At 60.1% G+C, this 57,671-nt stretch carries 48 protein-coding genes and 1 pseudogene (1 of these 49 running past the window's edge); 18 read left to right on the forward strand and 31 right to left on the reverse strand.

The features are described 5' to 3' along the window. Window positions 1-418 (reverse strand): annotated as a pseudogene (locus WAW39_RS22765) (hypothetical protein); the annotation flags it as partial. A 133-nt stretch (window positions 419-551) separates the two neighbouring features. On the opposite strand from WAW39_RS22765, the gene WAW39_RS22770 reads away from it, so the two are divergent. Continuing rightward, complete coding sequence (locus WAW39_RS22770) at window positions 552-1,184, forward strand: RNA polymerase sigma factor (protein WP_422321455.1); 633 nt, start codon at window positions 552-554, stop codon at window positions 1,182-1,184. A gap of 18 nt (window positions 1,185-1,202) precedes the next feature. On the opposite strand, the gene WAW39_RS22775 is transcribed toward WAW39_RS22770, so the two are convergent. The 4 genes from WAW39_RS22775 to WAW39_RS22790 form a co-directional block, all read right to left on the reverse strand. After that, a complete protein-coding gene (locus WAW39_RS22775) occupies window positions 1,203-2,252 on the reverse strand; it encodes an MlaD family protein (protein ID WP_422321456.1) in 1,050 nt (349 codons plus the stop codon). 34 nt (window positions 2,253-2,286) lie between these two features. After that, entirely contained in the window at window positions 2,287-3,093 is an 807-nt protein-coding gene (locus WAW39_RS22780; protein WP_422321457.1) for an ABC transporter ATP-binding protein, read from the reverse strand. Between the two features lie 3 nt (window positions 3,094-3,096). Then, window positions 3,097-3,900 carry an MlaE family ABC transporter permease gene (locus tag WAW39_RS22785; RefSeq protein WP_422321458.1) on the reverse strand — a complete coding sequence of 268 codons (804 nt, stop codon included), beginning with the start codon at window positions 3,898-3,900 and terminating at the stop codon, window positions 3,097-3,099. A gap of 133 nt (window positions 3,901-4,033) precedes the next feature. Further along, window positions 4,034-4,783 (reverse strand): hypothetical protein, encoded by a 750-nt coding sequence (locus tag WAW39_RS22790; protein WP_422321459.1) that lies wholly within the window; start codon window positions 4,781-4,783, stop codon window positions 4,034-4,036. Window positions 4,784-4,950: 167 nt separating this feature from the next. Between WAW39_RS22790 and WAW39_RS22795 the strand changes: the two genes are divergently transcribed. The 3 genes from WAW39_RS22795 (at window position 4,951) to WAW39_RS22805 (ending at window position 10,616) form a co-directional block, all read left to right on the forward strand. Further along, complete coding sequence (locus WAW39_RS22795; protein ID WP_422321460.1) at window positions 4,951-5,391, forward strand: 23S rRNA (pseudouridine(1915)-N(3))-methyltransferase RlmH; 441 nt, start codon at window positions 4,951-4,953, stop codon at window positions 5,389-5,391. 132 nt (window positions 5,392-5,523) lie between these two features. After that, complete coding sequence (locus WAW39_RS22800) at window positions 5,524-8,463, forward strand: PAS domain-containing protein (protein ID WP_422321461.1); 2,940 nt, start codon at window positions 5,524-5,526, stop codon at window positions 8,461-8,463. Between the two features lie 56 nt (window positions 8,464-8,519). Then, window positions 8,520-10,616: a hypothetical protein gene (locus WAW39_RS22805; RefSeq protein ID WP_422321462.1), complete on the forward strand. Its 2,097-nt coding sequence runs from the start codon at window positions 8,520-8,522 to the stop codon at window positions 10,614-10,616. Between the two features lie 98 nt (window positions 10,617-10,714). Here WAW39_RS22805 and WAW39_RS22810 read toward each other — a convergent pair whose 3' ends face one another. The 7 genes from WAW39_RS22810 to WAW39_RS22840 all read right to left on the reverse strand — a co-directional run bounded on the left by WAW39_RS22810 (window position 10,715) and on the right by WAW39_RS22840 (window position 27,765). Continuing rightward, a complete protein-coding gene (locus WAW39_RS22810) occupies window positions 10,715-12,841 on the reverse strand; it encodes a hypothetical protein (protein WP_422321463.1) in 2,127 nt (708 codons plus the stop codon). A gap of 41 nt (window positions 12,842-12,882) precedes the next feature. Next, window positions 12,883-13,599, reverse strand: a complete 717-nt coding sequence (locus WAW39_RS22815) for a YebC/PmpR family DNA-binding transcriptional regulator (protein ID WP_422321464.1) — start codon at window positions 13,597-13,599, stop codon at window positions 12,883-12,885. Window positions 13,600-13,959: 360 nt separating this feature from the next. Next, window positions 13,960-19,608, reverse strand: a complete 5,649-nt coding sequence (locus WAW39_RS22820) for an excinuclease ABC subunit UvrA (protein WP_422321465.1) — start codon at window positions 19,606-19,608, stop codon at window positions 13,960-13,962. A gap of 107 nt (window positions 19,609-19,715) precedes the next feature. Continuing rightward, a complete protein-coding gene (locus tag WAW39_RS22825) occupies window positions 19,716-20,486 on the reverse strand; it encodes a hypothetical protein (protein ID WP_422321466.1) in 771 nt (256 codons plus the stop codon). A gap of 71 nt (window positions 20,487-20,557) precedes the next feature. Next, the gene (locus WAW39_RS22830) at window positions 20,558-22,735 is read right to left on the reverse strand and encodes a thioredoxin domain-containing protein (RefSeq protein ID WP_422321467.1); all 2,178 of its coding nucleotides are present in this window, start codon (window positions 22,733-22,735) and stop codon (window positions 20,558-20,560) included. Window positions 22,736-22,801: 66 nt separating this feature from the next. Then, a complete protein-coding gene (locus WAW39_RS22835; protein WP_422321468.1) occupies window positions 22,802-24,730 on the reverse strand; it encodes a hypothetical protein in 1,929 nt (642 codons plus the stop codon). Further along, entirely contained in the window at window positions 24,727-27,765 is a 3,039-nt protein-coding gene (locus WAW39_RS22840; protein ID WP_422321469.1) for a DUF2339 domain-containing protein, read from the reverse strand. Before WAW39_RS22840 ends, WAW39_RS22835 begins: the two co-directional genes overlap by 4 nt. 89 nt (window positions 27,766-27,854) lie before the next feature. On the opposite strand from WAW39_RS22840, the gene WAW39_RS22845 reads away from it, so the two are divergent. Continuing rightward, window positions 27,855-28,730, forward strand: a complete 876-nt coding sequence (locus tag WAW39_RS22845) for a LysR family transcriptional regulator (RefSeq protein ID WP_422321470.1) — start codon at window positions 27,855-27,857, stop codon at window positions 28,728-28,730. Window positions 28,731-28,823: 93 nt separating this feature from the next. After that, window positions 28,824-29,501: a hypothetical protein gene (locus WAW39_RS22850; protein WP_422321471.1), complete on the forward strand. Its 678-nt coding sequence runs from the start codon at window positions 28,824-28,826 to the stop codon at window positions 29,499-29,501. Between the two features lie 86 nt (window positions 29,502-29,587). On the opposite strand, the gene WAW39_RS22855 is transcribed toward WAW39_RS22850, so the two are convergent. Then, window positions 29,588-30,556, reverse strand: a complete 969-nt coding sequence (locus WAW39_RS22855; RefSeq protein WP_422321472.1) for a hypothetical protein — start codon at window positions 30,554-30,556, stop codon at window positions 29,588-29,590. A gap of 212 nt (window positions 30,557-30,768) precedes the next feature. Between WAW39_RS22855 and WAW39_RS22860 the strand changes: the two genes are divergently transcribed. Next, window positions 30,769-31,194 carry a thioredoxin family protein gene (locus tag WAW39_RS22860; protein WP_422321473.1) on the forward strand — a complete coding sequence of 142 codons (426 nt, stop codon included), beginning with the start codon at window positions 30,769-30,771 and terminating at the stop codon, window positions 31,192-31,194. A 37-nt stretch (window positions 31,195-31,231) separates the two neighbouring features. Here WAW39_RS22860 and WAW39_RS22865 read toward each other — a convergent pair whose 3' ends face one another. The 6 genes from WAW39_RS22865 to WAW39_RS22890 form a co-directional block, all read right to left on the reverse strand. Next, window positions 31,232-32,017, reverse strand: coding sequence for an NIPSNAP family protein (locus WAW39_RS22865; RefSeq protein ID WP_422321474.1), 786 nt, complete (start codon window positions 32,015-32,017; stop codon window positions 31,232-31,234). A 47-nt stretch (window positions 32,018-32,064) separates the two neighbouring features. Then, window positions 32,065-33,186: a PDDEXK nuclease domain-containing protein gene (locus tag WAW39_RS22870; protein WP_422321475.1), complete on the reverse strand. Its 1,122-nt coding sequence runs from the start codon at window positions 33,184-33,186 to the stop codon at window positions 32,065-32,067. A 61-nt stretch (window positions 33,187-33,247) separates the two neighbouring features. Next, window positions 33,248-33,412, reverse strand: coding sequence for a hypothetical protein (locus tag WAW39_RS22875; RefSeq protein WP_422321476.1), 165 nt, complete (start codon window positions 33,410-33,412; stop codon window positions 33,248-33,250). A 17-nt stretch (window positions 33,413-33,429) separates the two neighbouring features. Then, complete coding sequence (locus tag WAW39_RS22880; RefSeq protein ID WP_422321477.1) at window positions 33,430-33,831, reverse strand: PIN domain-containing protein; 402 nt, start codon at window positions 33,829-33,831, stop codon at window positions 33,430-33,432. Further along, a complete protein-coding gene (locus WAW39_RS22885; protein WP_422321478.1) occupies window positions 33,815-34,030 on the reverse strand; it encodes a hypothetical protein in 216 nt (71 codons plus the stop codon). Before WAW39_RS22885 ends, WAW39_RS22880 begins: the two co-directional genes overlap by 17 nt. 83 nt (window positions 34,031-34,113) lie before the next feature. Next, complete coding sequence (locus tag WAW39_RS22890) at window positions 34,114-35,022, reverse strand: sugar phosphate isomerase/epimerase family protein (RefSeq protein ID WP_422321479.1); 909 nt, start codon at window positions 35,020-35,022, stop codon at window positions 34,114-34,116. A gap of 141 nt (window positions 35,023-35,163) precedes the next feature. Between WAW39_RS22890 and WAW39_RS22895 the strand changes: the two genes are divergently transcribed. Next, window positions 35,164-36,129 carry a hypothetical protein gene (locus WAW39_RS22895; protein ID WP_422321480.1) on the forward strand — a complete coding sequence of 322 codons (966 nt, stop codon included), beginning with the start codon at window positions 35,164-35,166 and terminating at the stop codon, window positions 36,127-36,129. Between the two features lie 33 nt (window positions 36,130-36,162). Beyond that, window positions 36,163-36,885 carry a hypothetical protein gene (locus WAW39_RS22900; protein ID WP_422321481.1) on the forward strand — a complete coding sequence of 241 codons (723 nt, stop codon included), beginning with the start codon at window positions 36,163-36,165 and terminating at the stop codon, window positions 36,883-36,885. Window positions 36,886-36,892: 7 nt separating this feature from the next. Here the strand turns inward: WAW39_RS22900 and WAW39_RS22905 are convergent, their stop codons facing one another. Beyond that, a complete protein-coding gene (locus tag WAW39_RS22905; protein WP_422321482.1) occupies window positions 36,893-37,192 on the reverse strand; it encodes a hypothetical protein in 300 nt (99 codons plus the stop codon). 3 nt (window positions 37,193-37,195) lie between these two features. Then, window positions 37,196-37,669: a serine hydrolase domain-containing protein gene (locus tag WAW39_RS22910; protein WP_422321483.1), complete on the reverse strand. Its 474-nt coding sequence runs from the start codon at window positions 37,667-37,669 to the stop codon at window positions 37,196-37,198. A gap of 62 nt (window positions 37,670-37,731) precedes the next feature. Here WAW39_RS22910 and WAW39_RS22915 point away from each other — a divergent pair, with 62 nt between their 5' ends. After that, the gene (locus tag WAW39_RS22915) at window positions 37,732-38,163 is read left to right on the forward strand and encodes a hypothetical protein (RefSeq protein ID WP_422321484.1); all 432 of its coding nucleotides are present in this window, start codon (window positions 37,732-37,734) and stop codon (window positions 38,161-38,163) included. 150 nt (window positions 38,164-38,313) lie between these two features. Here WAW39_RS22915 and mutS read toward each other — a convergent pair whose 3' ends face one another. Continuing rightward, window positions 38,314-40,851 (reverse strand): DNA mismatch repair protein MutS, encoded by a 2,538-nt coding sequence (mutS, locus tag WAW39_RS22920; RefSeq protein ID WP_422321485.1) that lies wholly within the window; start codon window positions 40,849-40,851, stop codon window positions 38,314-38,316. 365 nt (window positions 40,852-41,216) lie between these two features. Here mutS and WAW39_RS22925 point away from each other — a divergent pair, with 365 nt between their 5' ends. Beyond that, entirely contained in the window at window positions 41,217-41,576 is a 360-nt protein-coding gene (locus WAW39_RS22925) for a hypothetical protein (RefSeq protein WP_422321486.1), read from the forward strand. An 88-nt stretch (window positions 41,577-41,664) separates the two neighbouring features. On the opposite strand, the gene WAW39_RS22930 is transcribed toward WAW39_RS22925, so the two are convergent. The 5 genes from WAW39_RS22930 to WAW39_RS22950 form a co-directional block, all read right to left on the reverse strand. Further along, window positions 41,665-42,699: an MBL fold metallo-hydrolase gene (locus WAW39_RS22930; protein WP_422321487.1), complete on the reverse strand. Its 1,035-nt coding sequence runs from the start codon at window positions 42,697-42,699 to the stop codon at window positions 41,665-41,667. A gap of 82 nt (window positions 42,700-42,781) precedes the next feature. Continuing rightward, entirely contained in the window at window positions 42,782-43,711 is a 930-nt protein-coding gene (locus WAW39_RS22935; RefSeq protein ID WP_422321488.1) for an alpha/beta hydrolase fold domain-containing protein, read from the reverse strand. A 38-nt stretch (window positions 43,712-43,749) separates the two neighbouring features. Continuing rightward, window positions 43,750-44,643, reverse strand: a complete 894-nt coding sequence (locus tag WAW39_RS22940) for a hypothetical protein (protein ID WP_422321489.1) — start codon at window positions 44,641-44,643, stop codon at window positions 43,750-43,752. A gap of 5 nt (window positions 44,644-44,648) precedes the next feature. After that, a complete protein-coding gene (locus WAW39_RS22945) occupies window positions 44,649-46,643 on the reverse strand; it encodes an SUMF1/EgtB/PvdO family nonheme iron enzyme (protein WP_422321490.1) in 1,995 nt (664 codons plus the stop codon). Between the two features lie 19 nt (window positions 46,644-46,662). Then, on the reverse strand, window positions 46,663-48,009 hold the full coding sequence (locus tag WAW39_RS22950; RefSeq protein ID WP_422321491.1) for a hypothetical protein: 1,347 nt from the start codon (window positions 48,007-48,009) through the stop codon (window positions 46,663-46,665). 73 nt (window positions 48,010-48,082) lie between these two features. Between WAW39_RS22950 and WAW39_RS22955 the strand changes: the two genes are divergently transcribed. From WAW39_RS22955 to WAW39_RS22980, 6 genes are all read left to right on the forward strand, one after another. Beyond that, window positions 48,083-49,324 (forward strand): anthranilate synthase component I family protein, encoded by a 1,242-nt coding sequence (locus WAW39_RS22955; protein WP_422321492.1) that lies wholly within the window; start codon window positions 48,083-48,085, stop codon window positions 49,322-49,324. Between the two features lie 48 nt (window positions 49,325-49,372). Then, window positions 49,373-49,639 (forward strand): AbrB/MazE/SpoVT family DNA-binding domain-containing protein, encoded by a 267-nt coding sequence (locus WAW39_RS22960; protein ID WP_422321493.1) that lies wholly within the window; start codon window positions 49,373-49,375, stop codon window positions 49,637-49,639. Next, window positions 49,636-50,055 carry a type II toxin-antitoxin system VapC family toxin gene (locus WAW39_RS22965; RefSeq protein ID WP_422321494.1) on the forward strand — a complete coding sequence of 140 codons (420 nt, stop codon included), beginning with the start codon at window positions 49,636-49,638 and terminating at the stop codon, window positions 50,053-50,055. The genes WAW39_RS22960 and WAW39_RS22965 overlap by 4 nt, the downstream gene beginning before the upstream one ends. Window positions 50,056-50,090: 35 nt before the next feature. Continuing rightward, entirely contained in the window at window positions 50,091-50,876 is a 786-nt protein-coding gene (locus WAW39_RS22970) for an NIPSNAP family protein (RefSeq protein ID WP_422321495.1), read from the forward strand. A gap of 4 nt (window positions 50,877-50,880) precedes the next feature. Further along, entirely contained in the window at window positions 50,881-52,218 is a 1,338-nt protein-coding gene (locus tag WAW39_RS22975; protein WP_422321496.1) for an SBBP repeat-containing protein, read from the forward strand. Window positions 52,219-52,382: 164 nt separating this feature from the next. Beyond that, window positions 52,383-52,883 carry a 3D domain-containing protein gene (locus WAW39_RS22980; RefSeq protein ID WP_422321497.1) on the forward strand — a complete coding sequence of 167 codons (501 nt, stop codon included), beginning with the start codon at window positions 52,383-52,385 and terminating at the stop codon, window positions 52,881-52,883. On the opposite strand, the gene WAW39_RS22985 is transcribed toward WAW39_RS22980, so the two are convergent. Continuing rightward, window positions 52,880-53,065 carry a hypothetical protein gene (locus WAW39_RS22985; RefSeq protein WP_300198149.1) on the reverse strand — a complete coding sequence of 62 codons (186 nt, stop codon included), beginning with the start codon at window positions 53,063-53,065 and terminating at the stop codon, window positions 52,880-52,882. The two genes, WAW39_RS22980 and WAW39_RS22985, sit on opposite strands and share 4 nt — an antisense overlap. 126 nt (window positions 53,066-53,191) lie before the next feature. Here WAW39_RS22985 and WAW39_RS22990 point away from each other — a divergent pair, with 126 nt between their 5' ends. Further along, window positions 53,192-54,763 carry a long-chain-fatty-acid--CoA ligase gene (locus WAW39_RS22990; RefSeq protein ID WP_422321498.1) on the forward strand — a complete coding sequence of 524 codons (1,572 nt, stop codon included), beginning with the start codon at window positions 53,192-53,194 and terminating at the stop codon, window positions 54,761-54,763. 113 nt (window positions 54,764-54,876) lie between these two features. Here the strand turns inward: WAW39_RS22990 and WAW39_RS22995 are convergent, their stop codons facing one another. The 3 genes from WAW39_RS22995 to WAW39_RS23005 form a co-directional block, all read right to left on the reverse strand. Next, window positions 54,877-55,665, reverse strand: a complete 789-nt coding sequence (locus WAW39_RS22995) for a ThuA domain-containing protein (RefSeq protein ID WP_422321499.1) — start codon at window positions 55,663-55,665, stop codon at window positions 54,877-54,879. A 218-nt stretch (window positions 55,666-55,883) separates the two neighbouring features. After that, window positions 55,884-56,162 (reverse strand): hypothetical protein, encoded by a 279-nt coding sequence (locus tag WAW39_RS23000; protein WP_422321500.1) that lies wholly within the window; start codon window positions 56,160-56,162, stop codon window positions 55,884-55,886. Window positions 56,163-56,169: 7 nt separating this feature from the next. After that, on the reverse strand, window positions 56,170-57,671 hold the 3' portion of the coding sequence (locus WAW39_RS23005; protein ID WP_422321501.1) for a fumarate hydratase. 139 nt of this gene lie beyond the right edge of the window; only the last 1,502 of its 1,641 coding nucleotides appear in the window; the start codon falls outside the window, past its right edge; its stop codon occupies window positions 56,170-56,172.

Below are 57,671 nucleotides of genomic sequence, written 5' to 3' on the forward strand. Positions count from 1 at the left end.
GACCGGGGCCTCCGCCAGGGGGCCCGACTGGCGGCGCCCGCCCGATTTCCTCCTGCGTCGGGAAACAGCTGCGGAAGTACACATTCTGATCTTTGGGGGCGTTGGGCGTGGCGAAGAGGGTCTTGCCCTGCGCATGCTCCTGCACCACCAGCACTGCGTGGGTGGCATTGTGCTCTGCTGAAGTGCCAAAGACGAGGTCGGAGATCAGTTTGAACTGATCATCCGTCGTGTAGGGGTCGATGCGGTTCCACACCCGCTGAGCGGGAGCGATGATGCGGTCATCCACACTGCGTTCCAGCGTCTGGCTGGCATACCACCAGGCGGCGGCACCAAAGCCCGCCACCAGCGTCCCTGCGACGATCATCGTCTGCAGGGCCAGGCGGATGCGGAAGCTGCGGGTGTTGGCCGGGGCGCTCATGCAAGGAGGTGAACACGCAGACTCTCATGCGGGGAGCGAGGATGCGCACGAAGATAAACGCCTATTAATGTCCGCCCGCAGCCCTGTGTCATGCGCCGTTGCTCCAATGCATGGGTAACCACCCCACACCGCCATGCACCTTGGAGAAGACCACGCCAGCAGCCACACCACGGATTCATCCGCCCTCAATGCAGCCTCAATGCTCTACAGCCGTCACTGGCCCGTGCTCTGCGCCTTTGCACGGGCACGCGGATGCGAGGTTCACGATGCCGAAGACGCCGTGCAGGAGCTGTTTGCCAAACTCGTGGCCCAGGGCCAGCACGAGCGTGCCGCGGCCATCGTGGATCATGGCGAGCAGGCGGCCTTCCTCTTTGCCCGCCTGCGCACGCACCTGATCAAGCGCTGGCAGCACCGCACACGGCAGCGCCGTGGAGGTGGCGTGGTCTGCTTCTCGTTGAGCGATGAAAACGGCGGCAACATCGACTTGGTCGATTCGCGTCCGTCTCCCGATGGAGAAATGGACCGTGAGTGGGCCAGGGGCGTGATCGAGCGCGCACTGCATTCATTTAACCTCGAACTTCACGCTCAGGGTCGTGGCGAAATCTGGGACCGCCTTGAGGAAAACATCGTCAAAGGCTGCCGTGTCGCACGTCCGCAGAGTGGCGCACTGCGCACTGCTCTTCACCGTGCGAAGCGCCGCCTGCGCGCGCTGATCCTGGCCGAATGCCGCGAGGACGAAGGCATGCTGCATGCCGTGCTGGCATGAGCCGGCACCCTCACAGGCTCAGCGGAAAATGCCGCGTTTCGGCGGAGATTCTTCGAGATGCTTTTTCGCCTCCTCGGCACGGAGTCTTTCCGCCGTGTCCTTGTACCAAAGCGGACCGTTGACCTTGAAGTTGTAAATCAAGTCACGGAAGTCGGTCATCAAACGCTGGTCATGCATCAGCGCTCCCAGCAGACCTTTACCGGAGGAAATGTTGGCACCGACCACCGCAAATGTGTCGGCGGCCTTTTTGATCGACTGCAGGGATTCATCGGCAGTCGCCATCAGCTTGTCAGCCTTGGCGATGGCGGGGTCGAGTTTGTCAAACATGGGGCCGAGTTTTTTGCTCGACTCCTCCATGTTTTTGGCCGCGCCTTTGAAACTGGTGGCGGCGTCCTTGAGCTCCGCGAGCGCGGTCTTCAGGGTCTGTGCGTTTTCCTCGCCCAGCACCTTGTCATCCACACGCTTGAGTGTGTTGTTGAGGTGCTCCATGCCCTCCTTGAAATTGAGAATCGTGGCATCGGAGAGAGCCTCTTTGTTCACCTTGCCCATGGCCGACTGGACATCTTTGAGAGCGACGCGCACGTCATCCAGCACCACATCGACTTTTTTGCCGACCTTCTCCGCCTGGCTCTGCAGGTCGTTCAGGCCGCCGCCTTTTTCACCTTCGATGATCTTGTCATAATCATGCGGCAGAAACACATCCGTTTGTTTGCCGGTGGGTTTGATTTCCACCAGCGCATCTCCCATCAGACCGGCTGAACCGATGCCAAAGGTCGCATCAGCGGGGATCATGACGTCTCTGAAGAGTTCCAGATCAAGAATCACTCCGGTGAAGGTTTCGTTGAGCTGCGGTTTTTTGTCCACCTTGCCCACGCGCGAGCCACCGAGGAACACGGGCGATCCTTCCTTGATGCCGGAGGCGTTTGGAAAGGACACCTGCAGATGGTAGGTGTCCTTGAACACTTCGCGCACGCGTCCGAACATCAGAATGAGGCCACCGAGCAGAAGCAGTCCGACGAACAGAAAGAGTCCGACGAGCATTTCGGTTTTTTTATCGCTGTCGATCATGAGATGGGAAGAATGAGGGTGAAAAAGGGCGGGTTCAACCGGTGATGTCGGAATGGCCGTTGATAAAGTCCTGCACGACTTGATCGGTGGACGCACGCAGTTCCGTGGGAGTTCCCAGAAAACGGATCTGGCCACGGTAGAGCATGGCCACACGGTCGGCGATCTTGAAGACGCTGCGCATGTCGTGGGTGACGATGATGGACGTGATTTTGTAGCGGCGCTGCATGCGCAAAATCATCTGGTCGATGACGTCGGCGCCGATGGGATCGAGACCGGAGTTGGGCTCGTCATACAGGATGCACTCGCTGTGGTCGATGATCGCACGCGCGATGCCCGTGCGTTTGCGCATGCCCCCGGAAAGAGCGGTCGGGAATTTATGCCGGTGCTCGTCCAGATCCACGGCCTGCAGGGCTTCACGCACGCGGCGGTCGATTTCCGCCCGGTCGCGCACACCGTGCTCCAGAAGCGGGAAGGCCACGTTTTGCTCGACCGTGAGATTGTCGAAGAGGGCGGCGCCCTGGAAGAGCATGCTCACCTTCTTCCGGATGGGGGCCATCTCACGTTCCTTCAAACGGTTCACATGAACGCCATCCACGTAGATCTCCCCGCTGTCCGGTTTGATCAGGCCGATGATGTGTTTCAGAGTCACCGTCTTGCCCTCACCGCTGGGGCCGATGATGCAAAGCGTCTCACCATGCTTGAGCGTGAGGTTGATGTTCAGCAGCACCTGCTGGCTGCCAAAGCGTTTGCAGACGTTTTTCAACTCAATGAAAGCATGCGGGCTGCCGTTGTCAGAGGCAGGGGCGGAGGCTGGAGTCGTGCCGGTGGTTGGTTCAGCCATGACTTAGACAGTGCCGATGGGGAAGACGTAGTTGAGCAGGATGGAGAGGAAGAAATTGACGATGAGCAGCACGAGCGAGGAGATGACCACCGCACGGGTGGTTCCCAGACCGACGCCGACTGCGCCGTTTTCAGCGGACAATCCCTGATGGCATGAAATCAAAGTGATCAGCATGCCAAACACGAAGCCTTTGATCATGCCGATGCTGAGATCCTCCATGTTCGTGTGATCGAGCATGTGGGTGAGGTACCATGCGGAGGGCATGTCATAGCCGAAGCTCGTCACCAGGTAGGAGGCGAACAGGCCGAAGGAAATGCTTTCTGCCACCAGGAAGGGCATGGAGATCATCATCGCCAGGAAACGTGGCAGGACGAGGAAATCGACCGGATGCACGCCCATCACGCGCAGGGCGTCCACCTGTTCGGTGACTTTCATGGTGCCAATGTCAGCCGCCATGGCAGCGCCTACGCGGCCTGCCACCATCAGCCCGGCCAGCACCGGCCCCAGCTCACGGCAGAGCGCCACGGAAACCACGGCGCCCACGGTGGTTTCAAAGCCGAAGTCCTTGAACTTGGCGTAACTTTGAAAGGTGAACACCGCACCGGTGAAGGCACCGGTCACAATCACCACCGCCTGTGAGCCATAGCCGATGGCCACGATCTGCTGCGCCACCAGCTTGAGCCGCCACACGCCCGAACGAACAGCAATCGTCAACTCGCGCATCAAGTCTGCGAGCTGTCCGAGATAGACTAGAAAATGTAGGAAGGTGCGGCCCGGTAGGATCAGCAGGCCTGAAGGTAAATCCATTACGCTTTCATCATCGCATGTTGTGGCATGAAGGCAAATTAACCGAGATCCTTGGAGACGAAAATGAAAAGCCCCGTCTGGAGACGATCCAGACGGGGCAAAGGTATTGAACGACTGCTTGTAGCAGCGAATGCTACTGCGGCGGCACGCGGAAGAGCTTGCCGGTGTAGGGGCACTTGACTTCCATGCCCACGGGAAGGCCGGTCACATCCACCAGCTGATGCTTGGCGGCAAACGGGCTGTTCACGAAGCCAGGGCGTCCGGCGATAGGGGAACCGTAAGGCAGCTCGGCCACTGGGGCGGCGGGAGTTGTCGGTGCCACCGATGGGGCGGAGGGCGCTGTCGTGGTCATGGCGGCCACGTTGCTGTTAGGTGCCACAGGTGTGGTGCGTGGGCGCTCGGGCGCTGCAGGTGTCTTTGGACGATTCGCCGCGACGTTGGATGGGGCGGCGGTCACGCTGCCCGGAACCAGAAAGGGACGCTGCGTGTAAGGGCACACCACTTTGGAGCCAGCAGACATTCCGCGCACATCCACCAGGCGTGGTGGATTGGTGAAGGGAGTGCGAACATAGCCGGGGAGGTCTGGCACTGCCTGCGCCACAGGCATCGTGGATGCATTCAGCATCGCAGGAGGTGGTGTCGCGGGACGATCAGGACCCACGATCGGGCTGGGCGTCTGCACTGGCGTCGTGCTTTTTGCCAGCGTCGGTGATCCATTGGTGGCTCCAAGCGGACGACTTTCGTGTCCCATGTAGTAGGTGATGAGCCCACGACTCTGGATCGCCTGCCATGCCTCACGGGGAGGAACGGCACAGGATGCCAGCATGAGCGTCACAACACTTGTTGCGACGAGATGAACCGGGGAATGAGGTGCTTTGGACATAGGCGTGGCGACGGTTAATTTTAAAGTGGCATTCTCATTTTAACGATCTTTTTAAATTATGCAACAACAAGGATGGTAATGCTGCGCAACAAAATCCATCTTTATTAAAATAACAATAATATCATGCCTGCCTTGTATATCTCGCTGAGATGTGCGCTTTTGACCTCATGCAATGGCGCATCATCACTGTTGGAAAGCCCGGTCACCCGTGGGTTAAAGAGGCTGTGGAGCTCTATTGGAAGAGACTACAGCACTACAGCCATTTCGAGCATGTGGTGATTAAAGAAGCTCCGCTGGAGCGGGTGGAGAAGCAGATCGAGGCCGCTTGTGCCGGTGATCTTTGCATTCTGCTGGACGAACGCGGCAGGCAATTGCGCAGCGTAGAGATGGCGAAATGGATCGAAAACGAAGAGGTTTCCGGCCGCAAACGCATCTGCCTCGTGATCGGGGGGGCGGACGGTCACTCCCCGCAGTTTCGTGCCAAGGCCAAAATGGCCTGGTCCCTTTCCACCCTCACCATGCAGCATGATATTGCCTGGGTGATGCTGATGGAGCAGATCTATCGTGCTTATACTATTATTCGCGGGGAACCCTACCACCGGGAATGATTTCAGCAGGCTTAAGGATCAAACTTGCCTCCCGGCGCGTTTATTGCTGAACTGAGACGCAAATCTTCGCACTTTCGCCTTGCTGATAACTTGGGAGAACCTAAATTTCAAATTTTCTCAACTAATCGCGACATGTCATCCTCGGTCCTTAGAAACGTCATTCACCCCAAGGCGCAGTCCGCGCCTCTGGAGAAGGCGCGTGACGAGGTCCAGGACCCGCGCACTGGAGTTCAGGGCGGCCCAGAAGCCCCCAAACACGAATCGGAGGACATGGAGCTGGTGCTGGGTGTCCTGGTGGAAAACGCCCCGGTGGCCATGGCCATGTTTGATCGTGGCATGCGCTACATGCTGGCCAACCGCCAGTGGATCACGGAATTCGGCCTGCAGCAGGTGCAGCCGCTGGTGGGTAAGAGCCAGTATGAAATTTTTCCCGGCCTGCACCCCGGCTGGAGACAGGTCTATGAACGTGCCCTGCAGGGGCACATCGTCCGCAGCGAGCATGATTCACTCAGCGGACCTGACGGCCAGCATCTGGTCTACCGCTGGGAAGTGCGGCCCTGGCGCAAGAAGCGTGACGCCGCTGTCGGCGGCCTGATGGTCACCTGCGAGAAATTCAGCTCGCCACAACCTACAGGGGAGGATGCTGTCAAATCACCTCCTGCCTCGGAGGATCAAGACAGCTCCCAGCCGGTGGCGAAAACGCCCGATCCGCTGGACTGCTCCATTCCGATGCTGATCCTCAATCTGGACGGAGCGATCCTGCGCGCCAACGTCGCCGCTGCGCATCTGACCTTGGACAAAGGCATCCAGGAGGGCACCACCTGCTTTTGGGAAGTGTTCGGTGAAGGCCGGGACTACAGCGCCCTGCGTCAGCAGACGCTGGATGCACTCACCCGCGTGGCGCTGGCTCACTCACCGGTTCCGGTTTATATCACCACGCACAAGGATTCCTCCCCGGATCCTTCCGTCCCTTCCCGCTGGCTGGTTTCAGCTCTGGCACGAAAAGGGGCGGATGATTCCCCACGCCAGGTCATGGTGATGGGCTTTCCTGCTCCGCCAGCTGCGGAAATCGTGCCTCGCTTCATTCCGCCCATGGCTCCTCCTGCGCCCATGGTGCTTCCCCCTCCCCTTCCTGCGGCAGCGCCGGTGGATGATGCCGCACAGCAGCGTTTGGAAAACGAGCTTTCGCGTGCAAGGCAGGAGTTGCGCACTCTCGCCGAAGCGCAGCAGGCCTTCGGCAGGCGTGAGTCCCGCCTGCGCAGCTATCTTGAAGGCATTCCCTGCGGAGTCTTCGTTTTGGATGAACGCGGCATGCCAGTGTATCAGAACGAAGGTCTGGCCAAACTGCTGGGGCGTCCGCTCGAAGCGGATCAAACCGTCGAAAGCTGGCTGGCTCACGCATGCTCCACCGAGGAGCATCGCGCGCAGGTCGTGCTCGCCTGGCGTGAAAGCGTCTGGCGGCGTCAGTTGACGCGCACCGTGTCTCTGGCCACGGCGGACGGCCTGCTCAAAGAACTAGAGTTTCATCCCATTGCCCTGCCCGGCGGGGGACTGCTCGTCAGCATTCAGGACGCCACCGAGCACACCCGTCATGAAGAGCAGCTCCGCAGCATGGAGGCCAAGCTCCGCACGCTCATGCAGGGCAGTCCCATCGCCATCGTGATGACGGACAAGGCCGGCGTCATCTTCGAGGTGAACCAGCATGCCGAAGAACTTCTCGGCAAGGCCAAGTCCGAGCTGCGGCGCTATCCGCTGGATGCCTGGCTGGATCCTGACAGCGCCACCGCGCGGCGTGATGCTCTGCGCTCCCTGCAAAACAGCGGACGTCAGGCGGAGGCGCTGGGAGTTCGCATCAAGCGCATCGATGGTTCTTTCTCGCACGCCATCCTGCACCTTGCGGCCGTTCCAGATGCGCAGGGGGAAACCCATTGCACCATCCATTACCTGCAGGAGGTCCATGAAGCCGTGGCCCCCCCCCTGGCAGAGCCAGCGTTTTCCGCCGCACCCTTTTCCCAGGCACCTGCCGCAGCTTCCCGGCCGGCCAGCGTCATCCTGCTCACCACGGATGCGAATGGCCGTGTGCGCACCTGGTCGGTGCACGCCCAGCAGTTGTTCAGTCTCGAGGCCGCCGCCGCCATTGGCCGACCGCTGCATCAGTTTTTCCGCCCTTCAGACGCCACCGGCTTTTTTGCAGATCTCGCCGCACAGGCAGCCCATCCTCAGAGCATCGTTCAGCGTCCGTTTTTCGGCGGGAATGGCAAACGCGGGGAAGTGGAAACCAGCGTGCGTGTGCTTGAGGAGGGCGGGGTTGAACTCAGCGCCCACTTCACGGCCGAAGTCGAAAATTCAGCCGTTCCTCCGCTGCCTGCCGCGATCCTGAAAGCCGCCATCCCGCTGGCTTTCCAAGTGGTGTCGCCTTCCAGCCAGCGCTGGCCGGTGGTTGACCTCGAGCGCGAAAAGCTCCTGCTCACCGAGACGCATCATCGCATTAAGAACCATCTCCAGATCATCTCCAGCCTGCTGAACATGCAGATCAATGGGGTGAGCGATCAGGATGCCCGCAATGCCCTGCGCTCCAGCCAGAACCGCGTGCGTGCCATCGCCGCACTGCACCAGCACTTGTATCAGGTCGCTCTTGGAAAGGGTGACACCTTCAGCGATTTTTCGCGCGATCTCGTCGCGCATCTGCGTGAATGTTATGAGGTGAAGGCGGACCAGATCAAGGTGCATCTGGAAGTGCAGGAAGGCCCCATAGAGCAGGAGTGGCTCATGCCGCTCGCGCTCACGCTCAATGAGGCGCTTTCGAACTGCTTTGAGCATGCCTATCCGCATGGCCGCAAGGGCTTGATCACCGCCACGCTGACCTACACCCAGGGCAGCGGCGAACTCGTCATCAGTGACGATGGCGTGGGCCTGCCCTCCGACTTCCATCCCGGTGAAGGCGGCGGCCTTGGCCTCAAAATCCTCGCGGTCTTCGCCGATCAAATGCGCGGCCAGCTCTTTGTCCGGGGCAATCCCGACCAAGGCACCGAGATCAAGCTGCGTTTCCCGCTGGCAACGCCCGAAGGTTAAACCTTCGGCGTAGCATATTCCTTTTGCCAATAGCGGCGCTGTCGTGACAATGCGGTGTGCTGATCCCACCCACGGCCTGCCTGTGCCTCCTGGCGTTTTTAACGCTTGGTCTTTCGGATGTCCTCGCGCAGCCCGTCACCACTCGCACGGACAAAGTCGCCGAACTGCTCAATGACTGGTTTGCCAAAGGCACAGCGGCGGGGCTCCAGGCCATCACGTACGAGAATCGCGACGGCCAGCATTCGCCCCTGAACACCGCGCAGTATCCGCAGCTGCAGGTGTTCAAAGGGGCCGAAAATGAAAAAGGTGCCGCCACGCTTGTCCGCCCCCAGCCAACCTTGGGCAACTGCTCCATGGCCTCCGGTGCCACGCAGATGGGCTGTCTGCCACGGATCATCACGATGGACCCCGGGGGCAATCTTTTCCTCGCCAAGCAGTACCTCTCCAACAACCTCTTCATCTATCCTGAGCACCAGGACTACGACATCGGTGCCAATGGACAAGGTGGCGGTGGCTATGGCGATCTCCTGCCGCTGAACACCCCCTGCCTGCTTATCTCCCAGGGCTCCTCCTTCACCGATCAGCCCTTCCTCAAGGCCCTGCTCTCCGCCACCGCCGCCTTTCCGCCGGACACGCAGAAGCTCCTCATCGAAAAGCGTCTGCTCATGCCCACGCTGCAGTCCATCTTTCGCCGCTCGAACACGGCGGTGCAGACACCTGAGGACTACTTCACCGGCAAAGCCCATCCGCCTGTCTTCGACGGCGCGCAGATCGACGAGGAAAAAATGGTGCGCATCGCCCATGACATGACGCCGGCGAAAATCCCGCCGCTCGTGCTGCTGCGTGTCATCGAGGAAACCAAGATCGAGCCCGGCAAGAACTTCTTCGAGCTCGCCAACCCTCATCCTTGGAAGCTCTCCGACACTCCTGTATCCATCGCCCGCATCCTGCGTGGCAATGAAGCCGAGCACGGCATGCTCATCGGTTTTGATAAAACCATGAACCTCTTCAAAGCCCCGCTGCAAATGCGCGCCGTCGTGCTGCAGGGGGATCCGCGCTTCGTCCACATCGAGTCCGAACCCGGCGGCGATGTGATGCGCCTCCGCATCCGCTGGGAGCCGCCCGTGATCACCGCCACCGGCATCCGCAGCCATCGTATCGACATCGGCATCTTCGCCGACAACGGCTCCAGCATCAGCGCCCCTGCCATCATCAGCTTCTACATGCTGCCCAACGAGATGCACTTCTACGATGAGAAGGGCCGTGTCTCTGAAATCCACTACCAAACTCACAATCCAGACTTCGGTCTGCCCGTCACGGAAACCGACCCCCGCTGGGTGAAGATCCTCCTCGCCTTCAGCATGAAGGACACCAACCTCCGCAGCCGGTTGCTCGATCAAATTCTCACGCCTGACGAACGCGGCGGTCTGCAGCAGCATTACGTCGTGCTCAAACCCCTGCTCGATGCCTTCACCGCCATCGAAAACGCCGACAAGCGCAAAGACGAGGCCGCTCAGCTGCGCGCGAAACTCGGCGAGGCCATCAGCTCCGCCTTGAAGAAAAAGGTCGCGGAAAAATCCGATCTCACCGTGCGCGCCACCATCGACAAGGTGCTCACCGCCATCGCCAGCTTTCATCCCTTCTACCTCGGCTCACAGCGCGAGCTCGATGCACTCGCAGCCGCTTCGCCCAAATCCACCGCCGTCGCCGATGTCCGCGCAGAGCTTCACCACCTCATCATGCAGGGCGTTCTCGTCGAGCAGGCCTCCGGGCAGATCGACACCATGTCCCCGCCGGAAAAGCTTTCTCTCGGCGAGCGCTACATGCTGCGTGGCCTGAACCTCACCCTCCTCAGCCAGGTACTCTTCCCCGACATTCTTGATCGTTCCACCGCACCCGCCTACGTCAGCCCGCGCCTCACCACACTCAAGCAGTGGCGCGATGTCTATCGCTACGATCCCGACTCCGGCGCACTCAAAGGCTGGATCCGCTACGCCGACTCCCGCATCGCCAACTTCGACGCCGAAGGCCGGCTCCTCCCCGATGGTCCGCAGGGCAAGTCCATCCCCGTCCTTTATGTCATGAATGAAAAAGGAATGCTCACCTGGCGTCCTCAGCCCGAGCCAGCGCCGGTGACTTCGTCCTCGAAGTGATTTCCGCATCTAGCTGGGATGCTCCCATTTGGACTGCGGTTGCGGAGTGAGGAACGAACGCAGCTGCCGTTTTCGCAGGTCGTGCCAGCAGCCTTGCCTCAGTCATAGCTCAGCACATCGTGCATCTTCCACGACATGCGTCCCTTGCTCACTCCATCTTCGCTCCACCGCCGCAGGTCCAGCTCCTCAAAAGGCTCCAGCCATTTCAATGCCGCCTTCAATTCCCCTGCGCCTCCGCTCTGCGCCCGCACCGTCGCAAACGCCTTCAGAAACTCCCGCAGCTTGGTGATGCTCAGCTTCACCCGCATTCCCTTGGCAGGACTCGCGTTCGGCTGCTTGAGTACTTCGGCCAAATGACTCTGCTGCACACGTGATGTGCCAAGCATGAAGAGTCGATCATTCAGCGACGCACACGGCCCCAGCTCTCTCGAATCAAACGGCAGCTCATAGCTGTAGCTCGTCAGCTCACCACTCCGCTTCACCACCACTTTCGGCAGCTCGATCGGTTGCGGTGAAGGCACGTTTTTCAGCAACGTCTGCAGCGCCGTCTCCATGTTATCCCAGGACACTCCGATCAACGGACGGTTCTTGATCTCATGCACACTGGCAAAGCGTGGGACCGGCACCGCTTCACCTCCCGGTGGCAGGCCCGGCAGCAGCGGCATCTTCCCGCCGATGTCGAGGATGAAAGCCCCGTCCCCGCTCAGCGCCTTCTGCCAGATCGTTTTCGTGCCGTCATACACGGCGATGACGCTTGGCAGCACCGCCAGATCCGCCAGCTTGAACATCTGTGCAGACTGCTCCCCGCCCACACCCGCCTTGACCAGTTCATGCGCCGTCGCATGCATCGCACGCATCCACGCTTCAAAGTAAGCTCTTCCCGTTCCAGCGTCCGACCCCTGCCCGCTCACGCCAAGCACCAGCTCCGGTTCATCCAGCAACGCCGAGAATTGCGATGCCTTCGCCAGCTCTGCGGTTTCCGCCGCCGAGTTCCCGCCGGCCATTTCCATCTGCACTCCGCCGTCCCACCATGCCACGGCCGCGCCGTTTGTGTGCTCGTTGCGGTAATAAGCGCGCTCCGCTGCTGCCAGCTCGACCACCTGCGGCTCCAGGGCACGTGCCACGCCTGAAAAAATCTTCTCCCGCTGCAAGCCCGCCATCACTCCGCGCACGATGGGCTGAAACGGGTGGTCCGATTGCAGCACGTCCAAGAACACGCCGTCCCAGCACGCGATCAAACCCAGGCCCTTGAGCGCATGCGCATCCAGCGTGCGCAGCTCCGGCCGCGCCAGCAGCGATTCTTCCACCGAGTTGGCCAGCCGGATCTGATCCTTCGATTTCCCCACCGCCACGTACGCACGCTGAGTGCCCAGGCCCAGAGCCAGCACCCACTTTTTGCGCGCCAGCACTTCCAGACCACGCGCCATCCGGTCCTTCATTTCTGGTGTGATCCCCGGCACGGCCTGCGCCAGCAACTCCAGCCACTGACGCCGCCGCTCCGTCGTCAGCACCTGGTCCATCGCGATCTCATTCACTGTGATCTTTTCCCCCTGCGCCGTCACGATGCGCGACTGCGGCGCATCACCCAGCCAGTCCGCCAGATGCAGCATGTCGCTCATCCGTTTCAGCACCTGCTCCGGCTCCGGTGATGCCACGCCGATCATCACCGGCGGCATTTCAAAGCGCTCCAGCAGCAAGATCAGCGCTTCCAGTACATCGGGGTCGCGCAGCGCGGCCTCCATCAGCTTCTTCGCATCAAAACTCGTCCCCAGACCCGCCAGCACCCCGCCGCTCATCATGCCGCGATACGCCGTCTCGTTGTACAGATCGTTCAACTGCCGCAGCAGCACCAGGCTCTTCACGCTGTCTTTGCCAAAGGCGACAAACGCCTCATCCACCGTCACGCTGTTCGTCTTGTCAGGAGTCGGCGCCTTGTCTTCCAAAAACGCCATCATCTGCCCCCACCAGCGCGAGGCCTTAAGCGCCTCCACATGTTTCTTCAACTGCACGCTGCTCACGCAAAACTCCACATCCACCGGCACGCGGCCTGCCAGCCCCAGCCGGTCAGCCTCCGTCAGCAGCGTGGGCATCACCACCACCGGAGCTTCGGCCTTGGGCTTTGTGGCGGCCTTTTTCTTCCCGCAGCCGCACAGGAGCAGTGATCCGGGCAGCAATAATGACGAAATCAAAATGACGCAGGACGAAGCCCGAAATCGACGCCTCATGAGCCGTCGCCATTCATGCTTCGATCTTTGGCATTCATTCGTCATTTCAGCGCAGCGTAAACCCGGTGCACATCATCATGTCCATCCAATGTTTGCAGGAAATTCGTCACTTCTTCGCGCTGCTCATCGGTCAGCTCCGGGTATTCCTTCGGCACGTAGCTCATTTCAGAGGTCGTTACCACCCAGCCCGCCGCCTTCAGCGCCTTCGTCACTGCATCCAGGGTCGTCGTCTGCGTGAAAAACCGCGCGCCGATGTGGCCTGCCGCTTCTTCATCCTCGACCTCCATCGGCTCCACATTCTCCGCTTCAGCATTCAGCGCAGCCTCCTCGATGTCCAAAGACTTGTCCGCATGGTGCGCCTCGATCAGGCCCACATGGTCAAACATCCACATCACCTTGCTCATGGTGCCTGCACGGAACAGCACCTTGATGTCCGAGGCCGTACGATTGTTGTTGTCCGTCAGGCATTCCACGATCACCGGCACCCGGTGCGGCGTGAAGCCCTCATACGTCGTCGTTTCATACTGCACAGCATCCGGCCCGGTGCCCGAGCCCTTCGCGATCGCACGTTCGATCGTTTCCCGCGTCACACTTTGCTTTTTCGCGACCGCCACCGCCGCCGCCAGTCGGGCATTGTACTCCGGGTGCGGCCCGCCCAGCTTCGCCGCCACCTGGATTTCACGCACCAGCTTGCCCGTGATCTTCCCCTTCTGGTCTGCGGCCATTTCTCGCCATTTCTGTTTCCATTGTGCGCCCATGATGTGTCTTTCAGTTCAAAGTTAGACCGTAATCAAAGGTGGGAGCGCTGGGAATGCAAGGAGCACGACCTTGCGAATACGCATTGGAAGGCAAAAGCTGTGTCATGACCACGCTGACTTTGCCCCCCCCCCCGAAGCGCTCTCTTCTGAACAGAAACTGTTCGAAAAGCAGCAGCTCAAGGACATCGACTGTGCGCTGAATGTCGCTCAGCACGGTGCAGCTCTTTCAGCGCGACAGCGTCCTGGAGTGCGCCGGACCTCCGGCGCTTTCGAACGTCCTCAGGCTCGCGAAAAGCTCCAGAGGGCTGGAGCACTCCAAAACGCTCTCGCGGCTGTATGATTCTTACCGTGCACAAGTCATCACAAAAACCGCGCCGTCTCGCTCCCCTTGCACTTCTTCACCTGCTCCGGCGTTCCCGCCGCGACAAGCTTTCCACCCTCCGGCCCAGCTTCAGGCCCGATGTCGATGAGGAAATCTGCTTCCGCATAAACATCTGGATGATGCTCAATGACCACCACGGTGTGGCCTTCATCCACCAGTCGGTGCAGCACATCGATCAAGCGCGCCACGTCCTGCATGTGCAGACCAATCGTCGGCTCCTCAATCAGATACAAATTACGCTTCCCAGCCACGGTGATTCCTTTGAGCCGCTCCTTGTTCGTGCGGCCATCGCCACTGCGAAGTTCGGTCACCAGCTTGATGCGCTGTGCCTCGCCACCGCTCAGCGTGGGGCTGGGCTGCCCGAGCTGCAAATAGCCCAGGCCCGTGTCAGCCAGCAGCTTGAGCGGCCGGGCAATCTTCTGCACCGGCGCAAAGAACTCCGCCGCTTCGGTGATGCTCATGCGCAGCACATCGCCGATGTGCTTGCCGTTGTATTCGATCTCCAGCGTGGATGAATTGAAGCGCAGGCCGTTGCAGGCCTCGCAATGCACGCGGGTGGTCGGCAGGAAGGCCATTTCCACCTTGATCTCGCCATTGCCACCGCAGGTCTCGCAGCGGCCGCCTTCGGTGTTGAAGGAGAAACGGCTTGCCGTGTAGCCACGCGTGCGCGCCAGCGGCACCTGCGCAAACAGCGCGCGGATGTCATCGAGAATCCCCACATACGTCGCCGGGCATGAACGACTGGTCTTGCCAATCGGTGATTGATCCACCTCATGCACCGTCTGCAAATTTTCAAAGCCGCTGATGCTCTTCCAGGCCTTCACCACCTTCGCCTTCGACTTGCTGATCTTCTCACGCACTGCCGGCGAAAGCGCACCATGCATGAAGGAGCTCTTGCCGCTGCCGCTCACGCCCGTCAGCACCGTCAGACGCCCCAGAGGAATGGCCACATCGATGTTCTTCAAATTGTTCGCCGTCGCGCCGGTCACACGCAGCCAGCCCTCCTTCGCTTTCAACGCAGGCAGCGGCCTGCGTGAACCGCGCACCGGATGCTTCAGCGGCGTGCGCAAGCTCGCTCCCGTGACGCTGTTCTTATTCTTCAAGATCTGCGCCATCGTGCCCTGCGCCACGATCTGCCCGCCAAATTTGCCCGCACCCGGCCCCAGATCGAGGATCGTGTCTGCACGCCTCATCGTCTCATCATCGTGCTCCACCACCAGCAGCGAGTTGCCCTTGTCCCGCAGCGCCATCAGCGTGTCGAGCAGCTTCTCGTTGTCGCGCGGATGCAGACCAATGGTCGGCTCATCCAGCACATACAGCACGCCCCGCAGATTGCTGCCTAGCTGCGCCGACAAGCGGATGCGCTGCGCCTCACCACCGCTGAGCGTGTCCGCGCTGCGATTCAGCTGGAGGTAGCCCAGGCCCACCTCCTGCATGAACTTCAAGCGCTGCGCGATCTCCTTGACGATGTCGAGCGCGATGATGCCCTCCGTGCCTTCAAACTTAAACTTCGACAGCAGCTTGCCCGCATCTCCCGCCGTCAATCCGGCGAACTGCTGGATCTTCGTGCCCTGCAGTTGCACCGCACGACCGATCTCATTGATGCGGCTGCCCTGACAGCTTGGGCACACCTCACGCGGCTTCTCACCCTCATCATCCGCGCTTTCAAAACGTCGCTCCTCTTCGAGCTCCGCCTCCAGCACCGAGACATCTGGCTGCCGGTCGCTCAGATCGGTCTTATGGCCCTTGAGACCAAAGCCACGGCAGTCCTTGCACCAACCATGCGGGCTGTTGAAGCTGAACAGACGCGGGTCCAGTTCTTCAAATGACAGTCCGCAAGACGGGCAGCTCATTTCCGTGCTCAGCACGTGCATCGTCTTGTCATTCAGCCGCAGCTTGATCGTGCCCTTGCCCATCTTCAGCGCCGCTTCGATCAGCGGCCGCAACTTCTCGGCATCATCGCTCTTGGCCACGCGGCCAATCACCGCATCAATCGTATGCTCCTTGAAACGCTCCAGTTTCTGGAAGCCCATCGTGTCGCGGAACTCACCGTCGACCAGCAGCGTCTCGATGCCGTGCCGTCCTGCATGCTCCGCCACGTCCGTGTGGAAGCCTTTGCGTGCCTTGATCAGCGGCGCCAGCAGATGCCCGCCACCGCTGCGTAGATGCTGCTGCACCGTTTTCAAAATGGCCTGCACGCTCTGCTTCTTCACCGGCACATTGCACGTCGGGCAGTACTGCGTGCCCAGCTTGGCAAACAGCAGGCGGAAAAAGTGATAAACCTCCGTCACGGTCGCGACGGTCGATTTGCCGCCGCCGCGCGAGATGCGCTGCTCGATCGCCACCGTCGGCGGCACACCTGTGATGAGATCCACCTCCGGCTTCTCCATCTGCTCCACAAACGTCCGTGCGTAGACAGACATGCTGTCCAGAAAGCGCCGCTGCCCTTCTGCAAAGATCAGGTCAAACGCCAGCGATGACTTTCCTGAACCGCTCAGTCCCGTCACCACCACAAACTCATCCCGCGGAATCTCCACCGAGATGTTTTTCAGATTGTGCTCACGCGCACCGCGAATGCTGATGGTGTTGCTGGTCTCCTGCGGCAGCGAGAGCTCTCTCCTCGGAGTCTCCGCCACACGGCTCGCAGCCTGCCCCTTCGAGCCTGAAAGCAGCTCATGCAGATAACGTCCCGTATGCGAAGCCGCACACTCAGCCACCTCTTCAGGAGTTCCAGCGATCACCAAGCCTCCGCCCGCCTCTCCGCCTTCCGGTCCGAGATCAATGACCCAGTCGGCGCATTTGATCACTTCCAGATTGTGTTCGATGACGAGCAAACTGTGCCCCTCTTCAACGAGCCGCTGGAGCAGCTTCACCAGCAGCGCGATGTCATCAAAATGCAGACCCGTTGTCGGTTCATCCAGCAGCAGCAGACTGCCTGCCGCTGAGCCCGCAGGGTTTTCGATCAAATGCCCGATCAGCTTCAGACGCTGTGCCTCGCCGCCCGAAAGCGTGTTCAGCGGCTGCCCCAGCTTCAAGTAGCCAAGTCCGGCCTCATTCAAAAGATGCAGCTGCGCCACAATCTGCTTCGCCTTCTTCGACGACTCAAACAGCGGGCTGCTGAACCACTCCACCGCAGCCTCCGCCGTCATGCCCAGTACATCATGAATGCTCTGCCCATGCAGCAGAATCTTCAGTGCCGGCGGCTGGTAGCGCTTCCCTTCGCACTCGGGGCAGGTGACATACAGATCGCTGAGGAACTGCATCTCGATTTTTTCAAAGCCATTGCCCGCGCAGCGCTCGCAGCGCCCTTCGCCGGAATTGAAGCTGAAGAAGCCGGGCATGATGCCCTGCGCTTTCGCGTCGTCGGTCTCGGAGAAAAGTGTGCGGATGTGATCAAACGCCCCCAGAAACACCGCCGGTGTCGAGCGCGGTGTACGTGCCAGCGGCGACTGATCCACCATCACCACTTCATGCAGTTGCTCCCAGCCCGTGATCTTGCTCACACGCCCCGGCTCTTCCTCACACACCTCGCCGCGCAGCCGCTGCAGGTTCCGGTACAGCACATCATGCACCAGCGTCGATTTCCCCGAACCGCTCACGCCGGTGATGCAGCAGAAAACCCCAAGCGGAATGTCCACGTCCAGCTTCTTGAGGTTGTTTTGCCGAGCGCCTCGGATGCTCAGAAAGCGTGCGACATCGCGCGTGAGCGTTTTGGAGTGCTCCAGTCCTCTGGAGCTTTTCGCGGACCGCGAGGCTTTCGAAAGCGCCGGAGGACCGGCGCACTCCAGGACGCTGTCGCGTTTGATAGACCGCCGCTGCGCCGGAATGGGCACGCTCTTCCTCCCAAACAAATAATCCCCCGTCAGCGACTTCACCTTCGCCCCCAGCTTCTCCAGCGGCCCGCTATACACCAGCTCGCCACCTTTCTCACCGCGTCCCGGCCCGATGTCGATGAGGTTGTCCGCGCTTCGCATCACCGCTTCTTCGTGCTCCACGACCAGTAGCGTGTTGCCTTTGTCGCGCAGCCCTTCCATCACGCCAATGAGACGTCCGATGTCGCGCGGATGCAGCCCGATGCTCGGCTCATCCAGTACAAACAGCGTGTTCACCAGCGAGGCCCCGAGACACGTTGTGAGATTCACCCGCTGCAACTCACCACCGCTCAGCGTGCGCGTCTGCCGGTCCAGATTCAGATACCCCAAGCCCGCACGATCCATGTAGCTGATGCGGCTGGCGATTTCACCTCGCAGCATCGTCGCCACATGATCACTCGCCTTGATCGGCCACGACTGCACCAGCGGGTGCAGCTCATCCACCGGCAGCCGCGAGAGATCCGCGATGGTGTGCGTGCCGATGCGGAAGTTGTATGCCTCCTTTTTCAATCGCCCGCCGCCGCAGTCTGCACACTCCGTGTAGGCCCGGTAGCGGCTCAGAAACACGCGCACATGCATCTTGTAGCTGCGCGATTCCTGCCATTTGAAAAAGCCGCGAACGCCGTACCACTCACCGCGATTGTACGCGTCTTCAGGATCATCCCGCGTGCCCTCAATGAGCCACTTGCGATCTTCCGTCGAATAATCCTCAAACGGTTTGTGAATGTCCACGCCGCGCTTCCGCGCCGCCTTTTCCAGGTCGAGCTGCGATTCGCCATACGTGCTGCCCTGAAACGGACGCACCAGACCTTGATTGATGCTCAGCGACTCATCCGGGATCGCCTTGCCCATGTCCAGCCCCAGCGTGCGGCCAAAGCCACGACAGGTCGGACACGCGCCTATCGGACTGTTAAAACTGAACAGCCCCGGCGTCGGAGCCGGCAGCGTGATGCCGCAGTCCGCGCAGGACCAGTCCGTGGAAAAATGCAGTGTCTCATCGTCGATGCTCGCTGCCACCTTCCCCTTGCCATAGCGCAGCGCTGCTTCCAGAGCCTCGCTCACACGCGCCCGCTGCTTCGCTTCCAGCACCACACGGTCTTGCACCACCATCACCTGAGCCGGCAGTTTGCGGCCCTTGAGTGCGTCCGCCTCATCCAGACGAATCACGTTCCCATACAGCCAAACCCGCAGAAAGCCCTGCGCTTGCAGAAACGCCGCAAAGTCCTCCGTCACCGTGTTCTTCGGGACTGGCACAGGAAACAGAATCAGCGCCTGTTTCCCCGCATGCGCGTTCAGCAGCTCATTGAGAATGCTCTCCGGCGACTCCGGCCGCACCGGCCGGTGGCAGGAAGGGCACGTCGCCTCCGCCAGTCGTGGGAACAGCATCTTGAGATAATCATTGATCTCCGTGATCGTCCCCACCGTCGAGCGCGTGCTGCGCATGTTGTTCACCTGCTCGATGGCGATCGCCGGCGGGATACCCTCGATGGAGTCCACCTTCGGCTTGTCCATCCGCTCAAAGAACTGCCGTGTGTACGGAGAAAACGTCTCCACATACCGTCGCTGCCCTTCCGCATAGATCGTATCAAACGCCAGCGACGACTTCCCTGAGCCGCTCGGCCCCGTGATCACATTCAGCTTCCCCAGCGGCAGATCGAGATCAATCCCCTTCAAATTGTTCTGCCTCGCCCCACGAATGCGAATGACATCGTTGAGAGACTTCCGGGCGGCAGTTTTTTTGGCAACACGAGACATGGGGGCGCGAGAGTAACGATACGCCCCTCACTGGCAACCGGGCGAGGAAGTTTGTTTAAAGAATGCGCAGGGGAATCATGTCTCTTGTGTCTTTAATTGCAGGCCGGTCAGCCCGCCTGGAAACGAAGGTCGGTCGCAGCGAATTTTTCCACGGGAAACGCATAGAAATTGTCGTCAACTTCCACGTAGATTTTGCCATGCGATACTCCGTGGATTCTGCCTGGATGGCTATTTTCCCACATTGCCTGACGCATTGGCAATTCCAAGTGATAGGTCTGCCATCGTCTTGGAACCCCATTGGCATCGAGAGGAGAGCCAGACTTTGGCAGAAAGACAATCTGACGGAAGCTCTCGCCCACTCCTGAGAACTCCTCATCCATTTCTACACACAGGCTGTCGGGCGTGAATCGCACATGTAACGTTCCAATCGGATCTTGCGTTCCCTGACCTCCGTCGGACAGCTTTCCCTCCGCTTCTCCCAATTTTTTCGCGGGCGGGGTGAATAAAACATAACGCGTTTCGGAACGGAAATCACGCCAGTCCTTCTCTGGATCGAGCCATTTGCCGAAGCGAAGCCTTAGATGCAGTGTATGATTAAGAGCCAGCACGGAGGTGCTGTTCTTAACATCGAAAGTTTTGACGATAGGCAGTTCGCTTCGGTCACAGCGCCATGGTTTGTATTTTTCGGCATATTCGGCTTCGTAGCGATCATCGATCTCGCGTTCATGTTTCAGGCGGCGGTCGGATTGCTCCCGGGACTCGGCCATCGGATAGTCCATACCCGTGGATGATTCAGCATTCTCCGACGATAGGGTGGAATGATTTTTACAGCCAATGAGGATAACGCAGACCAAAAGGAGCGAGTGAAGCGGCTTCATACGCGGTCATCCTATGCCAAACGCAGGTCTGTTTGTCTCCAGATCATCGATGAGAAACCCATAATTGGCGCTCACTTCCCCAGCACCTTCTCCAACCCCTCCACCGTCGTCACCGGCGCCTGACACGTAAAATTCTGGCACACATACGCCGCAGGCTGACCATTCACCGGCTTCATGCCGCTAAGCACTTCATTGTGCGTGGCCAGCCATTGCTGACCGGCTCCCCCGTCCGCACAGAGAATCACCGCCGTAGGCAGAAACCGCCGCTGCACGTTTGCGGCCAGCGCCTTGAACGCCGCGCTGCTCACATCCCCCGCCAGAACAATCTGCTGCTTGCCGCGATGATGCATGTCAAACGCGATGGCCATCACCGGCACCGACGACGGACTGCTCTGCAGCGTCGAGCCAAAGAGCGCGAAAATCTTCTCGGCCTGCTTCTTCCACTCGTCCTTGGCCAGCAGCGCGCTGAGGCGCACGAGGTTGAGAGCGGCGAGGGAGTTCGGTGACGGCTCGGCACCATCATAGTCCTCCTTGATGCGCAGAACGCTGTTCGGCATGTCCGTGTGCACGCTGTAATACCCGCCGTTTTTCGTGTCGAGAAACAGCGCGTCCATCTCGGTCTGCAAAGCCGTGGCCCACTGCAGCCACTTCACCTCAAACGAGGCCTGATAGAGATCAATGAGCCCGTGAATCAGGCAGGCGTAATCAATCGCAAAGGCTCTCGGGCCGCGCTCCCCTTCACGCCAGGAGCGGTGCAGCTCTTTACCGGGCGTCGTGCAAAGCTGGTCATGCAGGAACTGCGCGGCATCCGCTGAGAGCTTGATCATCTCGGCATCCCCAAACGCCGCCCCAGCCCGTGCGAGTCCGGAGATCATGAGCCCGTTCCACGCGGCGATGACCTTGTCATCCAGATGCGGACGCGGGCGCTTCGCACGCGCTTCAAACAGCGTGGCAATGCCTTGATCGATGATTGCTTTAACCTCTTCCGGCGTCTTCTTGAAAAACTCGGCGGTCTTCTTGAAGGAAATGGCGCGATACAAAGTGTTCAGCCCCTTGAGCTCGCCATGCGGATCGCTTTCCGGCCGCGCATTGCCATCGCGGCGTGCACCATAGGCATAGCGGAAGATGCTGCCGTTTTCCTTGCCCAGCAGCTCGTCGATCTCGGCAGCCTTCCACACATAAAATGCCCCCTCGGTTTTGTGCTCCGCATCGGCACTTGCCAGACTATCCGCATCTTCAGCTGAGAAGAATCCGCCATCCTTCTGCCGGAGGTCGCGCTTCACATACGCCACGGTGCTGCGCACGATGTTTTCAAACAGCACATTCTGGGAGAGCTGCCACGCCTCGGTATAGGCTGTGAGCAGTTGTGCCTGGTCATACAGCATCTTTTCGTAGTGCGGGATGTGCCAGTAGCCGTCCACGCTGTAGCGATGAAATCCGCCGCCGATGTGGTCGCGCATGCCGCCATTCGCCATGCCGCGCAGCGTTTTCACCGTCATCTCCATCGCCCAGTTACTTTCGGATTCGCGGTCGTTGCCCTTCCGCTCCGCCAGGATGCGATGCACCCGCATCAGCATGTTCAGCGACGTCGGCCTTGGGAACTTCGGTGCGCTGCCAAAACCGCCCTCATGGTAATCAAATGAGCCGGAGAGGTCATCATAGGCCTTCTGCACCAGCGTCTCGTGATTGATCTCATCCAGCGCGGTGTTTTCGTTGTCCAGATGGTCCTGAAGCTTCTCCACCGAACGCGCCGCACGCTCATCGATCCCCTTGCGGTCCTCCGTCCACACCTTGTGCAGTTCGTTGAGCAAGTTCTTAAACCCGATGCGTCCCGGCGTGTTCTCCGGCGGATAATACGTGCCGCCATAAAACGGCTTCAGCTCCGGCGTGAGAAACACGCTCATCGGCCAGCCGCCATGGCCGCTCGCCGCCTGCACATACGTCATGTACGTCAGGTCCACATCCGGCCGCTCCTCGCGGTCCACCTTGATGGGAATGAAGTTGTCATTGATGATCTTCGCCGTCTCCTCGTTCTCAAACGACTCACGCTCCATCACATGGCACCAGTGGCAGGTCGAGTAGCCGGAGGAGAGAAAGATGGGCTTGTCTTCCGCCTTCGCTTTTTTGAATGCTTCCTCGCCCCAGGGCAGCCAGTTCACCGGATTGTGGGCATGCTGCAGCAGGTAGGGCGAGCGCTCCTTGGCGAGGGCGTTGGTGAATTTGGGGGGCTGGCCGGTCGTATCACTCATGGTTGGGGGTAATGAGATAACGTCCGCATGAGGGCCGGGGTTGCAAGGCGAAGCCTTGACCTTCCCTCACTCCACCTTCTTCGGCAGCATCTTCGCCACCACCCACAGCAGCGCTCCCACCACCAGCGCCAGCGCGGCCCAGAACCAGGGGCTGCCCTTGCCGGTGGGGCCGCTGGCATCGGCCTCGTAGCCGGGCAGCTTTTCTTCCTCGCCCAGTGTGGCGGCGACCTGGGTGGCTTTTTCAAAATCAGGCCTCACCAGCTGGAGATCATAGCGTGTGTAGGGAGCGCGCCGGTTGCCGTAGCAGATTTGCACAGGCGTGGTGTCCGGCACACGAAACATCAGCCGCACCACGGGATACACCACCCGGGCGGCGGTGATCTGCAGCCGCGCATTGTCACCGTTGTCCGTGGCCAGGTGGATCGTGGCGGCACGCGGCGCGGTGTAGAGTGCCAGATGAAAGGTGCTGGCAGCCTGGCCGGGCAGCCGCTGCCAGTTGGCATTGCTCAGGATGCGTTCGAAATGCCCCTTCTCCGTCAGATGCTGCTCGGAAACGGTGAGCGTCCGCGCAAACAAGGGCGTGGGGGAGTCCAGCAGCAGCTCGCTCGCGGGAAAATTCGCAAACGGCATCCGAATGTCCCATTTGGACCATCGCGGCTTGTCAGGATCGGGCACTTCTTTGATGGAGACTTCGACCTGCCGGTCCACGCCCGGCTGGATGGCGAGAAACGGTATCTGATGCCCATCCCGCACCACACGCATGTCGTGCAGGTCATTCGCCGTGAGAGCGAGCACTTCGGGAATCAGCTCCACCACCAGCACCCCGGGCTCCTTGAATTCCACCGGCCGCTGAAACGACCACGGAGAAACATCGATCTCCGGACCCACATCCCCCACATCAGGCGCGGTGGCCGTTTTGCTGAAGGCGGTGTTGGCTTTCACCACGCTGGCCATGGCGGACTGCGCGGAGGCATCGCGCAGCTTGTCACTCAGCGCGGCGATGTCATAGCGTGGCTCCGGGGCCTGCACATTGCCAATGTAAAACTGCCACTCCCCTGCGGCATCCGCTTGAAACACCACCGGCACCGGATGCCGCGTCGCTTCAATGCTCTCGATCCGCAGCGGCGGGCTGTCGCCATTGCGAATCACGAGCTCCACTTCACGCGTGGTCGCCAGTTGGTGCACGCCGATGTCGAGATCCTCCGCACTGCGGCCCTCATGCTGCAGCCGGAAGAGCGTGGCACGCGCGCCCAGCAAAGAGGCTTCACGTTGAAACACCGCTTCAGGTGTATGCAGCCGCACGTTCCCCAGCAGTACATTGGCGCTGCCCAGATCGAGCTTCAGATGCGTTTCACCGGCGGCCTCCGTGCGCCCACGGATCTTCACCGGTTGCGACAGCGTGTGCCATTCGGGCAGATCCCGCCGCACCTGCGCCCCGGTAAATACCACGGGCTTGCTGCGCGCATCATCCAGGGTCACACGGAAATGCGTCCACGCTGCGGGCGCAAAGGTAAAGCGCAGCCGCTCCGTCCCGTTCTGCCGGCAGAGCAGCTCATTACTGGCCAGCGTCTGCCAGCGGGCGCCATCCAAGCTTGCTTCCAAAGTGGCGGATTTGATGAAACTGGCCGCCGGAGTTTGCAGCAGCACTTCCGAAGTTGTGCTGCCCGCAGGCGGTCGAAATTCGAGCACGGTGTTCAAGGTGTTCGGATTGAGTGCCGCCCTAAACTCGGGGACCTCCACCATCTCAGGCCGGATGATCCGTGGCAGTGCGATGACGTAAGGCGTCTCCACCTTGCCGGGACTGATGATCCGCAGGTCATGAAACGCCGCGCCTCCCTTCGTTTGCGAGGCATCAAGCAGCTCCGGTTCGAGTTCGATGCGCGTGAGTCCGGGCTGCGTGACGCGCACCGTTTGACGATGCGTCCACGCGGCAAAGTCAGCCGCACCGGCGATCGAGGACAGGCACAGGGCCATGAGCAGAAAAGGCAGTTTCATGATTTGTCGTCGGTGAGAAAACGTTGATACAGGAACGAAGCGGCCAGGGCAATGACGGCCACCACCATCAGCGCGCCAATACGGTAGATGCTTTCGATGTTCGCCAGGTCATGCAGAAACAGCTTCAGCAGCGCCACCGCCAGCAATCCGACTCCCGCGTAGCGCGTGGGCGCGTTGCGCTGCCAGATGCCGATAATAAGCAGCACCAGCGCATACAGCGCCCAGGCGATCGTGTACGTCATGTCACGCCCGAAGTTGCCATCGAAGTCAAAGGTGATCGAGTGTTCACCTGCAGGTGTGAATGCATCCGCAATCTCAATGTTCAGCAGCAGAAAGAGCAGGATGCCACCGAAGGCGCAGAACACACCTCGCAGGTTCACCTTGTCCCAGCAATCATTCGGAGGCGTGAGCCACCGTGCCGCTGCAAACATCGCCAGCGCCGATAGGCTGTAGGCGTAGAGCTGCCAGTTCAGGATGGCCGTCTCACCGCGCATTTGATAGGCCAGCACCGCCGGATTCAGCGCCAGCCGCACGAAGGAGGCCACCAGCAGCACCGCGCCCGTGCCACGCAGGCCGGGATGCGGCACCCGGCGGAAAAGCCAGCACAGCGCCGCACCTTCCAGCGCCCAGCCCAGCGTGATCCACTGCTTCTCAAACTGGATCGGGAAAATGAGTGTGATGAAAAACAGCGCCACACCCCCAAACCACGCGAGCTGCGTCAGTCGCGCCGGATTGTCTGCCGCATGCTGCTTCAGCACAAAGACGAGGCACAGCAGCGGCGCGACCGCAAACGCCACAGGCAGCAGCCCCATCATCTCATTCGGCCAGGTCTGCCCCACGAGACGATAGACAAGCCCAAAGGTCCCCAAACCCGCAGCCGCCGAGGCGATCCATGGGAGCTGGCGCTTGGCAAAGAGCTTCTCAAACACCAGCGGAAATGCCGTGAAGAGCGCGTAGAAGCCCAGATACCACAGCAGCGGCGTGGCGGCATGTTCCGCGTTGAAGCTCTGCTGATGCCAGGCCCACTCCAGCGCCAGCACACAGCCCAGCGCCGTGGGTGCCAGCACGGTGATGCCGCTGATGCACGCAAGCCCCAGCAGAAACACCGTGAGCAGCAGCGCGAGGCCAAACACCGGCGAGGGATCAATCACGTGGAGATGCAGCGTGGCGAGAATCAGCAGCGCAAATGGCAGCACCGCAGAGCTGACCGGCAGCATGGCTGCAAACGGCACCTTCGGCATTTTGCGCGAGAGGAAACTGCTGGCCACACCAAACAGCACCGCGAAGCCACCCAGCACGATGAGGAACAGTCCCAGGCTGCCGGCGGTATTCGCAGGCAGACGAAACAACCACGCGCCTGCCGTGATGAGTGTCAGCGCCAGTGCGGCGAGCACGGGAATCAGCGCACCCGTGAAAATCGCCAGACCAATGATGAGCAGATCCACGAGCAGGATCGCCGGCCACAGCATGAGACTGACCGCATCCAGACACAGCACCGGCATGAACAGCAGCACCAGAGTGATCACCGGCGTCCAGCTCATGAACAGCGTGGTGGACTGACTGCGGCGCTGCCACAGCACGGCAAAGGCGGTGTGCAGCAGGCCAAAGCCGAGATAAATGCCCAGCGCATAGGGCAGCAGCTCGTCGGTGAGCCTCGTCGTGGTCCAGATGGAAAGATGCAGAAAGGTGAGTGTGGCGACGATGCCGTGAGCCCTGGCCACCCGCGGCTGCTGCCACACAATGAGCAACACGACGGCATTGATGCCGAGCACAAAGGTGTACAGCAGCGTGGGACGCTCGGTAATGGCACCAAATCCAAGGAAGACGAACGCGGCGAACAGCGCACTGCCGCACAGGGCCAGCGCCGCACCCGCAGGATAGGCATCCTCATCTGCACGTTGCCGCGACCACCAGGCAGCGAGCATGAACAAGGTGGCAAAGCCTAGAAACACGATCACCGGAATCCACGTGGCTGAACCCATGGCATACTCGGACGAGCGGAAGAATTTCATCATCCATCCCGCCTGCATGATGATCGTGCCAGCCGCAGCCAAAGCCGTGAGATGCAGCCAGCGTTTGTGTTTGGCCACCGCCAGCACGCCGATGTCCAGCAAGGCGATGTAGCCAAACAGCCCGCCGGGATTGTCCTGGCCGGTGGAGCAGAGAATCGGCGTCAAAAAGCCGCCCAGCATGCCCAGCACCGCCACCACCTGCGCCTCCATCCGCACCGCCAGCAGGAAAGCCGTGGTGGTGATCAGCGTCATCATGCCAAAGGTCACCAGCGCATGATTGAAGGGCGGAATGTGGTACAGCGCATGCGCCGCAAAACTCACGCCATACAGCACCACGATGCCTGTCGCGCACAGCGTGTGCGCCAGTGTGGCATACGGCTTGAGGCGCTGGATCACCACCCCCGCACCCACAAGCCCCGCGCCGATCACAAAACCAATCGCCGTGCGCAGTTCGGGGGAAATCCATCCGCGCTCGATGCTGAGCTTCACAAAGAAGATGATGCCCAGAAACAGGGCCAGCCCGCCCACCCACGCAAAGAGCTTCGCCCCCATGAATTGTTCCAGAGAAATGCTGGGAGCCGGTGCAAGTGAGGGGCGTGGCTTGGGCTCCACCGTTGGTCTGAAGTCCGGCGCATGCACGATAGCAGGGGGCATGGGAGTTTTGACCGCAGCGGGTTCGGAGGGCGGAACCGGCGGCAGTGCAGCCGGAGCCGTCACGAAGACGGGTTCAGCTGAAGGAACAGGCGCATGCTTGGCGATGGTTTCAGGCGCTGCCACCGGGGCGGCAGCCGCCGGAGCCTGCTGTGCCTGTGCCGGCCTAGTCCCGGCTTCGAGCGCTTCTATGCGCCGAACCAGCCGCGCCTCGCGTTCGACGCTCCGCGTGGTGATTTCCCGAAGCGAGCTGATTTGTGCGCCCAGTTCATCGCCGCGCCGCCGCGCCCTGACGGCAATGACGAGCGCGATGATGGGCATGATGAGCACCGCGCCACCGATGATCACGAGAATGAAAATGATTTCGTCCATATTGCTGCGCAGTCTCTCAGGATCGGCAGACAAGGGAAATTGATATTTCCACGTGGCATCATTGATAATCCGTATAGCCTTTCACCTGCATGAACGTCCATCACCTCGAACTCTTCTACTATGTGGCGCGTCACGGCGGCGTGAGTGCGGCGGCCCGGGCCATGCCCTACGGCATTCAGCAGCCGGCTATCAGCGCCCAGATTCTCCAGCTCGAAGATGCTCTTGGTGTCACCCTGTATCAGCGGCGCCCCTTCCAGCTTTCCCGCGAAGGGCAGACGCTCTACGATTTCATCGCGCCCTTCTTCGGTGGTCTCACCGAGATGGGAGACCGCCTGCGCGGTGGCGGTGAAAACCGGCTGCGCATCGCCTCCGCAGAAGTCGTGCAGCGGGACTATCTGCCAGAGCTCTTCGGCCGCATGCGGCGGCGGGTGAAAGGGTTTCATTTCACCCTCACCCATGGTCGCCAGCAGGAGATCGAAACGCTGCTGGCCGCACAAGAGGTGGACATTGGATTTGGCACCCTCATGGAAAAAACCGTGGCCAACATCGAATCACGCGAGCTCCTCCGTTTGCCGATGGCCCTGCTGGTACCCAAGCAGAGCGGCATCACCAAGGCCGAGCAGATTTTTGAAAAGGACCGCATCGATCTGCCTCTCGTCGCCTTGGAGGCCAAAGACGTGGTGGCGCGTTCCTTTCAGGCCGCCTTGCGCCAGCGCGGTGTCGAATGGCTGCCCAGTCTCGAAGTCGGCAGCTTCGATCTCGTGCTGCGCTATGTTGTCGAAGGTTTTGGTGCAGGCCTCATCCTGCTTCATCCGCGCATTGAACTTCCCGCCCAGGTGAAAGCACTCGCGCTGGATGGTTTCCCACCGCTTTGCTTCGGCGCCCTTTGGACAGGACGCCTTTCGCCATTGGGAGAGGCCTTTCTCGCGGAAGCGACTGCCCTGGCGGCTGAACTGGCCCCGTAGTGGGAGATGCTTGGTGCGGCTTGTCCGGCCTAAATCATGTTCCTCAACAATCGAATGAATAAGCTTTGAGCCTACGCGTCGGAGGTGAGGATTATGAAAATCAAATCGCTTTCACTTCTGCTCGCTTCACTGACCGTCGCCGTCTCTCTGACCTCCTGTGAGGAATTCGCTGGCCCTTATGCTTCCGGCTATGGTTATGGCGGTGGGTATTCATCCCGGCCAAACTACTACGGCGGCGGCTACAACTCACGGCCAGTGGTTTCATACAACAGCTTTAACAGCTACAGCTCACGGCCCTATTCCGGCTATTCAAACCGTTCTTACGCCACTCCCGGCTTCGCCTCATTCTTTAGCGCTCCCTCGCATCACTCCAGCCGCGGGTACTCATCTCCTTCCTACGGTCATCACCAGCACCACTCGTCCGGTCACTCCGGCGGTGGCTTTTCCAGTGCTCCCTCTTCCTTTGGTGGCAGCTCCCATTACTCCGGTGGCAGCACGCACCATTCAGGCGGCAGTTCCGGTGGCTTTGGTGGCGGCAGATTTGGCGGCGGTACCACGCACCACTCCAGCAGTGGCTTCGGCGGTGGATTCGGTGGCGCATCCTCAGGCGGCTCCGGTTTCGGCGGCAGCTCCCACCACCACAGCAGCCACTCATCCGGCGGTGGCTCACACGGTGGATTTGGCGGCGCTCCATCCGCTCCATCGGGCGTTGGCGCTCCCAGCCACTCCAGTGGCGGACATCACAGCGGCGGCCGTCATGGCATGCATTGAGAGTCGGAACGACCCTCAAGGAACCTGATCATTGCAACGCCCGGAGGTTTTCTCCGGGCGTTGTGTTTTTTCGCACCTGATTCGGCTCACTCCTGCGGCAGGTGGCCAATCACACGCGGCTTGCCCGCGCCTTCCCACAGCATCAGCGCGGGGCCTTTGTTTTCCTCCGTCGCATCTCCGCAGAAAAACACGCGCGGCGTGCCGCCAATCTCAGTGGCACAGAAGCCGGCCGCGTATTCCATGTCATCCGCAATCACCTCGGTTTTGTTCAGCGAGTAAGACATGGCATCGAGCTGGTCTTTCGCGCCGGGAGAATCGTTGGAGGTCGGCGCGTACATGGGCTTGGCAGGCAGCGGCGTGCGCAGGATCGCGGACATGTGGTGCCCGCGCAGCTGGGCGTAGATCCATTTTCCTGCCGGAGCCACATGCTGCACCCACATGCTGCCGCCGTTGGCTTCATCCGTGTTCATGATGGCCAAAGGCGCGATGCGTGCTCCCACCAGCGTGCCCAGACGCTCCGTGCCCGTGTCGTCATCCGCCTGGATGCCACCCTCCCACACATCACCGTCGCTGATGAAAAACAGACGGCCGTCGTTGGAAAAAACGCCGCCAGTCGCGCTGCTCACGCGGCGGCAGAAAATGGACAGAAAGGGATGCTTGCCGCCTGGTTTGCGACCGTAAAAGGTCCCCATGCTCGTCGCGTCAGCCGTTTCATTGCCACTGACAAAAAGACAATCGGTGAGCGGCGTGCCCGGCACCGTGGCCACGAACAAATCCGTCGCGCCCACCACGGGTGCCGTGGCGCAGACGCGCTTCACTGGCGTGGCAGCACCCGGTGTCCACACCCACACACCCTCTTTGGCAAGAAACAGCGTTTCACCCTCACTGCCTGCCGCCACGCTTTCGATGCTCTCCTCCTTCAGCTCTGCTGGCAAAGGCGCCTGCGTGATCTTTCCCGTGGCAATGTCCACCTGCACCAGCCCGGATCGCCCCCGGCTTCCGAGTCCCATCGTCACCGTCCTGCCGTCTTTCGAAAAGAAAGCCTCATTGGCCATGCCGGATTGAAATGAAAACGTCAGGGCAAGAGAAGCACTGACAAGAAAAACCGGAAGTCGTGAAATGCACATGGCGCACGGGTTAAGGCAGCCTGCTGGCAAGTCAATGCGCATCAGCCACCGTCATGATTCTTCGATCTCATGCAGAATCCGGGAATAAAAAACGCCCCCAGCACATCTCATGAATCGTTCCCTTTAATACCCCCTAAACCATGAAAAAAACCATCCTCCTCATCCTCGCCGCCGCCACAAGCTTCGCCCTGGCCAGCGACTTCCCGAAAGGCAGCCCTGATTTCAAAAACAGCAGCACCGTCGCCATGAGCGCCGCGAAAAAATCCGGCAAGCCGGTCATCCTCGTCTTTTCCGCCGCCTGGTGCCCGCCCTGTCAGGCCATGAAACACGACGTCTATCCCAGCGCCGAGGTGAAGGCCTTTCACGACAAGTTCGTCTGGGCCTACATCGACATTGATGATGCGCGCAATGAAAGCGCTGCCAACAAATACGGGGTCAATGGCATCCCGCACATCGAGTTCCTCAATGCCGAAGGCAAGGAGGTCGCCAAACAAGTCGGCGGCACCTCCTCCGAAGAGTTCGCCAAGACACTCCAAAACGTGCTGGCCAAGGCGAACAAATCTTGAGCAGACAGGATTGCGGAGCCGGGGTTACCCCGGCTCCTCAGATCTGTGAATATGCTGTCGGCACAAGCACCAGGTTTGTGATGCGTGACACGATCTCCTTGTCCGTAAAGCCCGGCGTGGTCTTCAGCTTCGTCCATTCCGGATCGACGCGGAAAGTGTTCCATGCCTGATCCTTCGCTGCAGCATCGCTGAAGCTCAGCATGTAGGTCAGATTGGGCATCAGCGGTCCCACGATGGTTTCGCCAAAGAAAACGGCGTTGAGTCCGCTGCGTTTGAAGATCGCCAGTTCGCCGATGTTGAACATCTCGATCTTCTTCTTCCCCGTCTTCTCGCTGGGGCTCTCATAGATGCGCAGCTGGTAAACCTGGCTGCCCTTGGCTGGCACCGCCATCGCAGGCATGCCTGCAATGCCCTGCGTCAGCCAGCTTTCCACGCGTTCGTACACCGCATCCACCGCCGGTGCATCCAGATAAGCCGCGCCCTGCTTTTGCAAGGCCGCGTCTGCCAGCAGATCCGCACTCTTCGCGAGTTGATCCAGCGAGCTGTACCGCAGCACCACATAAACTACAGGCGTCCCTTCCGCCTTCTCCGGCAGAAACACCCCCACGTTTTTCACGCCGAGACGGTTCAGCGCCGGAATCGCCGCATCCTTCAGGTAAGTCTCCAGAACACTCTGTTTCTCCGCACTCTTGAGAGTGTACTTCCGAATTTCAAAATACTCCCGCGCAGCTCCGTTTGGCTCATCAGCCGCAGGCAGGTTTTGAATGGCGCCGACCAGCCCGCTGGCGGCCACGGTGGATTTGAGGAAAGTGCTTCGAGTCATGAGAGGGTTCGTAGATTAAGTGTTGGAATAGAAACGCTGTGCTTGGCTCAGCGAGCACGTCGCGTGCGGCTGGGAGTTCTTTTCTTGGATCGTGTCGGGGTGGGCTTGTCTTGCAATCTCTGCTCGCGCGCAAAAATCTCCATTTCACGATTCAGTTCGGCACGCAGTTCGTCCTCACTGGGAAGCACGAGCCGGTATTTGCTGGCAAAAAGCTGTTCATGACCGTGCAGCACGGAATAGCGCACCACGCTGGCATCCTTGTGGGCGCACAGAATGATGCCCACGGTGGGTCCGTCTCCCGGCCCCCGATGCTGCTCGTCATACATGCGCACATACATGTCCATCTGGCCAATGTCTTGATGCTCCAGCTCCCGGGTTTTGAGATCGAAGAGGACAAAGCATTTCAGCACGTAGTTGTAGAAAACCAAGTCCACGTAGAAGTCCTTCGTTTCCGTGCTGATGCGTTGCTGCCGCGCCACAAACGCGAAGCCCTTGCCCAGCTCAAGCAGGAAAGACTGCAGATTGCTGACGAGCGAGTCTTCCAGATTCGACTCCAACAGCTTGCCTGTGCCGGGCAGTCCCAGAAACTCCAGCACGATCGGATCACGAATAAAGTCGCGCGGGCTGGGCGCTTCCAAGGCCAGATTTTGCACCGCCTCCACCTTCACGGCTTTTTTGTCCCGGCTCCTCAGCAGCCTCTCATAGTAAAGGCTGCCCATCTGCCGTTCCAAAGCGCGCGTGCTCCAGTTCTGCGCGATGGACTCACGCACATACCATTCACGGGCTGCTTCATCATCCACGCGCAGAAGAAGGCGGTAATGCGTCCAGCTCAATTCAGGACGCACTGCGTCTAAATTTGAAAAGGCAGCATGGAACTGTCTCATCTTGTAAAGGTTCGAGGCATCATATCCACGGCCAAACTCCGTTGTCAGCTTGTCTGCCAGCCGTCTGAGCAGGCCGGCTCCATATTCAGCCCGCTGCGCTCCCTCTTGCTCAAACTCCACGATATGACGGCCCACCTCCCAGCAGGTGCGCACCTGCATCACGTCGACAGCGCGCAGCAGCTGCGCTCGGGATTCCAGAATCAGCCCGCGCAACTGGCTCAGCAGCCGGTCAAAACCATGACCCGCCTTGACGATGGATTGCCTGGGCTTCTTCGGTAAGGGCATGCGGCCCAACATTGAACGTCGCCGTCGGACTCTCAACCACGTTTCTCCACAAACCCTCGGATCAGTCAGCAGCCTTCATGTTGATAATCGAATCACTTTGGGCTTTCTGCGTGCCTAGCTGCGAAACATTCCCTGTCTCAAAATCCGCCACCGTCAGCACCTTGTTTTGCGCCGCCGCTGCGGCAGTCAGCATAACGAAGAGAAGAGCGATCAGGTTGGGTTGCATCAAGCGATGTGGGTGAATCAGGCTTGGATGATCGTCAATAGATCGGCCAGTTCTTCAAAGTGAGCGTCCTTGCAATAAAGGGGCAGGCCATGGCTTTTGGCGGTGGCAGCGATCCAGAGGTCGTTTTCTGGAATCGGCCTGCCTTTGAGAGCGAGAGCTTGCTTGAGTTCGGCATAAGCAGTGGCTGTTGCGTCATCAGGCAGGAGGATGACAACCTCACGGTAAAAGCGCTCCCATTGTTCGATGGCACGTCGGCTGTTGCCCGCGCGCTGGATCCCGAAGCGCATTTCTCCAAGAGCTGTGAGCGGAAGGTAAAGCTCTGTGGCCGCCTTGAGCTTGGCAGCAATCACAGGATCACCAGTCCGCATATGACGAACGATGACGCTGCTATCGAGGGCAAGGCTACCAGGCGTTTTCATCCACGGTGCTGCATTCGGCCAGGGCTGTTTCGAGTGCTTCGCCTTCTTCGCCAGTCAGACTGCCAGCAGTGGCGTCGATCATGTTTGCGCGGCGCATGCGGCGTTCTTCGATCAGAGTTTGAATGAAATCGGCTGTCTCCTCCAGTTGGTCGGCTGGCAGGCGTCGCAGTTCATCCATGAAGGTCAACGCAGTCGTCATGACTCAATAATACACTCAGGGGCATTGATTGTCGAGATGGATGAAAACGTACAGGTGCGACATGTTTGTTTTTGGGGTTTCCTTCACCCCACCTTCGCCACTGCGCCCGCCAGCACCCCATGACACTTCTTCGCCGCAGCAATCGGCTCATACCCCGGCTTGCTGAAGATCTGTCCGCTCACCTCCACCACCACAGGTCCTCGGTAACCATGCTGCTTCAGCGCGGTGAAATACTTCACATAATCGGTCTTTCCTTCGCCCGGCAGTAGGAACTGGAACTTCGCCGCATCACCCGTCGCGTCCTTCACATGAATGAATTTCGTGCGCGGCAGCAGCAGCTTCATGCTTTCCTCCATGTCGATGCCCTGCAGCTCAAAGTGGCTGTAGTCATACGTCACCTGAATGGATGGAGACTTCACCTGCTCCAGCAACCACAGCAGGCGCTCTGGCGAGTTCACCGCGCTGCCCACATGCGCCTTGATCGCGATCACAGTCTTCTCTTTCTCCGCCACTTCCGCCCATGCCTGCAGCTTCTCCACCATGCCTGCCTTCTGCTGCTCCCACGTCGCCGGTTTGCCGCCGCACACCGTCTCGATGATCGGCGGCTGCGCGGCGTTCATGTCCCGTGCCACCTGCGCCGCATCCTTGATGCCTTGCAGGTTCAGCGCATGCGCCTTGTCATCCGCCGTCAGGCTCAGGTTCACCATCAGGCACGGCAGATCCAGCTTCAGCGCCGCAAGCTGCTTCACCGCTTCCGCCCGCGCCTCCGCCGTGAAAACCTTCGGCTCCGTGGGAAACCCCGCATTCAGAGCCATCTCCACATTCGCATAGCCGATCTCCGCACACACTTTCAGCGCCTCGCTCAAAGTCAGCGTTTTCATCCCATACAAACTGAAACCCAGACTGACCCCTCCCGGCGCCGCAGCACGCGCGAATGATGGCAGGGCGGCAAACCCCAGGGCGGTGTGAAGAAAATGGCGGCGTGTGGTCATGAGGGATTTGGGTGGGTGGACTTGTTTGATAAACTACCGGGCGCTGCATTCCTTGCATCGGAAGTTTCACCGCCATCATGCCGAATCAGTGAGAGACAAAACGCCGCCGCCGCGTTTCCGCGACTTCCCACTCCTCCGACCATGACACGCAGCTTCCATCACATCGCCTTCTGGGCATTCGCGCTCCTCTCACTTCCCATGGCGGCAGGCGCAGCCGGCGAAGCGAAAACACTCAACGTCCTCTTCATCGGCAACAGCTTCACCGCACGTCACAATCTCTCCACCGTGGTCAAGTCGATGGCCGAGGCCGGCAACCCGGGCCTCACCTTCAATCGCACCGATGTCATCTACGGCGGCCGCACACTCAAAGACCACTGGCGGCTAGGCACCCAAAACATCGTCAAACAATCCACACTCACCGAAGCCGAGGAGAAAGCCACCATCGCCGCCCTCGAAAAAGATGCCGCAGACCCCAAGGACAAATACGCCAAAAACGCCCTCGCACGCCATGCCGAAGTGCTCGCCAAGCTCGAGGCCAACCGCAAACCCTGGGACATCATCGTCCTCCAGTCCTATCGCGATGACATCGAGGGCGATCCCACCGCTTACGCCGAGTATGCACCCAAGTTCGCCGCACTCGCCAAAGCCCAGGGCGCACGTGTCATCCTCTACGAGACCACACCCAACACGCAAAACCCCCAGCCCCTGACCAAGGTTCCCGATCCCGCTCCCATCCTCGCCAAAGAACGCGCCATCGCCGCGCTGGCAAAGAAGATCGATGCCTCCGTCGCCCCCATGGCTCTCGTCGCCCTGCGCTGCCAGACCCAGCGCCCCGATCTCACGCTGCGCTTCATCAATGACGCTCATCTCAATCAGACCATGTCCTACCTCACCGCATGCACTCTGTATGCCGCCATCTTCCACCAAAGCCCCGTCAGCCTCCCCATCGACTCCGTCACCGACATCCGCACCATGGAAACTCCCACCCACGACAAGACCAAGGACCGCGACGGCAACCCCATCACCCGCAAGTTCTCCGACAAAGACCGCGCCGACCTCCAGCGCATCGCCTGGGAGGGCTGGTCGGAATTTCAGAAGCTGCCATGATGGTTCCATCACGTTCCCACCGTACTTCACCCCATGAGGAAGAAAGGGAACTCCATGAAGCAGATGCCTTGCGCCCTCTTCCTTGGCCTGTGCATGGCTGCGCCGCTGCATGCCGCAGAGACCATTTCACCTGATGACGATGGTGCGATCCCGCGTTCGGTGAACATGGAAGACTTTGACGCGCTCGTCACAAACTCCCCCTTCACCCGCTCCCTCGGCGTCTCCGACTCACTCATCCTCACCGGCGTCGCCCACTTCGAAAAAGACACCTTCGCCACCCTGCTCGACACCAAAACCTTCGAGTCACACGTCGTCTCCAAGACCCCCAATTTCCAAGGTTGGCAGCTCGTCGGTGTCGGCGGCAATTCCGCTGAAATTCAAACCTGGTCCGCCAAGATCCAGATCCCCGGAGGCGAGGTCATCTCCGTCCGCTACCAAAAGCCCCCGCCCCGCCCTCCTCGATCTAAATCAGGCGGCAGCAGCTCCGGCACCTCCGGTGGCAACGCCCCACCGCTGACATCTTCCCAGCTCAACGAAGCCAAAGCCGCCGCCGTGAACTACAAAGAGGGCTTCTCCTCAGACGGCTACCCCAAGGCCCCGCCCCCCGAGATGGTCGCCAAACTCTCCCGCCTCAGCACCTCCCAGCGCGAGACCATCAACCAGCAAATGCTCGGTCTCCGCAACCAAGGCCTCGGCCTCGACGAACGCCGCAAAATCTACGAAGGCCTCGTGGAGCGCTCCTTGCAGGGGCGGTGAGTCTCCGTCACTTCCACAGCGCCTTCGCTGCGGCGTTTTGAAACGCCTCGCGCACCGGGCTGGCGTCGCTGTTGGGGAAGTTCGCGCGCTGCACCATCAGCACATAGATGGCCTCCTTCTTCGGATCGATCCATGCCTGCGTGCCCCACGCATCGCCGTGACCGAAGGTGCCGGTCGAAAGCATTTTCGCCAGACCTTCGTGCGGCTCCTTTAGCACGCACGCACCGATGCCCCAGCCGTAGTTCTTGCCGTGACTGCCGAACTCCTCTTTCTGGTAGAAGCCGCAGGGCAGACCGCCCGTGTGCACAGACTAGAGAATCTTCACCGCCTCGGGACTCGGGATGCGTTTGCCATCCAGCGTACCGCCATTGAGCAGCATCTGGCAAAAGCGGGTGTAATCCTTCGCACAGGAATATAGGCCGCCATTGCCCTGCGACGTGCGGCCGCGTTTACCGAAGTCGCTGCGTGGCGGCACAGCTTCCAGTTTGCCGATGTTCTTGTTCTTCGCATAGCCCGTGGCCGTCTCCCCCCACTGCGCATCTGTGGGGTAGAAGCTTGTGTTCGTCATGCCGAGCGAATTAAAGAGGCGCTTCTGCAAAAATTCGTCGAACGTCATCCCGCTGATCACCTCCACGATGCGTGCCGCCGCGTTAATGCCGGACTGGCAGTACTGCCATTTATCGCCCGGCTCATATTGCATCGGCGTCGCCAGCCAGATCGGGACCAGATCGGCCAACGTGTGCGCTTCCTGCGCCTTGGCTTTCCTTTCGTAGTAAGTATGCAAAGATGTTGTTTGGATTACACACAGGTTGACTGAATGAGAGTTGTCGGATTTAATCTTAAATCATGCGCATTCATTCAATTGAAATGCTTTGGAATCCAACAGTGGTGCCAAGCGAAGAGGAGTACCTCTGGTTGAGATCGATAGATAAGAAACAGTTTTTTACCCATCTAGCGCAAAAGAATCGTGAGTTGCGCAGGGATTATAATTCACAAAACCCATATCAATGGCGTCCGGTTTTGATCGGTTTTGGCGTGGGCATTGGAATCTTTTTATTCGGTGGAATAGTTAAGAGTGAGGCGATTCTAGGTGTGGGAGCACTGGTTGTTTTTTTTGCCCTTTTTGCTAGCGTTTCGACTTTTTTATCTCGTGACTATAGCACGGCATATCGAGGTCAAAAAAGATACTTCGTCTCCTGTTGGCAGGCGGCTCAGATCTACGATTATCCAATTTTTGTTAAATTCGTTGAGCGCAAACTTCTTGGGATTTATATATAAAATATAAAAACGGGCTTGTGACGATACGACAGCCATCCACAGACAATGTTCTAGTGAATGCGTAATCTCAGTCTATTTCGGCTAATGGCTCGGGAGAGTGCCATGATTATTACTGTCGTGGTTGTTTCACCATAGGCATCCGAGAGCAGCTCACCCAAACAACACCATCTGCCCCGCGTCCGCGTCACTCACGGCCTTCTTCCTCACCTTCGCCGGCACACTCGTCGCCACCGGCACCTCCTTCACGCTCTCCGCAGGCTGATGCCCCGCTTCGAGCTGCTGCAGCACTTCCTTCGCGCGATCAATGACACCCTCAGGTAATCCCGCGAGCCTCGCCACCTGGATGCCGTAGCTCTTCTCCGCGCAGCCCGGCATGATCTTGCGCAGAAAGATGATCTGCTGGTTCCACTCCTTCACCGCCACGTTGTAGTTTTTCACCGCACTGCGACTTTGCGCCAGCGCCGTGATTTCATGGTAGTGCGTCGCAAACAAGGCCCGTGCGCCCACCTTGTCATGGATGTGCTCGGCCACGCTCCACGCGATGCTCAGTCCATCAAACGTGGAAGTGCCGCGCCCGATCTCATCCAAGATCACCAGACTCCGCTCCGTCGCATTGTTCAAAATCAGCGCCGTCTCATTCATTTCCACCATGAAGGTACTCTGCCCGCGCGCGAGGTCATCACTCGCGCCGATGCGCGTGAAGATGCGATCCACCAGCCCCACCTCTGCGCTGAAGACTGGCAGGTAGCTGCCAATCTGCGCCATGAGAGTGAGCAGCGCCGTCATGCGCAGATACGTGCTCTTACCCGCCATATTCGGTCCCGTGATCAAAATCAGCCGGCTCTCCTCCGGCTCCAGCGTGATGTCATTCGGCACGAAGCGCTCGCCGCTCGTCAGATTCTGATCCAGCACCGGATGCCGTCCATCGCGGATGAACAAATTGCGCGTCTCATTCAGCACCGGCCGCGTGTAGTTAAACAGCCGAGCCGTTTCAGCCAGCGAGCCCACCGCATCCAAAATGGCAATCGTCTCCGCTGTCTCCTGAATGTGCACCAGATGCTCCAGCACGCGGCCACGCAGCCCCAGAAACTCCTCATACTCCAGCGCCTTGCTGCGCTCCTCACTGCCGAGGATCTTGTCCTCCATCCGCTTCAGCTCATCCGTGATGTAGCGCTCGCCATTCACCGTCGTCTGCTTGCGGTGATAGTCCGCCGGCACGCTGCCCACATTCGCTTTCGTGATCTCAATGAAGTACCCAAAGACCGCATTGTATTTGATCTTGAGACTCTTGATCCCCGTGCGCTCGATCTCACGCTGTTGCAAATCCGCGATCCACTGCCTGCCCAGCGTCGAGGCCGCGCGCAGTTCATCCAGCGCAGGCAGATAGCCCTCACGAAAAACCCCGCCTTCCTTGATCTGCATCGGCGGCTCATCCGCAATGGCCCGCTGAATCTCCTGCGAGATCCCCGTGAGATCATGCAGACGCGCCAGCAGCAGAGGGATCATCTTGATCCCTCCTTCGGAGAGCGACTCCGCATCCTTCTCCGCGATGAGCTGCTCCAGCGCCGCACGCAAAGCCGGCACCACTTCCAGCGACGACGCCAGCATCAACAAATCACGCCCATTCCCGCTGCCCTGGCTCAGGCGTGAACTCGTCCGCTCCAAATCCCGCACCTCTTTCAGCAGTGTGCGGATCTGGCTGAAGAGCATCGATTCCTCCAGCAGCGCCGCGATCATATCCTGCCGCTGCGTCAGCGCCTCAAGATCTCTGAGCGGGTGCAGCACCCAGTGCCGCAGTTTGCGCGCACCCATCGGCGTGCAGGTGCGGTCCAGCGCGCTCAGCAGCGTATGCGCATTGCCACCGCGTGCCGTCACCAGTTCCAGATGACTCTGGCTCGCCGCATCAATGAGCACTACATCGCTGATCTGCGCATAACGCAGCCGCTGGATGTGCTCCACACTCCGCCGCAGTTGAAACTGCAGATACTGCAAAATACAGCCCGCCGCACCGATCGCCGCGCTAAGCCCCTGGCAGCCAAAGCCATCGAGCGATTGCACCTTGAAATGCTGCGTCAGACTGTGCTCCGCCTGATCAATCAAAAACAGATACCCCTCAATCGGCTGCGCACAGCTCGGACTGCCAAGCGCCGCGATCAAGTCCCCCTGCTCCTCGCTGTACAGCAGCTCACTCGCCTGCAGTCTCTCCAGCTCATCCGCCAGCTCCGTCGTGTCCTTGAACTCGGCCACCTCAAACTCACCCGTCGTATGGTCCACATACGCCAGGCCAAGCTTCTTCCCCTCGCGAAACACCGCCGCGAGGTAGTTGGATCGGTTCGAGTCCAGCAGGTTGAGGTCATTGATCGTCCCCGCGCTCAGCACCTGCGACACCGCACGCTCCACGATCTTCCCCGGCACCGGGTCCGTCGTCTGCTCCGCGATGGCCACCCGCTTGCCCGCCTTGATCAGCTTCGCGATGTACCCCTGCGATGAATGATGCGGCACCCCGCACATCGGCACCCCATTGCGCTTCGTCAGCGCCACATTGAGGATCGGCGAGGCCGTCTTCGCATCCTCAAAGAACAGCTCATAAAAATCCCCCAGGCGGAAGAACAGCAGCACGTCCTCCGGCAGTTCACGCCGGATGGCGAGGTACTGCTTCATCATGGGAGTGGTGCTGGCGTCGGACATGGGCGGGGGCAAGGAATCAAGAGGTTGGACGGAAGGTCAAGATGGAGCAATGACGAATGACGATTTCGGAGCCGCGCGAAGCGAGACACACGACTGAAAGGGGCCCGCAGGGCGAGCAAAGCGAGTGAACGATGAAATGCCTCTGCAGCGCCGCCACCCTGCCAAACCTGCGTTTGTCCGCTGCCCAACTCACCTCCTTCGAATAGGCAGATTCAGCAGGCTACGCCGTGGTCACGGTCAATGGCTCCCAGGTGGCGGCTGCAGTTCACGCAGGGGCACACTCAGGAGCCTTCCAAACACTGAAGATTTCAGTGGGATGAAGTGTGCGCTTGATCAGCAGCGGCATGTTTGCAACATAGGCCATTATGAACCAACCCCAGCGCGAAGCCCTGTTCGACATTCTCAGTCTCTCCATCTATGCCGACGCGCACATCTCCCTGACCGAAGATCGTCTGCTGGAGTCCGCCTTTGTCGCCGAAGGCTGGGATTCAGAGTACCCGAAGAGTCTCTTCATCGACGAGTCCCTGGCCCGCGCCCGTGAGGCCGCCGAGAGCGACGACGCCATGTTCGATTACATCAACGAGAAGGCGCAGGTCTTCACCACCAAGACCGCGCAAAAGGAAGTGCTTGGCGTGGTCAAAAACATCCTCAAGAGCGACGGCGAAACCCACGAGGAAAACGAGTTCTACAATCTGCTCGTTCAGGCCCTGCCGAAGACGAAGTAGTTTCCGAGTCCGCTCATGAAGAGCAGAAGATTAAGCGCTGCGGCCAGCAGCGCTGGGAGCTAGGGCCGCCAGATAACAGTCAGCGGCCCTAGATGGCTGCATCGGCTGGTTCGGCGTTCGATTCCAGGTTCCAGTGCGCCGGGTAGCCAGTCTTCGGAAAGATCTGCCGGGCTTCCTGCAACATCTCCAACCAGTCAGCACGTTGGTATCGATCCGACAAGTGGAACAGCACCAGTTCCTCCACCTGCGCCCGTTGCGCCAGAGTCGCTGCAAGGACCGTGGTCATGTGGAAGTTTTTCCTGGCCAGTTCCATGTCCGCGTGGCGGTACTGCCCTTCGCAGATCATCACCCTGCAGCCACGCAAGGCATCGGTCAGGCGCTCCATCGCCGCTTCATCCAGCATGAAATCCGTCAGATAGGCGATAGAGTCCCCGGGCGTCTCGACGATCAACTGCTCCCGGAGCTCGTTCATTGAATGCGTAACACCGTCAATCACCACCACCCCGTCGCTGCTCGCTGACTCCTTCAACTGCTTCAGCCAAGGCCCCGGCCGCAAGCCCAAGGACGGCAGCCGGGAGGTGTCAATGTTCCGCCGCGCCTTCTCACGGACTACGTAGGCCAGCGTGGGGGTCCGGTGGTCCATCGTGACAGCATCCACGGCGCATCCAGCACCATCCCAGAGGGTTCGGACATACGGCTGCGCCCCTTCGTCATGCGCGACCGCGAAGGCCTCACGCAGCTCCAAACGGGCCGTGTGGATCTGCCCGGGATGGATGTCGGAGATACGCAAAGTCGCCGACATCTCCTCATGCAGGTTCCACAAGAATCCTTGGCAGCGGTGTTGCAGGATGCGGATGGTTTCCGGCGGCCCCCAGATCCGGTTTGGCTTGGTCTGCCGGTTGAATATGCAGCGGAAGAACGAGTCAAATCCCCCCACATGATCCATGTGCAGGTGCGAAAAGAACAGGTGATCAATCGCCTGGATGTCGGCAAACGGCAGGTCAGAAACGCACCCTTCGCCGCAGTCGAACAGGAGGCGTTCGACGGCCTGGCCGCTGTCCACCTGCACCAGCAGAGCGTTATCCCCGCCAGCGGTCCCTAGGATGCGGAAAGAGATGCTCATCGTCATTGCTACCGTTCAGGTGCCGGACGTCAAGGATCAGGCATCAGTGGGCATCATCGCAGGCACGGCCCTGTCGCACCCCTCACTTCACCACCGGCTCACCCAGGTGCTTCTTGAAGAAAGCCGCCGCGATGTCCACCGTCTCTGCGCACCACGGATCTTTCATCCAGAACGGATGCGGCGCGTCCTTCAGCGTATGCACGGCGGTTTCGATGCCGAGCGCCTTCAGCTTCTCCATCATCTCCGCACGGCCCACTTTGAGCGTGTCTTTTTCCCCTTCGATGTAGATCGTCGGCGGCACCCCGGCGCGCACGTGATTGATGGGCGAGGCTTCTTTGTAAACCTCCGGTTTTTCCAGCGCATTGCCGCCAAAGAAGAGGATCGCGCTCTCGTTCTTTTGGAAATAGTTGGAGTCCACAAGGTTCTGCGTGGCCGCCATGACGATGCAGGCCTTCACCGCGCTGGATTGATCCTTGAACGGGCCTTCACCTTCAAATTCGGGCAGTCCCGTCGTCATCGCAGTCAAGCCGGAGAGATGCCCGCCCGCAGAGCCGCCCATGCAGCCGATGCGCTCAGGGTCAATTTTGAGCTCCTGCGCATGCGCACGCAGGCATCGCAGCGCGGCTTTGCAGTCGTGCAGCGCCGCAGGGTATTTCGCTTCGGTGGAAAGGCGGTAGCTCACCAGCGCGGTCACGAAGCCGCGTTGCGCCAGGCGCTCCATCATCGGCTTGTCAGCCTCCACCTGCCGGGCCTTCCAGCCCCCGCCATGGATGTCCAGAATGCAGGGCCACGTTCCCGCCGCATCAGGCACATAAACATACAGCTCCACCGTGTGCTCAGGATACTTCGCGACCTCGATCGTCTTCAGCGTGAATCCGGCCGGAGTCTGCGGCGTGAGCTTTTTCCACTTCGGGCCGTTGGCGCCGGCCTTCGCCGCCGGTTTCGGGTCGGCAGCGTGCAGGGCGCTCAGCGCAAGAGAAAGGGCAAGACAGAGGGAGAAACGAAAATGCATGGGCATGCATAACGCCCGCAGAACCTCGGGTCCTAGCGTTATTTCTTCGCTTTCGGCACCGTGCCCATTTCTGCCGAAGGACGTTCGGAGGCTTTGCGCAGGGCTTTCCTTGGCGGAGCAGGCGCGCCGGGGTCAAAAGGTGCTCCACCGACCACCTGCGCTCCGCCTTGGGTCATGATCAGGGTGGGCCGGTTGCCTTCCGGGTCTTTGTAGTACGTGCGCTGGTGCACCTTGCCATCCGGGTTCACCACCACGTGGCAGAAAACATGAGGCATCGCCAGGAACAAGACGTGCAGCTTGTTATGCACGTCGATGCTGATCTGCGGCTGCACCGCCATCATCGCAGGGCCCAGCAGGAACGTGGCGATGTAGGCCCCGCTGCGGTCATCCGTGATGCGGCAGTAGAGCTGCAAATCATCCAGCTCACGAAACAGGATGACCTGGTAGCGGCGCTGACGCCCGGCTCCGGTGAAACCCTGCGGCACACCAAACGGCTGGTCAAACATGTTCGGCTTGGAGTCCGTGATGGTCATGCGCAGTTTATTGGACATGAAGTACTGCCCGGAGATTGGGTGCAGCACATTCGCAAGAATGGTGAAAGTGCCGAGGCTCGAGGTGGAATAGCCGCCGGAAATTTCGACCGTGTGCTTGGTCGTGCCGCCCGCAGGCAGGGTGATGGGCTCCTCCGAACTGATCCCCACAGGGGCCAGCCGCTGCCCAGTGGACTGGGTGATCTCAAACTGCAGCCAGTCGGGTGCGCCATGGCCGCCCACGATCACATCCGCACCGGAACGGTTGGTGACAGTCACCACCGCCACCACTGGCTCGCCCGTGAGGAATTGATTTTTCAGCAGGGTCAGATTCGTGACGTATTGAGCACGGGCCTGGCCGCAGCACAGGCAGAGGATCAGGAGCAGGAGGAGGCGGTTCATAAGCTTCAAGATTTGGGTTTGGCTGGCGGTGCAGTGCTGGCAGCGGGGGCGGTGCTGCTGGCGGTGCGGAAGCCGCGCGCGAGTGTAGCCTCATTCGCGGATTCAGGAAAGCGTCTGTCGGTGAGCAGCTGGTCGTTGCTCTTCAGGCCGAAGTGCCCGCCACGCACCACGGGCACCTTGATGTCGATGTAGTCCGGGTGCGAGGGCCATTCGCCGGACTGCGTTTCGCCCGCAGTCCATTCGCTCACGTTCCCGGCCATGTCACACACACCGTAGGGGCTGACGTCCTGCGTGACGCGTGTGATCGGCGCCCAGAGATTGTACCCGTCGATCTTGCCACCTTTGCCTTTCGGCGACGCATCGTAATCATCGCCCAGGTTGGCCGCCTTGCTGTTGGGCTTGTTGCCCCATGGATAGATCCAGCCGTGCTCACCACGGGCGGATTTTTCCCACTCCTGCTCCGTTGGCAGGCGCTGGCCGTTCCATTTGGCAAAGGCATACGCATCCCACCAGTCCACCTGGGACACCGGTGTGTTGAGCGTGATGCTCTCACCGTTGAACGTGGTGCCCGCTTTGGCGGCGGCATAATACTGGCCCCACTTCACAGGCTCATGGCTCGTTTTGGTCTTCGGTTGCAGGGAATGATCAAAGGCTGTCGTCGGCGCTTTTTTCAGTGCCTTCAGAAAGTCCGCATACTGGCCGATGGTGACCTCATTCTTGCTGATCCAAAATTCCGGCAGATTGATCTTCTCATTCTTTTGATAAATGAATGTGCCGGCTGGGATCTTCACCATCTCGATGGGAAGCGCCGAAGCATTGGCAGTTGGCAGGGTGTTGCTGCTGTTCATCAAGGCGCCGAGGCCTGCGACCACCGCCAGAATGAGGACGATCATCACCCAGACCCACCAGGGTTTGTTGCCGTTGACGTTTACCGGCAGCGTCTCCGCCTCGATCTTGCGCACGATGCTGCGCTCACGCATGTCGTCACGCACATCATCGAGCGCGTTCAGCAGTCCGTTCCAGTCGTGGTTGGCATCGGCCAGCGATTGCAGCAGTCCACGGGACTTGCCCTCTGCGGCGATGGGGCGCATCAGGTCCAGAAAAGCCTTCACATCCGCCTGCGGATCGCGCTTTTTGGCCACGGACGGGCGGAAGAAATTCACGATGCTCGCCTGATGGTCCGCATCAATGTAGATGTCTCGCGGCGAGATGCTGCGATGATGGTAACCGCGCTCCGTGGCAAACTGCATGGCCTCCGCCACTCCGAACAAAACCTCCGCAAGGCGGCGCTCGGTCAGCATCTCATCCGTCAGCTCGATTTCAGACAAACTGCGTCCGCGCGGCAGTTCGCGTGTGTAGAACAACCAGCCGTTCGTCTCACCTGCCTCATACAGCGGGGCGATGCGCGGATGCATCAGCGAGGCCTTCACCCGCTCACGTTCTTTGAACTTCGCCACCACGTCCGGCTGCTTCAGAAACTCCGGCTTCAGCAGCACCAAGGCCACCGGTCGTTGCACGGTGATCTGCAGCGCGCGGTAGGTTTCAGACTCCCGTTCAATGTAGAGCCGCTCCAGCACCTGGTAGTTTCCCAGCACGGTGCCAGGCACCATGACCGGTGGCGGTTCGTTGGACTCCACCGGCAGCGTCAGCAGCGCTCGCACACGATCCAGCAGCTTCTCCGGTGTGTAAGGTGCATCCTTGAGCACCAGGCCGTCGGCGATCTGGTCTTCAAATCCGGTCAGGTCGTAGCGGGTCGTGAAAAGAACCCGTGTTTGCGGAAATCGTGCGCGCACCGTGTCGCGCAGCGCAAAGCCGGTTTCCTGCGTTTGAAAAATCGCCTCGGTCACGAGGATGTCGAGTGAGTCGGCTTTCGCCACCCACGCAGCCGCCTGGGACGGGCTGGCAAAATCAACCACGGTGTACCCAGGGAGGTTGTCCCTGAGCCAGATGGTTCGGGTGCCGCGCAGCGCGGCATTGGAATCAACAAACAAAAGAGTCATGCGGGCATGTCAGTGGCGATCATTTTCCCATCGGTGGGAGCAGCGGATTCACACCCGCAGGAGCAGCGCCAGGTGTGGTTCCGAACTCCAGGAGATCGCGGGGCTCGGCAGCCACATCCTGAAGTTTGTTGTTGTAGTAGAGCCGGAGCATGTACCCGTAGTACGAACGGCGTCCATGCTGCTGGATTTCGGCGGGGGAAAGGGCGGGCAGGTGATAAACGACGTCCAGCAGCTCCTCGCCGGTGCCGTTCCAGTCCACAGGCGCGGACTGCCAGGATTCGACCGGTTCAGGGGCGATGGTCTGCGCCACTGTTTGGTTGTTCACTCGGTCAAAAAAGAACACCTCAAGATTCAGCTCTTGCGAATTGATCGGACGGTTGCCCGCACGGGAGATGGGGACATGCAGCACGTAGCGTTCGCCGGAGGGGACCTGGAAATCACGGATCGCCTGGCAGGCGCCGAGGCGCAGAAACTTTTCACCGTCCGCACCGGAGGCAGCCGATAATGCAGGTGCCGACACCGCTGCCGAACCCGCGCCCAGCCTTCGTGAGGCAAGTTCAAAATAACTGCCCGCCTTCGTGGCTCCGAGAAGCTGAATGCGCCGCCATGCGTCCATCGCCTTGGCCGTGATCCCCATCTGTTCGTAGGTCTGCGCCATCTCGGCAATGATGGCCGGATGATCCGGCGTCAGTTCATCCGCCTTGCGCAGCAGTTCCAAAGTGCCCTGCATGTCGCTCAGGCCGCGGAGCTCCTTGGCCGCCGTGATGACGTAGTTCACATCACGCAGCAGTGCCGTGGCGGCATCGGGTTTGGAGTTGGGTCCAGTCGGCGCAGTCGTCTTGAATCCTGCAGCCTGCGTGCCAGACATTGAAGGAGGTGCGGAAGTCTGAGAAGTGCCGGGTATGGCAGGAGCAGGTGGGAAAGTCTGAGGGGTCCCGGGCATGGCAGGAGCAGGTGCCGCTGGAACAACCGGCGCTACGGCCACGGGCGAAGTCTGGGGAATGTACGATGGGGCGGGCATGGATGCCGCAGCTCCGATCTTGTCGAAGGAACCGATGGGTGGCGGAGCATTCGAAACAGGGGGCGCGGCGGGTGGTGCTGGCATCAAAGACCCCGGCAGGGGGGGGGCAGTGACGGCACTCGGTGGCATGGCGATCTGGCCGATCTCCGGCACCATGCTAGGCACAGGCGCTGGCAGAGTCGGCGCTGCTGCCATGGGGCTCTGCACCGCCGCTGGAGTAGGGTGGGTGGTGAGCAGTTTGAACGCCAGGCTTAGCTGAACCACCGCCAGCACGCATAGCGTCCCCATCGCAACCGCAGTAGAACGATCACGCTCGGAAGACAGAATGGTAGATGGAGGAGTCACAAGTTGCTGAAAAAGACGCTCATGGTACGATTTAGGCCTCCTAGTGTCAATGTTTCAGGGTTCTTCGTTCAAAATGCCGGAAGGTCACTCCCTGCCGCTGTTTTCTCATGCCATTGAAACGTCACCGCACTACCGGCCGTGTGCATTTTCCTTCACACCCGCCGAAATCGCGGCGCAACTGTGCCATCGCGAGGGCTTGGTATGGATGGATTCGTCTCTGGCGGCACCCGGCGCGGTCTCCGTTCTTACCGCCGAGCCTGTCGCCCTATTGCGGGGCCACATCGACCGGGACTGGGAAAAAGTACGTACTGCGTTGCGCATTCCCCGGGCCTCGGCCGGCGGTTTGTACGGCTGGGTCGGTTATGACGGTTATTTCACCTTCGGCATCTACCCGCACGGCCTTGTTTATCATCATGACACCGCAAAATGGTTCGAATTCGGCGATTTTAAGTGGCAGCCCTCCCCCTGCCAGCCTGCCGCCGCCCCACGCCTTCATTTCACACCCGGCGTCCGCAGCGCAGACTTCATTCACAGTGTCGAGCGTGCCCAGCGCTACATCTCCGCCGGGGACATCTACCAGGTAAACCTTTCCTACCCCTGGCAGGCAGCCTGGCCGCAGGAAGCCGATGCACTGGCTCTCTATTTAAAACTGCGCGCCGTTTCCCCCGCGCCGCACGCCGCCTTCATGCAGCTGGCCGGGACCACCGTCCTCTCCGCCTCCCCCGAGCTCTTCCTCCGCATGCAGGGCTCCCGCATCGCCACACGGCCCATCAAAGGTACACGTCCTCGCTTCGCCGCTGACCCCGAACGTGACGCCGCCGCCGTGCGCGAGCTCACCACCTCGCCCAAAGAGCGTGCCGAACTCCTCATGATCACCGACCTCGAACGCAACGACCTCGGCCAGGTCTGCGAATTCGGCAGCGTCGCCGTCCCGGAACTGTGGCGCGTAGAAAGCTTCGCTCAGGTCTTCCACCTCGTCTCCACCGTCACCGGCATCTTGCGCCCGCATGTCGATCACGTCGATGCCTTCCGCGCCTGCTTCCCCGGCGGCAGCATCACCGGCGCGCCCAAAAAACGCGCCAGCGAAATCATCGCCGAACTCGAACCCCACGCCCGTGGCCTCTACACCGGTGCCATCGGCTGGTTCGGCTTCGACGGCCGCAGCCAGTGGAACATCGCCATCCGCACCGCCGTGCAGAAAGACGATCAAATCTCCTTCCATGTCGGCTCCGGCATCGTCGCCGACTCCATCCCCCAGCACGAGTACGAAGAAACCCTCCACAAAGCGGCGGGCATTCTGGCTGCAGCGGGGTGAGGCATGCGGCGCTTGCGGTTCAAGGCATTGAGTGGCAAAATCACCCTCATGACCGCGACGCTCACCATTGACGAAGCCGGGCAGATCAATCTGCCGGAATCCCTGCGGCGCGTCTTCGGCGTCGAACCTGGTCAGCGCCTGCGGGCGGAGGTCACCGAGGATAGAATCGAAATCGTGAAGGATGTTCCGGTGGTGACTGCGGGGGAGATGGAAAATGGAGTTCTCGTGCTGCCCAGGCTTGGCATCAAGCTGGACGCCGGTGCCGCTGTTCGTGCTGAGCGTGACGACCAGGCCACCCGTGCATTGCGGCGATGAGTTTCCTGCTGGACAGTTCGGTGTTGATTGCAGCACTTGCACCCGACGAAATCAGGAATGCGGAATGCCTGGCGCTGTTGATGAAAGGTGAGGGAGTGATTTGTGTGCATGCGTTGCTCGAGACGTTTTCAACGCTTACGGGCGGCAAGCTCGGCATGAAAGTGGATGCTGACTTGGCGGTGCAACTGGTCAGCCAGACGATCATGCCTCGTGTTCTTCTTGTCGAACTAAGTGCGGATGAACTGCTGAATGCGCTCCAGTTGGCGAGAAAACACGGTGTGCGCGGTGGAGCTGTTTACGACTACGTGCACCTCGTGTCGGCACGAAAAGCCGCTGCCGCTGTTCTCTACACGATCAACCTCACCGATTTTCAAGCTCTCCGCCGCACAGGAGATCCTGAGATTAGGCTTCCTTGATAAGCATTCACTTCCAAGGCGTATGTTCATCCCTCATGAAGCGCCTCACCTTTCTCGCCCTTGCCCTTGGCAGTCTTTTCGCCCCGCTGATCCACGCCGCCGATGACAGCCGGGTGTACGAACTTCGCATCTACACCTGCAACGAGGGGAAGCTCGACGCTCTCCTCACCCGCTTCCGCGATCACACCTGCAAGCTCTTTGAAAAGCACGGCATGAAAAACATCGGCTACTGGGTGCCGGTGGATGAAGAGAATGGTTCCAAAACCACCCTCATCTACGTGCTCGAACACAAGAGCCGCGAAGCCGCCAAGGAAAGCTTCAAAGCCTTCGGCGCTGATCCCGAATGGCAGGCCGCCCGCAAGGCCAGTGAAGAAGGGGGGAAGATCCTCGCCAAAGCACCGGAGTCGATCTTCATGAAACCGACGGATTTTTCACCGTCGCTGACCATTGCCAAAGGCAGCAAGCCCCGCGTGTTCGAAATGCGCACCTACACGACGCCGGAAGGCAAGCTGGACGCCTTGCTCGCCCGTTTTCGTGATCACACCGTGAAGCTTTTCAGCAAGCACGGCATGACCAACCTCGCCTACTGGACACCCACGGATGCGGACAAAGGTGCCACCACCAAGCTGATCTACATCCTCGCCCACGACAGCAAGGAAGCCGGGCTCGCCTCCTTCACCGCATTCCGTGCCGATCCCGACTGGGTGAAAGCCAAAGCCGCCAGCGAGGCAGCCAATGGCGGTCCCCTCACCATCCAGCCTCAGGCGGAAGGCGTGAAGAGCATCTACATGAAGGCCACAGACTTTTCCCCCATCCAGTAAGCCCATGCGCACGCTCTGCCTCCTCCTCCTCGCCACCTCCCTTCACGCCGCCACCCCCACCTTCGAGTGGGTTGCCGCAGGTGGTGGAGCCAAAAGTGACAAAACCCGCGCGGTCACCTTTGACCGTGAAGGCAACGTCTTCCTCGCCGGTGAAGCGACCGATGACGGCACCTTTGGCGACCAAAAGCGCACCGGACTCGGCGGCATGGATTTCTTCCTCGCCAAAGTCTCCCCGGAGGGAAAGTTCCTCTGGGTCCGCAGTCTCGGCGGCAGTTTGGTGGACCGCGGCTATGGCGTCGCGACGGATTCGGCGGGGAATGCCTACGTCACCGGTCACTACCAAAGCACCGATGCCCAGGCCAACGGCCAGACACTCCCGAATTCGGGTGATTATGACATCTTCATTGCCAAATACGACACAAGCGGAACGCTGATTTGGATCAAAACGGCCGGCGGCAAAGGCTACGATTATGGCCACGGCATCGTGGTCGATTCCAAGGGCGACATCGTGGTCACCGGTGCCATCGCAGGCGAGGCCAAGTTCGGCGACGTCACCGTCAACGCCGGCAGCACCACACGGCCCATCTTCTGCGCCAAGTATGACTCAGATGGCAAACTGAAGTGGGTGAAGGCAACCGGTGGCAAATTCTCCGGCAGCGGACACGGCCTTGGTGTCGATGCCAATGACTCTATCTATATAGGAGGCAGCGGAGGCGGCACAGGCACGATGGATGCAGTGACCTTGGATGCCAAATCCCAGGCTGGAATCGTGCTGAAACTCACTTCCTCAGGCGAAGGCGTCTGGGCCGCCACCCTCCCGGGCGTACCAAGCGCAGGCTTCCATGAAATCGCAGTCGATGCTAAAGGACACACCTGGTGTGCAGGCATGTTCAAAGGCGTTCTCAATGGTGGCCCCGTGCACACCACCGGCGATAAAGACAACGATGGTGTGCTCGCGCACTATAGCCCCGAGGGCAAACTGGTATGGAGCCATGTTCTCCAAGGTCCGGCCACCGACTACTGCCTCGGTGTCGCCACGGACAACACGGGGCGTTGCTTCGTCACAGGCGAGTTTTCCGATACCGCCACCTTCGCTGGGCAGACTCTCAAAACCCAAGGTGCCACGGACATCTTTACGGCTGCTTTTGATGCCAAAGGCGGCCTCGAATGGCTGGTCCAAAGCGGCGGAATCAAGGGGGACAACGCCTACTGCATGGCCTGGCACCCCTCCGGCAGGCTAATTATTTCAGGGTCTTGTGTCGCACCTGCGACATTCGGTGGCCAGACCATGGCGTCGCCCGGCGGGGCCGAGGCTTACGGGGCAGTTCTTCGTTTAAAGTGACGTTGTGGCTCTAAATCGGGCCTTAGGGTCGTCCTAAGCTAGGTATTTGGCCTGTCCCGGCTACAAACCAGCGCGTTGACAGGGGTGTCGAACTCGTCACCATGCGCGCCCCTCCGACCGGGCCCCCCATCTGGTCGAGCGTGACCCAACAACCAACCGACAGATTGAATCCAACCACCCTCCTGTGCCTCGCTGCTATGTGCGTCTCAGCTGCCGCGGAAGAAGTTAAAAGCTCAACCACAACCCCAGCTGGCACTCCAGGCCAGGTCATTGCAGGCGTCAAGACAACCGCCTACACTCACGACGAAAGCGACCATATCGAATACGGTGCCCGCACCGCAGCCGGTACCCCGCTCAAGCACGGTCAGATCCGCAGCGCTGCTGCAGACTGGTCCATCTATCCGGTGGGCACGGTGTTCCAGATTCAGGGAGATCCCTCGATCTACGTCGTCGATGACTACGGTTCCGCCCTTGTGGGCACAAAGACCATTGATCTCTACAAACCGACGTTCGGATTGATGAACAACTGGGGCACGCGCCACGTGACCATCCGCGTCCTCAAGTGGGGCTCGTTTATCCGAAGCCTCACCATTTTGAAGCCACGGGCCTACAAAGCCTGGCACGTGCGCGAAATGGTCGCCCGGATCGAATCCCGTCCGGCTTAAGCCAGGACGCTTTCCGGGACACGAGCTACAATACGCCCTTCGGGATCACGCACGACGATTTTGCCGTGGATGATCTCGGGGGGATTGCTGATGCCCTTCACGTAGTCTGCAGCCAGATCCTTGCTGCAGCCAAGTGACTGGCGGATGCGGACGGCGAGTGTTTCAGGGTCAATGTCAGTCATGGGTCTGAGACTTTAAGCCATCTTGGCGGCAAAGTCGTGGCAAGAATCATCGCGCTGGCGGAAAAGACTGTGCATGTTTTTCGCTCGCCACTGCCGGGCATGACTTCCTATGATCGGCCGAATTCCATGGAAACGCCGCTCTCGCCCCTCGACTTCGCCCGCCGCGCCCGCCGACTTTATGCTGATCGCGAAGCCGTGGTGGATGGGGAACGCCGCTTCACCTACCGCGAATTCTTTGAGCGCTGCGACCGCTGGTCGGCTGCGCTACAGCAGCTTGGGGTGAAGCCAGGAGAGCGCGTGGCCACCATCGCGCCCAACACGCACTCTCATCTGGAGGCGTTTTACGCCATCCCGCAGATCGGGGCCGTTATTGTCCCGATCAATTTCCGCCTCACTGCCGCCGACTTCGCCTACATCCTCAAGCACAGCGGCGCCCGCGTCGTCTGTGTGCATGCCGACTACCTCGACGCGGTGGATTCCATCCGCGATCAGGTGCCCGGGGTGGAGCATTTTGTGGCCCTCACCGGCAGCAAGGCTGGCTGGACCGACTACGAGGCTACGCTCGCAGCCGCAAAGACCGATTTCGTTGCCGCCGAAATCTCCGAGACGGAGATGATCGCGCTGAACTACACCAGCGGGACCACGGCGAATCCGAAAGGTGTCATGGTCTCGCACCGCAATACGGCCTTCAACATCATGGGCCACCTGATGCACACGCATATTACCAGCGCGGACCGCTACCTGTGGGTGCTTCCCATGTTTCATGCCAATGGCTGGACTTTTGTCTGGACCGTGACTGCGGTGGGGGGGCGTCATGTCTGCCTGCCGAAGGCGGACCCTAGGCTGATCTTTGAAGTGATCTCGCGGGAAGGAGTCACGCTGCTGTGCGCTGCACCGACTGTGCTCATCGGCATGGCCAATGCGCCGGAAGAGCTCCGCAAGAACGCACCTCGCGGCGTCCGTGTTATCACTGCTGGCGCGCCGCCTGCTGCCGCCACCATTGAGCGCATGGAAGGCGAGCTCGGCTGGGACATCACCCATGTGTATGGGCTTACGGAAGTTTCGCCCATCGTCACCATCAGTGAATCGCGCCCTGAACACGCGCAGCTTACTCCTCAGGCCCGAGCCGTCATCAAGGCCCGGCAGGGAGTCGAATACCTCGCGAATGCCGAGGTTCGCGTGGTCGATGACGATGGCCAGGAGGTCGCGAAAGACGGTGCGTCCATGGGTGAAATCATCATTCGCGGCAATGCCGTGATGAAGGGCTACTACAACGACCCCGCAGCCACGGCCAAGGCCATCCGCAACGGGTGGTTTTATAGCGGAGATGCTGCCGTCGTGCATCCCGATGGGTACATCGAAATCCGGGACCGCTGGAAGGACATCATCATCAGTGGAGGTGAGAATATTTCATCTGTTGAGGTGGAGGGCGTGCTCTTGCGCCATCCTGCCGTGCAGGAGTCTGCCGTCGTCGGCTTGCCGCATGAAAAATGGGGGGAAACACCGCAGGCTTTTATTGTGCTCAAACCCGGCGCGGCCATCACGCCCGAGGAGCTGAGGCTGTTTTGCCGCGAGCATCTGGCTCACTTCAAAGTGCCGCATGGATTTGAGTTTATTGCTGAGCTGCCCAAGACCGCGACGGGGAAGATCCAGAAGTATGTGCTGCGTGGCGGGCGGGCGAACATCGCTGCGCAGTAGAGGAGGATAGGCCTCCGGCCTGACCACGGCTTGAGGCGTCTCGCCTTAGTTTTTGAATCAAAGGCGGGACGCCTCGATCCGCCGACAGGCCGGAGGCCTATCCTCCGTAGCCGTCATTGACCCGCAAGCTTGCCGTCTTCCACGTGCACGGTGCCGCCGCGTACTTCGATCTTTTCGCGCGCCTGCTCCACCGGCACATGGCGTGGAGTGTTAGCCGCCGCTCCCTGCGGGCGTGCCCAGCGGATGCCGTTGGCGATGACACGCTGGACGTCCGGCAGGTGGTAGATGGGATACACTTCGTGGCCGGGGCTGAAGTAAAAGATGCGACCGCTGCCGCGCGTCCACGTGGCGCCGCTGCGCATCACCTCGCCGCCTTGGAACCAGGAGACGAAGATCAGTTCGTCCGGGGTCGGAATGCCAAAGGGCTCACCGTACATTTCCGACTGCTCGATTTCGATGCAGTCGCCAATGCCTGCGGCGATGGGGTGGCCGGGATTGATCTTCCACACGCGCTCGCGTTCGCCCGCTTCGCGCCAGCACAGCGCGCAGCTTGTGCCCATGAGCCGTTTGAAGACCTTGGAGAAATGGCCGGAGTGCAAAACGATCAGCCCCATGCCTGCGAGCACCCGCTCCTGTATCCGCGTGACGAGTTCATCACTCACTTGATCATGCGCCGCATGGCCCCACCAGAGGAGCACATCGGTTTGGTCCAGCACCACCGGGGGCAGACCCTGATCCGGTTCATCCAGCGTGGCGGTGTGCACGTTGAAGTCGCCATGCTTTGACAGCGCCTCCGCCAGCGCCCCGTGAATGCCGTTGGGATAAATGGCTGCCACGGTGGGATTCTGCCGTTCGTGGACAAATTCGTTCCAGATGGTGACGCGGATGAGGGGATTGTGCATGGATGATGAAAACGCCGATTGAGAGGGATTTAAACTCTCATTTTAGCCGGGCTGTCACCTGCTCCCTGCGCACCTTGGCCATATGCGTAAGCTTCTCGCGCCCCTGCCGGGGCGCATCCCTTTTGAAAGCGGCGAGGCTGTTTGTGTCCGGCGGTTCCCGGTCGCTACGCTCCCTTCACCGCCGGCTAATTTCCGACGAGCCTTCGGCTCGGTGACAGTCAGCTTTGCACGACCTCAATTACAGTTCCTCCGCCAGGAAAGACATGATAGCCGCAGTGTTCGGTGAAGACTCCGATCTCTCCGAGATCTTTATCACGAATGGCGAAGGCATGTTGGAATCGGACCTCTGAGTCATCCTCAAATCGAACAACGAGCGTGGTGTTACACGGGAAGTCTCCTGCGCTCAGCTGATCGCGGCCTTTGCTGCGCAAATGCTCCAACAGCCCAACCTGCCAGCGTGCGGGCAGATCTTGAAACAAGGCTGTTGGATTTCTCATGCGAAACTCAATGCTTCACCGAGCAGCCCGGGCCGACGGTCTGGAAGAAGTCGTTTCCTTTGTCATCGACGAGGATGAAGGCGGGGAAGTCTTCGACTTCGATCTTCCAGATGGCTTCCATGCCGAGTTCGGCGAACTCGACGACTTCGACTTTTTTGATGTTTTCTTTGGCGAGGATGGCGGCGGGGCCGCCGATGCTGCCGAGGTAGAAGCCGCCGTGTTTTTTGCAGGCGTCGGTGACCTGCTGGCCGCGGTTGCCCTTGGCGATCATGATCATGCTGCCACCGTGGCTTTGGAAGAGATCGACGTAGCTGTCCATGCGGCCGGCCGTGGTGGGGCCGAAGCTGCCGCTGGGCATGCCGGCGGGTGTTTTCGCCGGTCCGGCGTAGTAAACGGGGTGGTTCTTGAAGTAGTCGGGGAGGGGCTTGCCGGAATCGATCAGCTCCTTGAGCTTCGCATGGGCGATGTCGCGGGCGACGATGATGGGGCCGTTGATGAGGAGGCGGGTGGTGGTGGGATACTTGCTGAGCTCGGCACGGATCTCGTCCATCGGGCGGTTCGTGTCGATGCGCACGGCGTTGGTGTCTTTGCGGTGGCGTAGCTCTTCGGGGATGTAGGGCAGGGGATTCGTTTCGAGCTTCTCGATGAAGACACCATCCTTGGTGATCTTGCCTTTGGCCTGACGGTCCGCCGAGCAGGAGACGCCGATGCCGATGGGCAATGAAGCGCCGTGGCGTGGCAGGCGGATGATGCGCACATCCAGGGCGAAGTACTTGCCGCCGAACTGAGCGCCGATGCCGCACTCGCGCGCGGCTTGCAGCATTTGGGCTTCGAGTTCGACATCGCGGAAGGCGCGGCCGTGTTCGTTGCCGGTGGTGGGGAGGTTGTCGTAGTACTTGGTGGAGGCCAGTTTGACGTGCTTCATTGTCGATTCGGCGGAGGTGCCGCCGATGACGAAGGTCAGGTGGTAGGGCGGGCAGGCGGCGGTGCCGAGGGAGACCATCTTGTCGCTGAGGAACTTGACGATGCTCTTCGGATTCAGCACGGCGCGGGTTTCCTGATACAGGTAGGCTTTATTGGCCGAGCCACCGCCTTTGGCGATGAAGAGGAATTTGTACGCGTCGCCATCGGTGGCGTAGAGATCGATCTGCGCGGGGAGATTGGTGCCGGTGTTCTTTTCGTCGAACATGTTCAGCGCCGCGTTCTGGGAGTAGCGCAGGTTGTTCTCGGTGTAGGCGAGATAGACGCCTTTGGAGAGCGCGGCTTCATCGCCACCGCCGGTCCAGACCTGCTGGCCTTTTTTGCCCATGATGATGGCGGTGCCGGTGTCCTGGCAGAAGGGCAGCAGGCCGGCGGAGGCCACGTCGGCATTTTTGAGCATGGTCAGCGCGACCATGCGGTCGTTTTCGCTGGCCTCGGGATCGTCGAGGATGGCGGCCACCTGCTTCAGGTGCTTGGGGCGCAGGAAGAAATTGATGTCATGAAAGGCCTGGTTGGCCAGCAGGGTGA

The organism is Prosthecobacter sp., assembly GCF_049294395.1.
Taxonomy (GTDB): Bacteria; Verrucomicrobiota; Verrucomicrobiia; order Verrucomicrobiales; family Verrucomicrobiaceae; genus Prosthecobacter.

What these genes read in the sequence shown, in the direction of transcription:
- WAW39_RS22925 (WP_422321486.1), top strand. Translation starts at nt 41,217, where the DNA reads ATGAACCAACCCCAGCGCGAAGCCCTGTTCGACATTCTCAGTCTCTCC.
- WAW39_RS22815 (WP_422321464.1), bottom strand. Translation starts at nt 13,599, where the DNA reads ATGGGCGCACAATGGAAACAGAAATGGCGAGAAATGGCCGCAGACCAG.
- WAW39_RS22835 (WP_422321468.1), bottom strand. Translation starts at nt 24,730, where the DNA reads ATGAAACTGCCTTTTCTGCTCATGGCCCTGTGCCTGTCCTCGATCGCC.
- WAW39_RS22965 (WP_422321494.1), top strand. Translation starts at nt 49,636, where the DNA reads ATGAGTTTCCTGCTGGACAGTTCGGTGTTGATTGCAGCACTTGCACCC.
- WAW39_RS22960 (WP_422321493.1), top strand. Translation starts at nt 49,373, where the DNA reads ATGACCGCGACGCTCACCATTGACGAAGCCGGGCAGATCAATCTGCCG.
- WAW39_RS22770 (WP_422321455.1), top strand. Translation starts at nt 552, where the DNA reads ATGCACCTTGGAGAAGACCACGCCAGCAGCCACACCACGGATTCATCC.
- WAW39_RS22875 (WP_422321476.1), bottom strand. Translation starts at nt 33,412, where the DNA reads ATGCAACCCAACCTGATCGCTCTTCTCTTCGTTATGCTGACTGCCGCA.
- WAW39_RS22995 (WP_422321499.1), bottom strand. Translation starts at nt 55,665, where the DNA reads ATGCACAATCCCCTCATCCGCGTCACCATCTGGAACGAATTTGTCCAC.
- WAW39_RS22885 (WP_422321478.1), bottom strand. Translation starts at nt 34,030, where the DNA reads ATGACGACTGCGTTGACCTTCATGGATGAACTGCGACGCCTGCCAGCC.
- WAW39_RS22845 (WP_422321470.1), top strand. Translation starts at nt 27,855, where the DNA reads ATGAACGTCCATCACCTCGAACTCTTCTACTATGTGGCGCGTCACGGC.
- WAW39_RS22945 (WP_422321490.1), bottom strand. Translation starts at nt 46,643, where the DNA reads ATGACTCTTTTGTTTGTTGATTCCAATGCCGCGCTGCGCGGCACCCGA.
- WAW39_RS22855 (WP_422321472.1), bottom strand. Translation starts at nt 30,556, where the DNA reads ATGGCCAATGAGGCTTTCTTTTCGAAAGACGGCAGGACGGTGACGATG.
- WAW39_RS22895 (WP_422321480.1), top strand. Translation starts at nt 35,164, where the DNA reads ATGACACGCAGCTTCCATCACATCGCCTTCTGGGCATTCGCGCTCCTC.
- WAW39_RS23000 (WP_422321500.1), bottom strand. Translation starts at nt 56,162, where the DNA reads ATGAGAAATCCAACAGCCTTGTTTCAAGATCTGCCCGCACGCTGGCAG.
- mutS (WP_422321485.1), bottom strand. Translation starts at nt 40,851, where the DNA reads ATGTCCGACGCCAGCACCACTCCCATGATGAAGCAGTACCTCGCCATC.
- WAW39_RS22795 (WP_422321460.1), top strand. Translation starts at nt 4,951, where the DNA reads ATGCAATGGCGCATCATCACTGTTGGAAAGCCCGGTCACCCGTGGGTT.
- WAW39_RS22775 (WP_422321456.1), bottom strand. Translation starts at nt 2,252, where the DNA reads ATGATCGACAGCGATAAAAAAACCGAAATGCTCGTCGGACTCTTTCTG.
- WAW39_RS22915 (WP_422321484.1), top strand. Translation starts at nt 37,732, where the DNA reads ATGCGCATTCATTCAATTGAAATGCTTTGGAATCCAACAGTGGTGCCA.
- WAW39_RS22970 (WP_422321495.1), top strand. Translation starts at nt 50,091, where the DNA reads ATGAAGCGCCTCACCTTTCTCGCCCTTGCCCTTGGCAGTCTTTTCGCC.
- WAW39_RS22850 (WP_422321471.1), top strand. Translation starts at nt 28,824, where the DNA reads ATGAAAATCAAATCGCTTTCACTTCTGCTCGCTTCACTGACCGTCGCC.
- WAW39_RS22825 (WP_422321466.1), bottom strand. Translation starts at nt 20,486, where the DNA reads ATGAAGCCGCTTCACTCGCTCCTTTTGGTCTGCGTTATCCTCATTGGC.
- WAW39_RS22880 (WP_422321477.1), bottom strand. Translation starts at nt 33,831, where the DNA reads ATGAAAACGCCTGGTAGCCTTGCCCTCGATAGCAGCGTCATCGTTCGT.
- WAW39_RS22940 (WP_422321489.1), bottom strand. Translation starts at nt 44,643, where the DNA reads ATGAACCGCCTCCTCCTGCTCCTGATCCTCTGCCTGTGCTGCGGCCAG.
- WAW39_RS22870 (WP_422321475.1), bottom strand. Translation starts at nt 33,186, where the DNA reads ATGCCCTTACCGAAGAAGCCCAGGCAATCCATCGTCAAGGCGGGTCAT.
- WAW39_RS22790 (WP_422321459.1), bottom strand. Translation starts at nt 4,783, where the DNA reads ATGTCCAAAGCACCTCATTCCCCGGTTCATCTCGTCGCAACAAGTGTT.
- WAW39_RS22780 (WP_422321457.1), bottom strand. Translation starts at nt 3,093, where the DNA reads ATGGCTGAACCAACCACCGGCACGACTCCAGCCTCCGCCCCTGCCTCT.
- WAW39_RS22985 (WP_300198149.1), bottom strand. Translation starts at nt 53,065, where the DNA reads ATGACTGACATTGACCCTGAAACACTCGCCGTCCGCATCCGCCAGTCA.
- WAW39_RS22890 (WP_422321479.1), bottom strand. Translation starts at nt 35,022, where the DNA reads ATGACCACACGCCGCCATTTTCTTCACACCGCCCTGGGGTTTGCCGCC.
- WAW39_RS22975 (WP_422321496.1), top strand. Translation starts at nt 50,881, where the DNA reads ATGCGCACGCTCTGCCTCCTCCTCCTCGCCACCTCCCTTCACGCCGCC.
- WAW39_RS22785 (WP_422321458.1), bottom strand. Translation starts at nt 3,900, where the DNA reads ATGGATTTACCTTCAGGCCTGCTGATCCTACCGGGCCGCACCTTCCTA.
- WAW39_RS22900 (WP_422321481.1), top strand. Translation starts at nt 36,163, where the DNA reads ATGAGGAAGAAAGGGAACTCCATGAAGCAGATGCCTTGCGCCCTCTTC.
- WAW39_RS22930 (WP_422321487.1), bottom strand. Translation starts at nt 42,699, where the DNA reads ATGAGCATCTCTTTCCGCATCCTAGGGACCGCTGGCGGGGATAACGCT.
- WAW39_RS22840 (WP_422321469.1), bottom strand. Translation starts at nt 27,765, where the DNA reads ATGGACGAAATCATTTTCATTCTCGTGATCATCGGTGGCGCGGTGCTC.
- WAW39_RS22810 (WP_422321463.1), bottom strand. Translation starts at nt 12,841, where the DNA reads ATGAGGCGTCGATTTCGGGCTTCGTCCTGCGTCATTTTGATTTCGTCA.
- WAW39_RS22800 (WP_422321461.1), top strand. Translation starts at nt 5,524, where the DNA reads ATGTCATCCTCGGTCCTTAGAAACGTCATTCACCCCAAGGCGCAGTCC.
- WAW39_RS22935 (WP_422321488.1), bottom strand. Translation starts at nt 43,711, where the DNA reads ATGCATTTTCGTTTCTCCCTCTGTCTTGCCCTTTCTCTTGCGCTGAGC.
- WAW39_RS22830 (WP_422321467.1), bottom strand. Translation starts at nt 22,735, where the DNA reads ATGAGTGATACGACCGGCCAGCCCCCCAAATTCACCAACGCCCTCGCC.
- WAW39_RS22955 (WP_422321492.1), top strand. Translation starts at nt 48,083, where the DNA reads ATGCCGGAAGGTCACTCCCTGCCGCTGTTTTCTCATGCCATTGAAACG.
- WAW39_RS22990 (WP_422321498.1), top strand. Translation starts at nt 53,192, where the DNA reads ATGGAAACGCCGCTCTCGCCCCTCGACTTCGCCCGCCGCGCCCGCCGA.
- WAW39_RS22820 (WP_422321465.1), bottom strand. Translation starts at nt 19,608, where the DNA reads ATGTCTCGTGTTGCCAAAAAAACTGCCGCCCGGAAGTCTCTCAACGAT.
- WAW39_RS22865 (WP_422321474.1), bottom strand. Translation starts at nt 32,017, where the DNA reads ATGACTCGAAGCACTTTCCTCAAATCCACCGTGGCCGCCAGCGGGCTG.
- WAW39_RS22860 (WP_422321473.1), top strand. Translation starts at nt 30,769, where the DNA reads ATGAAAAAAACCATCCTCCTCATCCTCGCCGCCGCCACAAGCTTCGCC.